Source organism: Phenylobacterium sp., from assembly GCF_013822795.1.
Taxonomy (GTDB): domain Bacteria; phylum Pseudomonadota; class Alphaproteobacteria; order Caulobacterales; family Caulobacteraceae; genus Phenylobacterium.
This window is the reverse complement of sequence record NZ_PNLB01000005.1, coordinates 53871-109851: the sequence shown is the minus strand read 5'-3', so window position 1 is coordinate 109851 and position 55981 is coordinate 53871. Positions and strand designations below refer to the sequence as shown.

At 69.4% G+C, this 55981-nt stretch carries 53 protein-coding genes (1 of these 53 running past the window's edge); 32 read left to right on the top strand and 21 right to left on the bottom strand.

Annotated features, from left to right (window positions below):
• Window positions 1-654 carry the 3' portion of an NAD(P)-dependent alcohol dehydrogenase gene (locus C0481_RS06165; protein ID WP_293401742.1) on the top strand. It extends 411 nt beyond the left edge of the window, so the window shows 654 of its 1065 coding nt (coding positions 412-1065); its start codon lies off the left edge, out of view; it ends in the stop codon at window positions 652-654.
• A gap of 42 nt (window positions 655-696) precedes the next feature.
• On the top strand, window positions 697-1194 hold the full coding sequence (locus C0481_RS06160) for a GFA family protein (RefSeq protein ID WP_293401740.1): 498 nt from the start codon (window positions 697-699) through the stop codon (window positions 1192-1194).
• A gap of 27 nt (window positions 1195-1221) precedes the next feature.
• Here C0481_RS06160 and C0481_RS06155 read toward each other — a convergent pair whose 3' ends face one another.
• A complete protein-coding gene (locus tag C0481_RS06155; RefSeq protein WP_293401738.1) occupies window positions 1222-1497 on the bottom strand; it encodes a hypothetical protein in 276 nt (91 codons plus the stop codon).
• Between the two features lie 133 nt (window positions 1498-1630).
• On the opposite strand from C0481_RS06155, the gene C0481_RS06150 reads away from it, so the two are divergent.
• From C0481_RS06150 to C0481_RS06135, 4 genes are all read left to right on the top strand, one after another.
• Window positions 1631-1906 (top strand): DUF2277 domain-containing protein, encoded by a 276-nt coding sequence (locus C0481_RS06150; protein ID WP_293401736.1) that lies wholly within the window; start codon window positions 1631-1633, stop codon window positions 1904-1906.
• Window positions 1903-2373, top strand: coding sequence for a GFA family protein (locus C0481_RS06145; protein ID WP_293401734.1), 471 nt, complete (start codon window positions 1903-1905; stop codon window positions 2371-2373). Before C0481_RS06150 ends, C0481_RS06145 begins: the two co-directional genes overlap by 4 nt.
• 225 nt (window positions 2374-2598) lie before the next feature.
• Window positions 2599-3303: a hypothetical protein gene (locus C0481_RS06140; RefSeq protein WP_293401732.1), complete on the top strand. Its 705-nt coding sequence runs from the start codon at window positions 2599-2601 to the stop codon at window positions 3301-3303.
• Window positions 3304-3470: 167 nt separating this feature from the next.
• A complete protein-coding gene (locus C0481_RS06135) occupies window positions 3471-3638 on the top strand; it encodes a hypothetical protein (RefSeq protein ID WP_293401730.1) in 168 nt (55 codons plus the stop codon).
• Between the two features lie 481 nt (window positions 3639-4119).
• Here C0481_RS06135 and rph read toward each other — a convergent pair whose 3' ends face one another.
• Window positions 4120-4836 (bottom strand): ribonuclease PH, encoded by a 717-nt coding sequence (rph, locus tag C0481_RS06130; protein WP_293401728.1) that lies wholly within the window; start codon window positions 4834-4836, stop codon window positions 4120-4122.
• Between the two features lie 103 nt (window positions 4837-4939).
• On the opposite strand from rph, the gene hrcA reads away from it, so the two are divergent.
• The 4 genes from hrcA to C0481_RS06110 are packed head-to-tail and all read left to right on the top strand — an operon-like array spanning window position 4940 to window position 7782.
• Window positions 4940-6007, top strand: a complete 1068-nt coding sequence (gene hrcA / locus C0481_RS06125) for a heat-inducible transcriptional repressor HrcA (RefSeq protein WP_293401726.1) — start codon at window positions 4940-4942, stop codon at window positions 6005-6007.
• Window positions 6008-6018: 11 nt separating this feature from the next.
• Window positions 6019-6630 (top strand): nucleotide exchange factor GrpE, encoded by a 612-nt coding sequence (gene grpE, locus C0481_RS06120; protein ID WP_293401724.1) that lies wholly within the window; start codon window positions 6019-6021, stop codon window positions 6628-6630.
• Between the two features lie 21 nt (window positions 6631-6651).
• Window positions 6652-7299, top strand: coding sequence for a DUF1275 family protein (locus C0481_RS06115; RefSeq protein WP_293401918.1), 648 nt, complete (start codon window positions 6652-6654; stop codon window positions 7297-7299).
• A gap of 57 nt (window positions 7300-7356) precedes the next feature.
• Window positions 7357-7782, top strand: a complete 426-nt coding sequence (locus tag C0481_RS06110) for a GNAT family N-acetyltransferase (RefSeq protein WP_293401722.1) — start codon at window positions 7357-7359, stop codon at window positions 7780-7782.
• Here the strand turns inward: C0481_RS06110 and C0481_RS06105 are convergent.
• The gene (locus C0481_RS06105; RefSeq protein ID WP_293401720.1) at window positions 7745-8221 is read right to left on the bottom strand and encodes an NUDIX pyrophosphatase; all 477 of its coding nucleotides are present in this window, start codon (window positions 8219-8221) and stop codon (window positions 7745-7747) included. The two genes, C0481_RS06110 and C0481_RS06105, sit on opposite strands and share 38 nt — an antisense overlap.
• Before the next feature lie 90 nt (window positions 8222-8311).
• Here C0481_RS06105 and C0481_RS06100 point away from each other — a divergent pair, with 90 nt between their 5' ends.
• Window positions 8312-8926 (top strand): glutathione S-transferase family protein, encoded by a 615-nt coding sequence (locus C0481_RS06100; RefSeq protein WP_293401718.1) that lies wholly within the window; start codon window positions 8312-8314, stop codon window positions 8924-8926.
• On the opposite strand, the gene C0481_RS06095 is transcribed toward C0481_RS06100, so the two are convergent.
• Window positions 8904-9389 (bottom strand): PaaI family thioesterase, encoded by a 486-nt coding sequence (locus C0481_RS06095; protein ID WP_293401716.1) that lies wholly within the window; start codon window positions 9387-9389, stop codon window positions 8904-8906. The two genes, C0481_RS06100 and C0481_RS06095, sit on opposite strands and share 23 nt — an antisense overlap.
• 48 nt (window positions 9390-9437) lie before the next feature.
• On the opposite strand from C0481_RS06095, the gene C0481_RS06090 reads away from it, so the two are divergent.
• Both C0481_RS06090 and C0481_RS06085 read left to right on the top strand, forming a co-directional pair.
• Entirely contained in the window at window positions 9438-9890 is a 453-nt protein-coding gene (locus C0481_RS06090; RefSeq protein WP_293401714.1) for a MarR family winged helix-turn-helix transcriptional regulator, read from the top strand.
• Between the two features lie 85 nt (window positions 9891-9975).
• Window positions 9976-11187, top strand: a complete 1212-nt coding sequence (locus tag C0481_RS06085) for an MFS transporter (RefSeq protein WP_293401712.1) — start codon at window positions 9976-9978, stop codon at window positions 11185-11187.
• A 34-nt stretch (window positions 11188-11221) separates the two neighbouring features.
• Here C0481_RS06085 and C0481_RS06080 read toward each other — a convergent pair whose 3' ends face one another.
• Together C0481_RS06080 and C0481_RS06075 are read right to left on the bottom strand one after the other, a co-directional pair.
• Window positions 11222-11542: a hypothetical protein gene (locus C0481_RS06080; RefSeq protein WP_293401710.1), complete on the bottom strand. Its 321-nt coding sequence runs from the start codon at window positions 11540-11542 to the stop codon at window positions 11222-11224.
• Entirely contained in the window at window positions 11523-12782 is a 1260-nt protein-coding gene (locus C0481_RS06075) for a TetR family transcriptional regulator (protein ID WP_293401708.1), read from the bottom strand. Before C0481_RS06075 ends, C0481_RS06080 begins: the two co-directional genes overlap by 20 nt.
• A 166-nt stretch (window positions 12783-12948) precedes the next feature.
• Between C0481_RS06075 and C0481_RS06070 the strand changes: the two genes are divergently transcribed.
• The 4 genes from C0481_RS06070 (at window position 12949) to dnaN (ending at window position 18732) form a co-directional block, all read left to right on the top strand.
• Window positions 12949-15183 (top strand): TonB-dependent receptor, encoded by a 2235-nt coding sequence (locus C0481_RS06070; protein WP_293401706.1) that lies wholly within the window; start codon window positions 12949-12951, stop codon window positions 15181-15183.
• Window positions 15180-16307: a serine hydrolase domain-containing protein gene (locus tag C0481_RS06065; protein ID WP_293401704.1), complete on the top strand. Its 1128-nt coding sequence runs from the start codon at window positions 15180-15182 to the stop codon at window positions 16305-16307. The genes C0481_RS06070 and C0481_RS06065 overlap by 4 nt, the downstream gene beginning before the upstream one ends.
• Window positions 16308-16536: 229 nt before the next feature.
• Window positions 16537-17484, top strand: a complete 948-nt coding sequence (locus tag C0481_RS06060; protein ID WP_293401702.1) for a retroviral-like aspartic protease family protein — start codon at window positions 16537-16539, stop codon at window positions 17482-17484.
• Between the two features lie 129 nt (window positions 17485-17613).
• Window positions 17614-18732, top strand: a complete 1119-nt coding sequence (gene dnaN, locus C0481_RS06055; RefSeq protein WP_293401700.1) for a DNA polymerase III subunit beta — start codon at window positions 17614-17616, stop codon at window positions 18730-18732.
• A 10-nt stretch (window positions 18733-18742) separates the two neighbouring features.
• Here the strand turns inward: dnaN and C0481_RS06050 are convergent, their stop codons facing one another.
• Window positions 18743-20320 (bottom strand): TonB family protein, encoded by a 1578-nt coding sequence (locus tag C0481_RS06050; protein ID WP_293401698.1) that lies wholly within the window; start codon window positions 20318-20320, stop codon window positions 18743-18745.
• Window positions 20321-20403: 83 nt separating this feature from the next.
• Between C0481_RS06050 and recF the strand changes: the two genes are divergently transcribed.
• A complete protein-coding gene (recF, locus tag C0481_RS06045) occupies window positions 20404-21546 on the top strand; it encodes a DNA replication/repair protein RecF (protein WP_293401696.1) in 1143 nt (380 codons plus the stop codon).
• Window positions 21543-23969 carry a DNA topoisomerase (ATP-hydrolyzing) subunit B gene (gyrB, locus tag C0481_RS06040; RefSeq protein ID WP_293401694.1) on the top strand — a complete coding sequence of 809 codons (2427 nt, stop codon included), beginning with the start codon at window positions 21543-21545 and terminating at the stop codon, window positions 23967-23969. Before recF ends, gyrB begins: the two co-directional genes overlap by 4 nt.
• Window positions 23970-23989: 20 nt before the next feature.
• Here the strand turns inward: gyrB and C0481_RS06035 are convergent, their stop codons facing one another.
• The 8 genes from C0481_RS06035 to C0481_RS06000 form a co-directional block, all read right to left on the bottom strand.
• Window positions 23990-25576, bottom strand: coding sequence for a methyl-accepting chemotaxis protein (locus C0481_RS06035; RefSeq protein ID WP_293401692.1), 1587 nt, complete (start codon window positions 25574-25576; stop codon window positions 23990-23992).
• Window positions 25577-25590: 14 nt separating this feature from the next.
• On the bottom strand, window positions 25591-25854 hold the full coding sequence (locus C0481_RS06030) for a hypothetical protein (protein WP_293401690.1): 264 nt from the start codon (window positions 25852-25854) through the stop codon (window positions 25591-25593).
• Between the two features lie 146 nt (window positions 25855-26000).
• A complete protein-coding gene (locus C0481_RS06025; protein WP_293401688.1) occupies window positions 26001-27167 on the bottom strand; it encodes an MFS transporter in 1167 nt (388 codons plus the stop codon).
• 72 nt (window positions 27168-27239) lie between these two features.
• Complete coding sequence (locus C0481_RS06020) at window positions 27240-28823, bottom strand: carboxylesterase family protein (protein WP_293401686.1); 1584 nt, start codon at window positions 28821-28823, stop codon at window positions 27240-27242.
• A 103-nt stretch (window positions 28824-28926) separates the two neighbouring features.
• Entirely contained in the window at window positions 28927-30027 is a 1101-nt protein-coding gene (locus tag C0481_RS06015) for a PepSY-associated TM helix domain-containing protein (RefSeq protein ID WP_293401684.1), read from the bottom strand.
• Complete coding sequence (locus tag C0481_RS06010) at window positions 30027-32186, bottom strand: TonB-dependent receptor (protein WP_293401682.1); 2160 nt, start codon at window positions 32184-32186, stop codon at window positions 30027-30029. Before C0481_RS06010 ends, C0481_RS06015 begins: the two co-directional genes overlap by 1 nt.
• Before the next feature lie 111 nt (window positions 32187-32297).
• Window positions 32298-32759: a hypothetical protein gene (locus C0481_RS06005; protein ID WP_293401680.1), complete on the bottom strand. Its 462-nt coding sequence runs from the start codon at window positions 32757-32759 to the stop codon at window positions 32298-32300.
• A gap of 68 nt (window positions 32760-32827) precedes the next feature.
• Window positions 32828-33826, bottom strand: a complete 999-nt coding sequence (locus C0481_RS06000) for an AraC family transcriptional regulator (protein ID WP_293401678.1) — start codon at window positions 33824-33826, stop codon at window positions 32828-32830.
• Window positions 33827-33936: 110 nt separating this feature from the next.
• On the opposite strand from C0481_RS06000, the gene C0481_RS05995 reads away from it, so the two are divergent.
• From C0481_RS05995 to pseI, 7 genes are all read left to right on the top strand, one after another.
• Window positions 33937-35760 carry an NAD(P)/FAD-dependent oxidoreductase gene (locus C0481_RS05995; RefSeq protein WP_293401676.1) on the top strand — a complete coding sequence of 608 codons (1824 nt, stop codon included), beginning with the start codon at window positions 33937-33939 and terminating at the stop codon, window positions 35758-35760.
• Window positions 35761-35841: 81 nt separating this feature from the next.
• The gene (locus C0481_RS05990) at window positions 35842-36339 is read left to right on the top strand and encodes a DUF2267 domain-containing protein (protein WP_293401674.1); all 498 of its coding nucleotides are present in this window, start codon (window positions 35842-35844) and stop codon (window positions 36337-36339) included.
• 132 nt (window positions 36340-36471) lie between these two features.
• Entirely contained in the window at window positions 36472-38712 is a 2241-nt protein-coding gene (locus tag C0481_RS05985) for a TonB-dependent receptor (protein WP_293401672.1), read from the top strand.
• Between the two features lie 99 nt (window positions 38713-38811).
• On the top strand, window positions 38812-39684 hold the full coding sequence (locus tag C0481_RS05980; protein ID WP_293401670.1) for a class I SAM-dependent methyltransferase: 873 nt from the start codon (window positions 38812-38814) through the stop codon (window positions 39682-39684).
• A gap of 21 nt (window positions 39685-39705) precedes the next feature.
• On the top strand, window positions 39706-40653 hold the full coding sequence (locus C0481_RS05975; protein WP_293401668.1) for an ATP-grasp domain-containing protein: 948 nt from the start codon (window positions 39706-39708) through the stop codon (window positions 40651-40653).
• Window positions 40650-41336, top strand: a complete 687-nt coding sequence (locus C0481_RS05970; protein WP_293401666.1) for an HAD family hydrolase — start codon at window positions 40650-40652, stop codon at window positions 41334-41336. The genes C0481_RS05975 and C0481_RS05970 overlap by 4 nt, the downstream gene beginning before the upstream one ends.
• Window positions 41333-42385, top strand: coding sequence for a pseudaminic acid synthase (gene pseI, locus C0481_RS05965; RefSeq protein ID WP_293401664.1), 1053 nt, complete (start codon window positions 41333-41335; stop codon window positions 42383-42385). The genes C0481_RS05970 and pseI overlap by 4 nt, the downstream gene beginning before the upstream one ends.
• A gap of 143 nt (window positions 42386-42528) precedes the next feature.
• Here pseI and C0481_RS05960 read toward each other — a convergent pair whose 3' ends face one another.
• Both C0481_RS05960 and C0481_RS05955 read right to left on the bottom strand, forming a co-directional pair.
• Entirely contained in the window at window positions 42529-43161 is a 633-nt protein-coding gene (locus tag C0481_RS05960; RefSeq protein WP_293401662.1) for a pseudaminic acid biosynthesis-associated methylase, read from the bottom strand.
• Between the two features lie 9 nt (window positions 43162-43170).
• On the bottom strand, window positions 43171-43866 hold the full coding sequence (locus C0481_RS05955; RefSeq protein WP_293401660.1) for a glycosyltransferase family protein: 696 nt from the start codon (window positions 43864-43866) through the stop codon (window positions 43171-43173).
• A 132-nt stretch (window positions 43867-43998) separates the two neighbouring features.
• Here C0481_RS05955 and C0481_RS05950 point away from each other — a divergent pair, with 132 nt between their 5' ends.
• Window positions 43999-44868 carry a class I SAM-dependent methyltransferase gene (locus tag C0481_RS05950; RefSeq protein ID WP_293401658.1) on the top strand — a complete coding sequence of 290 codons (870 nt, stop codon included), beginning with the start codon at window positions 43999-44001 and terminating at the stop codon, window positions 44866-44868.
• An 8-nt stretch (window positions 44869-44876) separates the two neighbouring features.
• Here C0481_RS05950 and recQ read toward each other — a convergent pair whose 3' ends face one another.
• Complete coding sequence (recQ, locus tag C0481_RS05945; RefSeq protein WP_293401656.1) at window positions 44877-46745, bottom strand: DNA helicase RecQ; 1869 nt, start codon at window positions 46743-46745, stop codon at window positions 44877-44879.
• A gap of 39 nt (window positions 46746-46784) precedes the next feature.
• Window positions 46785-48524, bottom strand: a complete 1740-nt coding sequence (locus C0481_RS05940) for an amidohydrolase family protein (RefSeq protein ID WP_293401654.1) — start codon at window positions 48522-48524, stop codon at window positions 46785-46787.
• A gap of 213 nt (window positions 48525-48737) precedes the next feature.
• On the opposite strand from C0481_RS05940, the gene C0481_RS05935 reads away from it, so the two are divergent.
• From C0481_RS05935 to C0481_RS05915, 5 genes are all read left to right on the top strand, one after another.
• Entirely contained in the window at window positions 48738-49547 is an 810-nt protein-coding gene (locus C0481_RS05935) for an SH3 domain-containing protein (RefSeq protein ID WP_293401652.1), read from the top strand.
• Between the two features lie 221 nt (window positions 49548-49768).
• Window positions 49769-51298, top strand: coding sequence for a signal recognition particle protein (gene ffh, locus C0481_RS05930; RefSeq protein WP_293401650.1), 1530 nt, complete (start codon window positions 49769-49771; stop codon window positions 51296-51298).
• Between the two features lie 20 nt (window positions 51299-51318).
• Complete coding sequence (gene rpsP, locus C0481_RS05925; RefSeq protein ID WP_293401648.1) at window positions 51319-51807, top strand: 30S ribosomal protein S16; 489 nt, start codon at window positions 51319-51321, stop codon at window positions 51805-51807.
• A gap of 59 nt (window positions 51808-51866) precedes the next feature.
• The gene (rimM, locus tag C0481_RS05920; RefSeq protein WP_293401646.1) at window positions 51867-52409 is read left to right on the top strand and encodes a ribosome maturation factor RimM; all 543 of its coding nucleotides are present in this window, start codon (window positions 51867-51869) and stop codon (window positions 52407-52409) included.
• 61 nt (window positions 52410-52470) lie between these two features.
• Window positions 52471-52848 (top strand): limonene-1,2-epoxide hydrolase family protein, encoded by a 378-nt coding sequence (locus C0481_RS05915; RefSeq protein WP_293401644.1) that lies wholly within the window; start codon window positions 52471-52473, stop codon window positions 52846-52848.
• Window positions 52849-52857: 9 nt separating this feature from the next.
• On the opposite strand, the gene C0481_RS05910 is transcribed toward C0481_RS05915, so the two are convergent.
• Entirely contained in the window at window positions 52858-55032 is a 2175-nt protein-coding gene (locus C0481_RS05910) for a tetratricopeptide repeat protein (RefSeq protein ID WP_293401642.1), read from the bottom strand.
• 75 nt (window positions 55033-55107) lie between these two features.
• A complete protein-coding gene (locus C0481_RS05905; protein WP_293401640.1) occupies window positions 55108-55968 on the bottom strand; it encodes an acyl-CoA thioesterase II in 861 nt (286 codons plus the stop codon).
• Window positions 55969-55981: the final 13 nt, after the last annotated feature.

The following is a 55981-nucleotide window of genomic DNA, read 5'->3' as shown; positions in this document are numbered from 1 at the left end:
AACCTCGCCCCGGTTCCGGACGGGCTGACCGACGAACAGGTGCTGATGTGCCCCGACATCATGTCGACCGGCTTCAGCGGCGCGCAGTCCGGCAAGGTGGCTATCGGCGACGTCGTGGCGGTGTTCGCCCAAGGCCCGATCGGGCTGTGCGCGACCGCGGGCGCGCGGCTGATGGGCGCCTCCACCATCATCGCCGTCGAGCGCGAGCCGGCGCGCGTCGCGATGGCGAAGACCATGGGCGCCGATCACGTCGTGGACTTCAGCGCCACCGACCCGGTCGCCGAGATCCTGCGCCTCACCAACGGACGCGGCGTCGACGTGGCCATCGAAGCGCTGGGCACGCCGGGCACGTTCGAAGCCTGCCTGGCCGTGCTGCGGCCAGGCGGGGTTCTGTCGAGCCTGGGCGTCTTCTCCTCCGACTTGAAGATCCCGCTCGGCGCCTACGCCGCCGGCCTGGGCGACCACACGATCGTCACGACGCTGTGCCCGGGCGGCAAGGAACGCATGCGCCGGCTGATGGAAGTGGTCGCCTCGGGCCGCATCAACCTGCAGGGCCTGGTGACCCACCGCTTCAAGCTCGACCAGATCGAGGAGGCCTACGACCTCTTCGGCCACCAGCGCGACGGCGTGCTGAAGGTCGCGATCACGCCCTAGGCGCGGAATGCTAAGCTCCTTGCATGCCGATGCGAGGACAGCATGCCGAAAGCCCCCGACGCGCCGCCCAAGCGCTCCGCCGTCCAGGCCGCCGGGGCCTGCGCCTGCGGCGCCGTGCGGCTGGAGATCGACGTCCCGGCGGTCTGGGCCTGGCACGACCACTCGCGCGCCGGCCGCCGCGCCCACGGCGGGGCCTACGCCACCTATGTCGGGTCCTGGCGCTCGCGCCTGCGCGTCCTGGCCGGCGAGGAGCATCTGACCCGCTACGAGGACCCTAAGTCCGGCGCCGCGCGCAGCTTCTGCGCCCGCTGCGGCACGCCGATGCTCTACGAACGCCCGCGCTCGCCGAAGATGGTCAACATCCCGCGCGGCGTGTTCGAAACCCGCACCGGCCGCGAACCGCGCTACCATCTCAGCCTCGGCGAACAGGCCGACTGGATCTACGACGGCGCGCCGCTTTCCCCGCTCAAGGGCTATCCGGGGGTGATGCGCGAACGCCCGCGGCGCAAGAAAGCGCTGCCGGACGATCCGGGGTTCTGAACACGCCCCGCGCCCGGCCCGCCGCGTTCAGCGGACCTCTTCCTTCTCGCGCGGCGCCGAAACCCGGCGGGTCTTGGCTTGAGCCTTCGGTTTCGGCAGCAGCCGAAAGCGCGTCTGGCACCACGCATAGTCGACGCCGACATCGAGCAGGGCGTCCGACCGCCCGCAGGGGCAGGCGAACTCCAGCACCGAGATCACCCGGTAGGTCTCGCCGGCCTGCAGAGGCACCGGCCGTCCTGTAACGTGGTTTGGGGCGGCGTTGACGCAGAGAACCAAGTCGCCAGGGCCGACAGCGTCACTCATGGCTTCATTCCTTAGCCCCCGGGAAGATTAGACCCGGACCGGGAAGGCGCAAAGACCGGTTTCCGCTCATCGCCCTGGACGCAAGGGTTCATCGCCCTATCTTGCAGAGACAAAGGGAAGGAGACGCCTGACCATGTGCCGCAACATCAAGACGCTGTTCAACTTCGACCCGCCCGCGACGGACGAAGAGATCCGCGACGCCGCGCTCCAGTTCGTCCGCAAGCTGTCCGGCTTCAACGCCCCCTCCAAGGCCAACCGCGAAGCCTTCGACGGCGCCGTCGACGAGGTCGCCGACGTCGCCCGCCGGCTGTTCGCCAGCCTCGAGACCACCGCCCGGCCCAAGGACCGCGAGGAAGAGGCCGCCAAGGCCAAGGCCCGCTCGGCTCAGCGTTTCGGCGCCCCGGCATGAGCGCCAGCGGCGGATGCCAGTGCGGCGCGGTGCGCTTCCGCGTCGAAGGCGAGCTCGGCGAGGCGTCCATCTGCCATTGCCGCATGTGCCAGAAGGCCACCGGCGGCTTCTTCGGCCCCTATGTCGGCACGTCGGCCGGGACGCTGGTCTGGACCCGGGGCGCGCCGAGGCGCTTCCAGAGTTCGAACAAGGTCGTTCGCGGCTTCTGCGGCGACTGCGGCACGCCGCTGACCTACGAGTACGGCGACAAGGAGATCGGCCTGGCCATCGGCGCCCTCGATGCGCCGGCCGCGGCGGCGCCGAGCGTGCAGCTGGAATCGCGCGCTGAGCTGCCATACTTCGCGCAACTGGCGGACCTGCCCGTGCACGCGATGGACGAACCGCGCGCCGCCGCCCATCTCGCCGGCATCGTGTCCTTCCAGCATCCCGACCACGACACCACCGAGTGGCCGCCGAAGACGTCTTAGGGGTGCAGCGGCGATCGGGAAGAAGCCTCTGACGGGAACGAACTTTACTGTAGAAGCCCCCCCAGACTAAATTCCGCCCACTGATGAACCAGGCGCCGCCCGTGGGAAGGCTGTGACTTGGTCGCAAGTTGGGGGGATCGCTTGTTGGGCTCGAACACCAAGCGCGTCACGGCGCGCACTCAGGACGCGCGGCTTTTCGCCTACGCCGTCGCTGGCGGCCTGCTTTTGATCGCGCTGGGGCTCTGCGCCGCCTATGTCGGCGCGCAGCGCCTAAATCCCTACGGCATGGAGCCGGGTCGCCCGGAAATCACCCGCGTGCTGTTCCAGCTGTTCGACCTGGATGGCGAGAATAACATCCCGACTTGGTACACCTCGTTGCTCTGGGCGATGGCCGCCAGGATGGCCTGGGTCGCCCATCGCCGCGAGCCTGACCTCGTCATCCGCCGCTCGTGGATCCTGCTCGGCTCGGTGTTCCTGCTGCTGTCGCTGGATGAAGCCGCGTCCCTGCACGAACGCCTGCTGGGGCTGGCGGGCGACACCCTCCAGGACGCGATGGGGCTGGAGGGATCCTTCTACTATGGCTGGGTTTTGCTCGCGGGCATGTTGGCGATGCTGGTCGCCGCGCTGCTCGTGCCGTTTGTCCTGCGGATCCGCCGAGACGTCGCCGCCTGTCTGGTCGTGGCCGCGATCCTGTTTCTCTCCGGATCGCTGGGCTTCGAGACCATCAGCTCCGCCGTCAATCTCGGCTGGATCGCATCCATAGATCGGACCGGCCTCACCTGGACCCGCCTCATCATCCTCGAGGAACTGCTCGAGATGACCGGCCCCATCCTGGCGATACACGCCTCGCTGCTCGCGGCGGCTCCCTTGAGGAACGGCGCGCCCGCAGAACAGCGCGCCACATCAGGAGCCGTCAGAGCGGCGGCCTGACCAGACCCGGCGCTCGACGCCCGGCCGCAACCCAGAAGCGCCGTCACGGTCGCCGCCGCGCCAACCCCGCCACGCTCGCGAGCGTCGGCATCGTCGGCTTGATGATTTTCTACGTTCCACTGTTCGCGGTCGTCAGCGCGCTATTGCGATGGCTGAAGGTCACGTCGATGGCGATCTATCTGCCGGCGATCGCCGCGCCCCCGATGGTGTTGACCCATTGGCTGGTCACCGCCAACGCGCGGGGCGGCGAGGCTTCAACGACGATAGCGACCGCCCTGGCCATCCCCAGCGCATTGGCCGCGGCGCTGGTGATGGGCCGGCGCAACCGCGCCTGAGCGTGACCATTTCGTCGCACCAGGACGATTCTGCCCCTTCAGAACCGGATGTGCGCTAAAAATCACCCGACGCCTCTTGCATAGTCGCAAACATGTCCTTATGTGCACTGCAACAATTTGCTGCGCCGCACACAAAGGAGATGGGCATGGCTAACGCTATCGAACGCGTCATCGACTGGATGCTGGGTCCCTTCGCCCGCGAGCTCGCGCGCATGCCGGCATCGTCGTTCCGCTATCTGCTGAACGGCCTCTAGACGACAAGCGGCGCCCCTCCCTCCCCCTAGCCGCCCGTCTAGACACGAGAACCCCGCCCCGTCCTCCCCGGGGCGGGGTTTTTCGTTTTGGGGCATGATCAAGAAAGTTCCTCCCCCATTGGGGGCGGCGCAACGCGCCGAGACGGAGGGGGCCTGCTGCGCTCAGCAACCCCCCTCAGTCAGCCTTTCGGCTGACAGCTCCCCCAGCGGGGGAGCAACTCTCAGTCCTACTTCGCGGTCGCCGCGCGCTGAGCTTCGCAGAGTTCACCGATACCCTTGCGGGCCAGGCTGAACAGCGCCTCGAATTCGTCTTGGCTGAAGCCGCGCTTCTCGCCGGTCGCCTGGATCTCGACGATGTCGCCCTTGCCGGTCAGCACGAAGTTGGCGTCGGCCTCGGCGTTGGAGTCCTCTTCGTACTCCAGGTCCAGCACCGGCACGTTGTTGTAGACGCCGCACGAGATCGCCGCGACCTGGTCGACGATCGGGTCCTTGGAGATCACGCCTTCGTCCAGCAGGTATTGGGTCGCCATGCGCAGCGCCACCCAGGCGCCGGTGATCGCCGCGGTGCGGGTGCCGCCGTCAGCCTGGATCACGTCGCAGTCGATGGAGATCTGGCGCTCGCCCAGCGCCACCGGATCGACCACCGCGCGCATCGAGCGGCCGATCAGCCGTTGGATTTCCTGGGTGCGCCCCGACTGCTTGCCTTCCGAGGCCTCGCGGCGGCCGCGGGTGTGGGTGGCGCGGGGCAGCATGCCGTACTCGGCCGTCACCCAGCCCACGCCGCGGCCGCGCATGAAGCCGGGCACCCGCTCCTCGACGCTGGCGGTGACCAGCACCTTGGTGTGGCCGAAGCTGACCAGGCACGAGCCCTCGGCGTAGCGGTTGACCCCGGTCTCCAGGGTGACGGTGCGAAGCATGTCGGGCGTACGGTCGGAGGGGCGCATCGGGTGGTCCTGGAAGCTAAGGGGTCTGGCGTCTTGCGTCGGGCGGCTTATCCTAGATGAGAGAGGTTCCGTCCATGGCCCTGACCGAGCACCGCCGCACGTCGTGACCAGCCCGCTGCTTTCCCCTGGGCCGTCGCTCGGCGAACTCGACGAACGCGCCCGCGAGATTTTCCGCCGCGTCGTGGAGGGCTACCTGGAAACCGGCGAGCCGGTCGGCTCGCGCACGCTCTCCAAGGGCGGGGTGCACCTGTCGCCCGCCTCGATCCGCAACACCATGCAGGACCTCACCCAGCTCGGCCTGCTGGGCGCGCCGCACGTCAGCGCCGGTCGGGTGCCGACCCATGCCGGGCTGCGGCTGTTCGTCGACGGCCTGCTCGAGGTCGGCGACGTCGCCGAAGAAGACCGCCGCAACATCGAGGCCCGGCTCTCGGCCAAGGGCCACAACTTCGAGGAAGCCCTGAACGAGGCCTCCGCCATCCTGTCGGGCCTCGCCGGCGGGGCCGGCATCGTCGTCACCCCGGTGCGCGACGCCGGGGTCAAGCACGTCGAGTTCGTCGCCCTCTCCGCCGACCAGGCCCTGGCGGTCATGGTGTTCGAGGACGGCGTGGTCGAGAACCGGCTGATGCGGCTGGCCGCCGGCGTCACCCCCTCCTCGCTGCAGGAGGCCTCCAACTTCATGAACGCCCGCCTGCGCGGCCGCACCCTGGGCGAGGCGGGCCTGGAGATCCGCAGCGAACTGGAGGCCGCCCGCCGTCAGCTCAATGAGACCGCCGCACGGCTGGTCGAGGACGGCATGGCCGCCTGGGGCGGCGGCGATGGCGCGGCCCGCGCCCTGATCGTCCGCGGCCGCGCCAACCTGCTGGCCGACCGCGAGACGCTCGACGACCTCGAACGCGTACGCATGCTGTTCGACGACCTCGAACAAAAGGAGCAGCTGATCGGTTTGCTCGACGACGTGCGGGACGCCCAGGGCGTGCGCATCTATATCGGCGCCGAAACGCGACTCTTTTCCCTTTCGGGTTCCGCCGTCATCGCCGCGCCCTATATGACGGGCCGGCAAAAGGTGCTGGGCGCGATCGGCGTAATCGGTCCCGCCCGCCTAAACTATGCCCGGGTCATCCCGCTGGTGGACTATACCGCCCGCGTCCTGTCCCAGGTGACGAACGCTTAGAGGATTACAAGATGTCCGACGATCAAACGCCGGCCGAAGAATTCAACGAAGTCGCCGACGCGGCCATCGACGAGATCATCGCCCTGAAGGCCGAGGTCCAGGCCCTCAAGGACCAGATGCTGCGCGTCGCCGCCGACGCCGAGAACGCCAAGCGCCGCGCCGAGCGCGAGGCCAATGACGCGCGCGCCTTCGCGATCCAGAAGTTCGGCCGCGACCTGCTGGCCGTCGCCGACACCCTCGACCGCGCCCTGGCCGCCCCGGTCGACGATCCGGCCGTGAAGAACTTCGTGGTCGGCATGGAGATGACCCAGAAGTCGCTGATGAGCGCCTTCGAGAACAACGGCCTGATGAAGATCGACCCGCCGAAGGGCGAGAAGTTCGACCCGCACAAGCATCAGGCGATGATGGAGCAGCCCTCGCCCGACGTCGCCGCCGGCGGCGTCATCCAGGTGCTGCAGCCGGGCTATGAGCTGATCGGCCGCCTGATCCGTCCGGCCATGGTCGTGGTCGCCGCCAAGGGTTCGGGCGCCGACCTGCCGCCGGCCGCCGACGCGACCCCGGCCGCCAATCCCTACGCCGCCAATGACGGCGAGGCCGGCGGCTCGGTCGACACCAAGGCCTAGGGCCGAGCGGGAGGGGGCGAGCTGAAGCGTCTCAGCGGCCAGGCCCGACTGCTGGCGGCCAGCCTCTCGGCCGTCGCCGGCTTCGTCGACGCCGTCGGCTTCCTGCTGACCGGCGGCTTCTTCGTCTCCTTCATGAGCGGCAACTCCACCCGCCTGGCCGTCGGCCTGGCGGAGGGGGCCAGCTACGCCGGGCTGGCGCTCGGCCTGATCGCCGCCTTCGTGGCCGGGGTGTCGACCGGCGCCCTGATCGGCCGCAAGGCCGGGCCGCGGCGCGGGCCGGCGGTGCTGGCCTTCGTCGCCCTGGCGCTGGCGCTCGCCGCGATCCTGGCCGCGGTCGCCCCGCTGCCCGCCGCGATCCTGGTCCTGGCCTTCGCCATGGGGGCCGAGAACACCGTCTTCGCCCAGGACGGCGAGGTCCGCCTTGGCCTCACCTACATGACCGGCGCCCTGGTCAAGCTCGGCAAGGCGATCACCGCCGCGCTGCTCGGCGAGGACCGCTTCGGCTGGGCGCCGCACCTGCTGCTCTGGCTCGGCCTCGTCGCCGGCGCCGCCCTCGGCGCCGTGGCCTTCAACCTGCTCGGCCCCGCCGCCCTCTGGATCGCCGCCGCCGTCATGGCCGGCCTGGCCGCTCTCGCCGCCCGCCTCGATCTCGCGCCGGCCGCCGCCTGAGCGCGCCGCCGTCTCCCAAGGGTGGAAAGCGGGCGCATCCTCGGTGAGACTGCTTGAATGCTGGTGGTTTCCGAACTCGTCCCCGCCGATGCGACTCCCGAGGCCGCAGCGCAGGTTTCCCGTCTGATGACCTTGCTGGCCGGCGAGAGCCGCTCGATCACCCCTTCGGACCTCCGCACCGTGGTCGAGACCAACCACCTGTTTGCGGCGCAAGACCGCGGCGTCATCGTCGGGCTCGCCTGCCTGGTCCCCATGCGCCTCCCACAGGGCTTTAGGCTCTGGATCGAAAGCGTCATTTTGGATCCCGACTATCGGGGCGCGGGGACGGGACGCGCGCTCATGGAAGCCGCACTTTCCAAAGCGAAGACTTACGGCGACGCGCCTGTGAGCCTCACGTCCAACCCGACGCGGACGATCGCGCACCAGTTGTTCGAACGGCTCGGCTTCAGGCGGGCGGAAACGTCGGTCTTTCGGCTGCAATGAACGGCGGCTCGGTCAGCCGCGTGTGCAGCTCCCAGAGCGCCGTGCGATTGCTGTCCCATCGCAGCCGCTCATGCGCCTGCGCATAGCTCAGCCATTCGAAGGCCAGATGCTCGCCCGACAGCCGGACGGTCTCGCCTGCGGCCGCCTCTACTCCGAACGCCAGTTCGCGCACGACGAACACCTCGGGACCCCAAGCCCGCCAGTCTCTGAAGACGCGCGCCGGCACGGTCGCGTGCGCGTCCAGCGGCAGCCAACGCCGCGCGGGCCCCAGGCCGGTTTCCTCGGCAAGCTCGCGCTGGGCGGCCTGCAACGGCGTTTCCCCGACCTCGACGCCGCCGGCGACGGCTTGCCAGTGGGCCTCGGTTCGATCGGCGCGCCGAAAAACCGCATACTCAAGGCCATCGGGCATACGCCGAAACGGCAGCACCAGGACGTTCACCGGCGATCGCATGGCCTCGTTCCCCCGACTTGAGCGCCGCAAGCTACCCGGCCCGGTTGACAGCCGGCATGGTCGACCTGAAGTTGCGCGATGGCTCTGACGATTTACGGCTCGCCGCGCTCGCGCACCATCCGGGTCCTTTGGATGGCCGCCGAACTGGGGCTGGAATACGAGCACGTGCCGCTCGAAGCGGCCGATCCGGCCCTGAAGTCGCCCGCCTTTCTCAAGCTCAACCCGGCGGGCGCCGTGCCGACCATCGTCGACGACGGTTTCGCCCTCGCCGAGTCCACGGCGCTCAACCTCTACCTGGCCAAGACCTACGGCTGCGGCGGCCTCTATCCGCCGACCGCCCACGCCGAGGCCGGCGTCTGGCGCTGGAGCCTGTGGGCCCAGGCGCACCTCGAACCTTGGCTGCAGCGTGACGCCTCGACCGCCGAGCTCCGGGCCCAGGCCGGCGAAAGCATGGCGCAACTGGCGCTGGCCAGCTTGCAGGTGCTGGACGCCGCGCTCACCGGCCGCGAATGGCTGGTCGGAGACGACTTCACCGTCGCCGATCTCAACGTCGCCGGCGTCCTGTCGCCCTCGCGGACGGCCGAGCTCGACCTCGAACCGTTCGGCGCCGTCCAAAGGTGGCGGAGCGCCTGCTATCAGCGCCCGGCGGCGCTGGCCGCGCGCCAGGGCCTCACCGCGGCGCGAAGATCATGATCGTCGAGGTTCCGTGCGCCAGCACGCGCCCCTCACCGTCCTTCAGCCAGCCCTCGGCGGTGCCGATCTGGCGGCCCAGGGTCACGACCTTGGCCTCGGCCCGCACCGGCCCGGTGTCGGAGCGGATCGCGCGCGAGAAATTGGCCTTGGTCTCGATGGTCGTATAGCCGACGCCGGCCGGCAGCCGCGAATGGACCGCGCAGGCGGTGACGGTGTCGATCAGGGTCAGGGCCCAGCCGCCGTGCACCACGCCCAGCGGATTGAGCAGGTGCGGCCCCGGCCGCCCCTCGTAGCGCACATAGCCGTCGCCGACCTCGATGATCTCGAACGACAGCGTGCGGGCGCTGGGCGGGGCCGGGATCTTGCCGGCGATCATCGCCTCGAGGAACTCGCGGCCCGACAGGCTGGCGGCCTGCTCGGGGCTGGCCAGTCCGTATTCTCGCTCGAGGGTCGCCTCGGTCATGGCTCGCGCCTTTTCATGTATCTACAATTATTGTATCTACATATAATTATGGTCCGGCCCAGGCAATCCCGTTCGCTGCGCACCGACGCCACCGCCGCGCTGGACGGCTGCGCGGCGTTCCACAGCCGGCTGGCGGCGCGGCGGATCAGCCAGTTCATCGAGCAGCGCCTGGCCCCCAGCGGCCTCTCGGTTCCGCAGTTCGGCCTGATGTGTCAGATCGCGGCGGCCCAGGACGACAGCCTGACGGCGCTGGCCGCCCGCATGGGCCTGGATCCTTCGACCCTGTCGCGCAATCTCGCCGGCCTGGTCCGCGAAGAGCTCGTGGAGATCGCCACCCCCGACGACGACGGCCGCCGCAAGCTGGTCTGGCTCACCGAGACCGGCGCCTTGAAACTCGAAGCGGCGATCCCGCTCTGGCGCGCAGCCCACGACGACCTCGCCGTCCTGATCGACACCAGCCTCGCCGTCCAGCTCAGCGCCGCGACGACGGCCTTGAGCTGACGCCGGCCACGTGACCGGGCGACGCCCGTCTGGCCGGGTCCGGAATGCGCCAGATGCGCCCGCGGGCAGCGGCTAAACCGGTCCCATGACCCAATTTCAGAACCCCGCAGACGCCGTCCCGCACTTGGGCGCCGGCCGAATCCTGTTCCTCGCCGTGGCCGCCGCCGTCGCCACCTCGACGAGCTACACCGTCCAGCCCGAGCTCGGCCTGATCGCCGCAGATCTCGACGCTTCGCTCGCCGCCGCCAGCGCGGCCGCGGGCCTGCCGATCGTCGGCTACATGCTGGGACTGGCGCTGCTCGTGCCGTTGGTCGATCGCACTTCGGCGCGCGTCCTGGTCCCCGCCCAGCTCGCCGCGCTCGCCGGAGCCTTGGTTCTGGCCGCGGCGGCGACCTCTGTGGAGCTCTTCGGCGTCGGCCTCCTGTTGTCGGGGATCTGCGCAAGCACCGGCGCCCAGATGAGCACCCTGGCGGCCAAGCACGCCGCGCCCGACCGCCAGGGCCGCGCCTTGGGAGCCGTCACCGCCGGCATTTCGGCAGGGATCCTGCTCGGTCGCATCGTCGGCGGCGGCCTCACCGACGCCGTCGGCTGGCGGGCGATGCTGCTCATCGTCGCCGGGGCCTGCCTCATCTGCGCCGTCGTCGGCCGCGCGTTACTGCCGCGCCAGGTCCCGCGCGCGCTGGTGTCATGGCTCGGAGGACTGCTCTCTACGCCGCAGCTCTTGCGCGCCCAACCCGACCTGCTGATTGCGGCCATCGCGGGCGCGCTCTGGTTCTTCGCCTTCAGCCTGGTCTGGGTGGGCGTTTCCCTCGCGCTGTCGTTGCCGCCCTACGGCCTGTCGCCGACGACGGTCGGGCTCTACTCGCTGGCGGGGCTGGCAGGCATGGCCGCGACGCCGCTGGCCGGACGCCTGGCCGACCGTTTCGGCAGCCGCCCGGTCGTCATCGGCGGTCTGGTCCTGGCGCTCGCCTGCACCCTGACGATCGCGCCCAGCCTCGGCTCCGCGCCCCTGACGCTGCTCGCTCTGGCGCTCTTTGACGCCGGCCTATTCGCCGCGCAGGTGGCCAACCAGTCGCGGGTCATTCGCCTGGACCCTCTGCGACCGGCTCAGCTGAACAGCACCTACATGGTCATCTATTTCGTCGGCGGCAGCCTTGGCGCCGCGGCCGGCGGACCGCTGGTTTCGACCCTCGGCTGGCCGATCGCCGCCGTCACGGCCGCATTGGCGATCGCCGCGGCGCTGGCGCTCTATCTTCCGCGCGCCCGCGTCTCAGCGGAGAGGCCCGCCGAAACCTGACCACGCCTACCCACTGGATGGCCAGGCGCCTCGCTCACGGTTCTTCCTTGGCCAGCAGGTACTGGAACGGCCAGATGTAGAGCGTGTAGCGGCCGCAATGGCGGCAGTGATCGGAGATGTCGCTCGGCATGTACATGCCTTCGTCCCAGCCCTTCTCCATCGGCCGACGGCTGCACCTCGGACAACGCGTGTGGTCCGCAGCCACCCAGCTGACGACTCCGAGCAAGACGAGCCCGACGGCCTTCGCATAGGCCCCGGTCTGTAGCGCCATCAGCGCATACAGGCCGCCGGCCAAGGCCCCGAACATCAAAGGTATGACCAACAGCGGCACGCCCTTACCGCACCGCCAAGCCATACGCGACCACGTCGCAGACTTCCTCGGCGATCTGGCGGGGGGTGAGCGGATAGTCGGCCGGCAGCCACTTCGGCAGCCAGAGGAAGATCCCGGCCGCGACCTGGCCGACGAACACCGTGTCGCACGGGCGCACCGAGCCGTCAGCGATGCCCTGGCGCAGGCTGCGGTTGGTGGTCATGTGCAATTTCTGGCCGGCGCGGTCGAAGGCGGCGCGGTCAGCGTCGGCCAGGGCCCGCCGACCCGGCTGCGGCATCAGCGGCGAGGTCGGCCCGGCCTGCGCCTGAACGTTCAGGTGCAGGGTGATCAGCGCCTTGTCCAAACCGTCGCGGCCCTGGGCGACGGCGGTGTCGATGATCAGGTCGTAGAGTTCGAAGGCGCGGCGGTAGCAGCGGGCGACAAGGTCGGCCTTGTCGTCGAAGTAGTGGTAGATCGCGCCCTTGGTCGCCCCGACCTCGGCCCCGATGTCGTCCAGCGACGCCCCCGCGATGCCGCGCTGATTGAACAGCCGTGAGGCCGCGGCGATCAGCTGGGCGATCTTGATCTCGTTGGTCTGCTGGCGGTCGAACAGATTGAACGCCCGCGAGGTCAGCGCCTCGATGTCCAGCGTGCACAGCGGCGCCGCGCGCGGGCCGGTCGCAAAGCCGTTCAGCATCGTGTCGACGATCGCCTGGCCGATCCGCCGCCGCGCCGCGGGCCCGTCGCGATAGCCGAGCCAGTCAGGCGACAGCCGGCTCCAGGCGATCATGCCCAGCAGCGCCTGGGCCGCGATCAGGCTGTTGCAGGGGCGCAGGACGCCGCTCGCCGCCCCGGCCTCCAGCCAGCCACGCAGGATCGCCACGTTCCGCGCCTGCAGCTCGGCGATGACCCCGCGCTGCGCCGGCGGCAGGAAGTCGACGTCGCTCAGCACCGCCTGCGGCGCTCGTTCGAAGGCCAGCTGCAGATCGACGAAGCGGGCCAGCCGCTCGCGCGGGTCCTGGCTGGCGTCCGCGGCGCTGGCCAGGTCGTCCGTGGTCGCCTCGCAGGCCCGCTGATAGGCCCCAAACACCAGGTCGGCACGGTCGGCGACATAGTAGTAGAGGGCGTTGCGCGAGAGGCCGACGCGGTCGGCGACGTCGTTGATCGCCATGCCGCCCGCGCCCATGGCGTTGAGCTCGCGCGCGGCCTCCGCAAACAGCAGGTCGCGCTTGGCCGCACGCTTGCGCGCCGGCTTGCCGCTCCCCTGATCGCCACTGCCCGCCATCGGCCGTTCGTCGCGCCTTCGCCGTCCTTCGTCAATCCGTACACCAGACATACGCAAATGTCGAAGTTTGTTGACGGTTGGATTTGGTCGTGTCGTTATCCGGCCAAACTCAGATGTCGAAAAATGGCGCGCCAACGAGCGACGCCGCTGTCTCGGGGAGGGAACTTTGAGGAATTCCAACACCATGCGCGCACGGCTGCTGGCCGGGGCCGCCGCCCTGGCCTTCAGCGCCGGCGCGGCCAGCGCCGCCGAGCCGGTCGAGATCGAGGCGGTCACCGTCACCGCCCAGAAGCGCACCCAGGACACCCTCGACGTCGGCCTCAACGTCGCCGTCATCGGCGCCCAGGAGCTCTCGGACCGCCGCGTCAGCCAGGTCAGCGACCTCGTCGCCTTCACCCCCAACGTCGACATCAAGGAAAACATGCCCGGCGTGCTGCCGGTGGTGACGATCCGCGGCGTCGGCCTCAACGACTTCTCGGTGACCAACAATCCCGGCGCCGGGGTCTATGTCGACGAGGTCTATCTGAGCTCGCTGGCGTTGATGAACTTCGACCTCTTCGACCTGGAGCGGATGGAGGCGCTGAAGGGTCCGCAAGGCACGCTCTACGGCCGCAACTCGACCGCCGGCGCCATCAACATCGTCACCGCCAAGCCCAGCTTTGACGGGACGTTCGGCCGCCTCGCCGCCGGCTACGGCAATTACCAGACCGCTGAGATCGAGGGCATGGTCAACCTGCCGGTCTCCGACACCCTGGCCCTGCGTTTCGCCGGCAAGGCGGTGAAGCAGGACGAGGGCTTCTTCGACAACCGCCTGCTCGGCCGCGACATCGGTCGCCGCGAGGTGGGGGTGGCCCGCGCCCAGGCGCTGTGGGCCGCCACCGAGGACGTCGAGGTCCTGGTCAAGCTCGAGGTCCAGAAGACCCGCTCCGAGGTCGGCGGCCCCGAGTTCTTCGGCGCTCTCACCCCGCCCGGCGCTCCAGCGGGCCTCATCTGCCCCGGCTCCCCGGCCTGCATGGACTTCCAGGGCTATACCGACACCGATGGGAATCCGTTCGCCGGCGCCTGGTCGGTCGACCCGGCCTATGACGTCGACCAGCGCGCGGCCACCGTGCGGCTGACCGCCGACCTCGGCTGGGCCGACCTGACCTCGATCACCGGCTATGTCGACTTCAAGCGCGAGTGGGGCGCTGACACCGACGCCACGCCTTACCGCCAGACCGACTTCATCGAGCGCGACAAGATCAGCCAGATCTCCCAGGAGCTGCGCTTGTCGGGCGCCACCGAGCAGGCCGACTGGATCGTCGGGGTGTTCGCCTCCCGCGACCGCGTGAAAATGACCTATGACGGCTCGCTGCAGGACCTGTTCAACACCAAGCTCCTGACCTTCACCGACCAGACCTCGAAGTCGGCCGCCGCCTTCGGCAATGTCGAGTGGCGCTTCGCCAGCGACCTCAGCCTGGTCGCGGGCCTGCGCTACACCTGGGAAGAAAAGGCCAATGTCGGCGCCGACTTCGACCTGGTCCCCAACTGCCCGGCCAGCTTCCTGTCCATGACCCCCTGCGGCGCCGGCCCGGTCACCCTGGCCTATATCGACGAGACCATCGACGACACCAACTGGTCCTGGAAGCTCGGCCTCAACTGGAAGCCGAACCCGCTGACCCTGGTCTACGGCCTGATCAGCCAGGGCGTGAAGAGCGGCGGCTTCTTCTCGGGCGTGGCCACCACCTCCGCCCAGCTCCAGCCCTACGGGCCCGAGACCCTCATCGACTACGAGGTAGGGGTGAAGCAGCGACTGCCGGAGCTCGGCCTTTCCTGGTCGGCCAGCGCCTTCTTCTACGACTATTCCGACGTGCAGACCTTCATCCGCGACACCTCCGGCGGCCTGCCGATCCAGCGGCTGGGCAATGTCGACGAGGCCTCGATCTACGGCCTCGACCTTGACGCGACCTGGTCGCCGGCCGCCCTACCGGGCCTCGACCTGGTGGCGGGCCTTGGCCTGCTGCACACCGAGCTCGGCGCCTTCGCCTCGTCGTACGGTCCCGTGCCGAAGGGCAACAAGCTCCCCGACGCGCCGGAGGTCAGCTTCACGACCTCGGCCGCCTACAGCTTCGACCTTGGCCAGGACGCCACCGGCCGCATCCAGGTCGACGGCCGCTATACCGACGACACGTTCAAGGACGCGCTCAACGACCCGCTGATCGCCACCGACGCCTATTGGGTGTGGAACGCCCGCGCCAGCGTCGCCCTGCCGAACGATTGGGAAATCGCCGTCTGGGGCCGCAATCTCGCCGACGAGGAGTACGTGACCCAGGGCGTGAACAACCTGCCCCTCGGCTTCGGCTTCCGCGTCTACGGCGCCCCGCGCACGTTCGGCGTCACCGTCTCAAAGGCCTTCCAATGAGCATCCAGATCCACGGCTCCGCCGACCCTGCCTTCGCCGCCCTGGCGGCCGAGTTCGAACGCAACTTCGCCTACCGCGGCGACGTCGGCGCGGCGCTCTCCCTGGTGATCGACGGCGCCCCCGTCGTCGATCTCTGGGCCGGCAGCCTCGACGCCGCCGGCGCCCGGCCCTGGGCCGCCGACTCGGTGGTCAATATCTGGTCGACGACCAAGGCGATCGGCGCGCTCTGCTTCGCCATGCTGGTCGACCGCGGCGCCTGCGCCTACGACGACCTCGTCACCCGCTGGTGGCCGGAGTTCGCCGCCCACGGCAAGGACGGCGTCACCATCGCCATGCTGCTCTCGCACCAGGCCGGGCTGTGCAGCTTCCGCGACCCGGCCGTGGTCGAGGACTTCTACGACCAGCCCGCCGCCGCCGCGCGGCTGGCCGCCTCCGAGCCGCTGTGGCCGCCGGGCTCGCGCTCGGGCTACCACGCCATCTCGATCGGCGTGCTGGCCGGCGAGCTGTTCCGCCGCATCGAGGGCCGCAGCCTGGGGGCCTTCATCGCCGCCGAGCTGTCCGCCCCGCTCGGCCTGCACCTGACGCTCGGCCTGCCGGTCTCCGAGGAGGCCCGCCGCGCCGAGATGATCGCCCCGCCCGAGCTGGCGACCTCGAACATGACCACCGACCTCAACCCCTCGCAGGCGGCGGCCTACCTCAACCCGGTCATCGAGCCGCTGCTGCCCAACACCGCGGCCTGGCGCGCCTGCGAGCTGGTCTCGGCCAACGGCTTCTCCAACGCCCGCTCGCTGGCTCGGCTGTTTGGCGAAGTCGCCGCCGGCCGGCTGCTGTCGCCGCAGGCCTTGGCTGAGGCCACGGCCTTGCGGATCAGCGGCGTCGACGAGGTGCTCGGCGTCCCGGCCCGCTGGGGGGCCGGCTTCCTGCTCAACACCGACGGCCTCTATGGCCCGGCGGAGGCGACCTTCGGCCACTCCGGCTGGGGCGGCTCGTTCGCCATGGTCGATCCGGGCCGCAAGCTGGCCCTGGCCTACACGATGAACCGCATGGGGACCGACCTGGTCGGCGACCCGCGCGATGTCGCCCTGATCGCGGCGGCCTACGAGGGCCTGGCCGCGGCCGCCTGACAGCAGGTTGCTGGACGCTATCGGCAGGTTTCTGGTCCCGCTGCCGATAGCGTCCGATAGGCGCCGCGCCGCCCTTCCGGCCGCCGGCGCCCGAGCCATGGCGCCGGTCGTTAGGACGTCGCGGGCGCCGTCTCGTCCGCCGCAACCCTGCGGTGATGCTAAGCCTCTAGAAAAATTGACGGTTTCCCGCACTGGGCGTAGACTTTGCTGGAACATCAGGGAGCAGAACGTGCTGGTCGGGTCGCAGACTCGCCGCCTTGCACTCGGCAAACTCGCCGCCGCCGGGGGACTGCTGTTCACCGCGCCGCGCGCCTTCGGGCAGGTTCCTGAGGCTCCCGCGCCAGAACCTGACGATACGCCCACCACCATCGCCATCACCCGGCAGCTTTTCGAGCACATCACCGCGCCCGTGACGATCAACGGCCTGGGCCCCTATCGCTTCATGGTCGACACCGGCGCCAACGTCTCCTGCATCTCGGCCGAGCTGGCCGACAAGCTCGCCCTGCCGGCCGGCCGCGAACTGAAGGTGCACACCATCGTCGGCGCCCGCGGCCGCCCCAGCGTCGTGCTCGACCGGCTCGAAATCGGCGCCCGCGTCCGCAAGAAAGTCCAGGCGCCGGTGCTGCCGATGTCGTCCTTCGACATCGACGGCGTGCTCGGAATCGACTGGCTGAAGGGCCAGCGCCTGGTCATGGGATTCGCCGGCAACACCTTGGAAATCACCAAGTCGCGGCATGAGGCCAGCGCCAAGGGCAAGGTCGTCGTGCCCGCCCGCCGCAAGTCCGGCCAGCTGACCATCGTCGACGCCGACATCAGCGGCCGGGCGATCAGCGCGATGATCGATTCCGGCTCGCAGTTCTCGCTCGGCAACGCGGCGCTGAGGCGGCTGATCGTGCGCCTCGACCCCGCCGCCGTCCACCGCTCCACCCAGGTCGGGCTGATCTCCATCGCCGGCGAGCGGTTCAGCGGCGAGCAGCTCAACCTGCCGTTCATCCGCCTCGGCGGCCTGAACCTGGGAAACGTGCCGGTGGTGTTCTCGGACATGCCGATCTTCAAGCTCTGGGACCTGCACGAGACCCCGACCATCATGATCGGCATCGACCTGCTGACCCAGTTCGAAACCGTCTCGGTGGATTTCGGCCGCTCGGCCGTGCGCTTCGATATCGCCAACGCCTGAAGGGTTTCCCCCGTTCAGTTAGCCGCACCCTCTTCCACCGGTCTGCAATTCGGCTAATGTCCCAAGTCCCTCCAGCACAGGGGGCGCGGCGCACCTGGCGTCGGCGCTTGGAGAGATTCGGACCGGAACATGAAGCTTACGATTGAACGGGCGGCGCTGATGAAGGCGCTGGGTCACGTGCAAAGCGCGGTCGAGCGCCGCAACACCATCCCAATCCTTTCAAACGTCCTCCTGTCGGCGGAACGCGACCGGCTGACCTTCTCGGCCACCGACCTCGACATGGAAATCATCGACGAGGCCCTGGCCCAGGTCGACCAGCCGGGCCAGATCACGGCCCCGGCCCACACCCTCTACGAGATCGTCCGCAAGCTGCCCGAGGGCGCGGACGTGTCGCTGTCGTTCACCGGCGAGGATCCGCGTCTGACCGTGGCCGCAGGCCGCTCGCGCTTCAACCTGCCGGTGCTGCCGGCCGGCGACTTCCCGGTGATGTCCTCGGACGGCCTCTCCAGCCGCACCAGCGTCGATGTCGGCGACCTGATCCGGCTGATCGACAAGACTCGCTTTGCGATCTCGACCGAAGAGACCCGCTACTACCTGAACGGCCTCTATCTCCACACCGTCGTCGACAACGGCGTCCAGAAGCTGCGCGCCGTGGCCACCGACGGCCACCGCCTGGCCCTGGCCGAGATGATCGCCCCCGAGGGCTCGGCTGGCGCCCCCGGCGTCATCGTCCCGCGCAAGACCATCGGCGAGGCCCGCCGCCTGCTCGAGGACGCCGGCGAGAACGTCGACCTGCAGGTCAGCCCCCAGAAGATCCGCCTGGACTTCAACGGCGCGGCCCTGACCTCGAAGGTCATCGACGGCTCGTTCCCCGACTACAGCCGCGTGATCCCGCAGGGCAACGACCGCATCATGCTGGTCGACAACAAGCTGTTCGCCAAGGCCGTCGACCGCGTCGCCACCATCTCGGCGGAGAAGAGCCGCTCGGTGCGCATGGCCATCGAGCCCGGCCGGATCATCCTCACGGTCCGCAACATGGAAGCCGGCCAGGCCGTCGAGGAGCTGGAAGTCGACTACAACGGCGAAGCCTTCGAGCTGTCGTTCAACGCCCGCTACCTGCTGGACGTCACCGACCAGATCGCCGGCGAAATCGCCGAGTTCCGCTTCGGCGGCCCGAACGACCCGGCGCTGGTGATCGATCCCGTCGACGCCGACGTCCAGTACGTGCTGATGCCGCTGCGGGTCTGACCCGCGGCGCTCAACGCGACGTCTCGATCTCGCACCGGCGGTTCGTACAGAAGGCCTTCCGCGCCTCCACGGTCATGGTGTCGGCGATCGCTTCGAGCCACGGCTCCAGCGCCTCATCCGCGCCGGGCTCCTTCTCGACCCAGGCGCGGCCGGCGGCGCTGCGCCGGAAGGCCAGCACCTCCGCAAGCTGCTCCGGGGTGAACACTCGATCGTAGGTCACCGCCAAGACGTCGAGCAGCGTCGGCAGCCAGGCTTCGAAGGCGCGGGTCAGCGCCCCTTCGGCCTCGGACGCCACGTCTGCTGGCGACGGTGTCATGGTGTCTGCCGCAAGGATGCCGAGCAGGGTGGCCTGACCCAGTTCACGGGCCGTGAAGCCGTCCTCGGCCGCCAGGCGGCGGGCCAACTCAGAGGGCGCTTTCGGCGTCGCGCCTGCGATCGGATTTGGCCGCTCAGAGGCGATGAAGGGCACGAAGAGGTTGGCCGTCTCACCGGCCGCGCCCTGCACCATGAGCGGGGGCGTCAGCCGGAAACGCGGCGCGAGCGACATCGCGGCGTCGCCGAACCCTTGACCAACGGGGCGCTCCATCAGCATGGCGCAGCCGGCAAGCAACCCCATCGGGTCGACCTTGCATTTCAATTGCGCCCAACCGCTGACGCCAAGCACCTTGGCGGCCGCAGGGAAGGCGTCCCACACTTGATCGTCCGACGGCGCTTCTCTCCATTCCGGCGCCACGATCGTCGCCGCGCTCGCTTCCAGAGTGCGCAGCTCGGCCGGACTAGGTGTCGCATCGCAGTTGCGGGCCGCGCAGAACTCGGACCGCGCCTGGCTCAACACCAATAGCAGGCCGTCCAAAATCGCCCCTTCGAACACCTCCATCGAAGCGACCTCGCGGCCGAGCGAGATCTTGCCGGCGGGCGTACCGAGGAAGGCTGTGATGGCTCTCATCTCCGCGACGTCGAAACGCTCGGCGTAAACCTCGGCCGCAGCCGCGAGCAGACGCTCCTTGGCCGTCGGCAGAGCGCCTCGCAAAGCCGTCCGGGCGGCCTCGACGGTTTCGGCGCTGACCCCAGGATCCGCCAGATCTTCTCTGTCAACGACGGCATCGAGAACTGCCGTAACCTGCGGGCCGATGATCGCGATCAGCTTGCGCGCCTCGGCCAGCTCCTGCGGCGTCGCCTTCGAAGCCGTTGGCTCCGTGCTCGCCTTCGGCAACGAAAAGCGGATCGGAATCCGCACCACGCCGCCCTCGACCGGTCGCCCATCGATCAACTTCGGCTTCATTCGAAACAAGCCGCTCATCGCCAGCGCCGCCTCGCCGAAACCCAACTCCGGCGGTTGCGCAAAGCCGTGCTCGCAGTCCTCGAGCTTGCCATAGGAATCCACCTTGCAAGTGACGACTGCCCGTCCACTGACGCCCAACGCCTCCGCGACCTTGGGGAAATGATTCGACACGTCCTCGCGGCTTGGCTGCTCCAGCCAGTCGGGATTGGTGACGACTGCAGGCGGCGCCGCCGCCAAGCCCGGCGAGCTCACCGCCAGCGCCGCGAGCGCGATCGCGCCGAGCCAGATCGATTGTATTGAATTCATCGCAACCCCCGGCTGTAGCGTACCTGTTTCCACCCCGCGCTCAAGCCTTCGCCCCGGGGCGCGAAACCCGCTATGACGCGGCGGTGACCACCGCCTTCACCCGCCTGACCCTGACGGACTTCCGCTCCTACGAGCGGGCCGAGCTCGCCCTCGACGGGCGGCCGGTGTTCCTGGTCGGGCCGAACGGGGCCGGCAAGACCAACTTCCTCGAAGCGGTCAGCCTGTTCACGCCCGGCCGCGGCCTGCGGGGTGCGGTCGGGGCCGAGCTTGGCCGCCGCCAGCCGGGGGAAACCCAGGGCCGCGCCTGGGCCGTGGCCGCGGTCATCGAACAGGACGGCGAGCCCGCGCGCGTCGGCACCGGGATCGAGAGCGCCGGCGCCGCCCGCCGCACCGTGCGGCTGGAAGGCGAACCGGTTCCGCCTGGCCGGCTGTCCGATCACCAGCGGCAGGTCTGGCTGACCCCGGCCCAGGATCGGCTGTTCCTGGAGGGCGCCGGCGACCGCCGCCGGTTCTTCGACCGGCTGGTGTTCGCCGCCGAGCCCGGCCACGCCAGCCACGCCAGCGCTTATGAGAAGTCGCAGCGCGAGCGCATGCGGCTGCTGACCGACGGCCCGGCCGACCCCGCCTGGATGAGCGCCTTGGAAGCCCGCATGGCGCAGGCCGGGTCGCTGATGGCGCAGGCCCGCGCCCGCACCCTGGCGGCGCTGCAGGCCGAGATCGACAGCCGCGGCGACCGGCCGTTTCCGCAGGCCCGGCTGTCGCTGACCGGCGACTGGGAGCGGATGGCCGGCGAGGGGGTCGAGGTCGAGGAAATCGAGGCGCGACTGGCCCGCGCCCTGGCCGCCGCCCGCGAGCGCGACGCCGCCGCCGGCCGCGCTCTGACCGGGCCGCACCGCGGCGATCTGGCGGTGATCCACGCCGAAAAGGACCGTCCGGCGGCAGAGTGCTCCACCGGAGAGCAGAAAGCCCTGATTCTGAACCTGGTTTTGGGCCAGGCGGCGCGTCTTTCGCGTGCAGAATCGGCTCCAAACCCTATATTGTTGCTGGATGAAGTCGCAGCGCATCTGGACCGTCGCCGACGGGCCGCGCTCTTCGACGAAATCGAGGCGCTCAAGCTGCAGGCGTTCCTGACCGGAACGGACGAGCATCTCTTCGAAGATTTGAAGGGCCGGGCCCAGGGCGTCCATGTGGACGGCTCGAACCTGGCGATTCTGGATACGGTATGACCGACGAAACCCAAGGCGAATCCAACGGCCAAGCTGAGTATGGCGCGGAGTCCATCAAGGTCCTGAAGGGCCTGGACGCGGTGCGTAAGCGCCCCGGCATGTACATCGGCGACACCGACGACGGCTCTGGCCTGCACCACATGGTCTACGAGGTGGTCGACAACGCCATCGACGAGACCCTGGCCGGCTATGCGTCGCGGGTCGAGGTGATCCTGAACGCCGACGGTTCGGTGACGGTCACTGACGACGGCCGCGGCATCCCCACCGACATCCACGAGGGCGAAGGCGTCTCGGCGGCCGAGGTCATCATGACCCAGCTGCACGCCGGCGGTAAGTTCGACCAGAACTCCTACAAGGTCTCCGGCGGTCTGCACGGCGTCGGCGTCTCGGTGGTGAACGCGCTCTCGGACTGGCTGCGCCTGAAGATTTATCGCGGCGGCAAGGCCCACGAGATGGAGTTCCGCCGCGGCGACGCGGTGTCGCCCCTGGTGATCACCGGCGATGCGCCGCTGCGTGAGAACGGCGAGTTCCTGTCGGGCACCGAGGTCACCTTCATGGCCTCGTCCGAGACGTTCGCCTTCACCGAGTACGACCGCAAGACTCTCGAGCATCGCCTGCGCGAGCTCGCGTTCCTGAACTCGGGCGTCACCATCTGGCTGAAGGATAACCGCGAGGCCGAGCCGTTCGTCGAACTGCTGCACTACGAGGGCGGCATCGAGGCGTTCGTGCGCCACCTGGACAAGGCCAAGACCCCGCTGCTGAAGACCCCGATCGTGGTCCGCGGCAAGAAGGACAATGTCGAGCTCGACCTGTCGCTCTGGTGGAACGACGGCTACCACGAGAACGTCCTCTGCTTCACGAACAACATCCCGCAGAAGGACGGCGGCACCCACTTGGCGGCGTTCCGCTCGGCCCTGACCCGGATCATCACCGGCTATGCCGAGACCTCGGGCGCGACCAAGCGCGAGAAGGTCTCGCTGTCGGGCGAGGACGCCCGCGAAGGCCTGACCTGCGTGCTGTCGGTCAAGGTTCCCGACCCGAAGTTCTCGTCGCAGACCAAGGACAAGCTGGTCTCGTCGGAAGTGCGCCCAGCGGTGGAAAGCCTGGTGTCGGAAGGCATCGGCACCTGGTTCGAGGAGCACCCGAATGAGGGCAAGCTGATCGTCCAGAAGATCGCCGAAGCCGCCGCCGCCCGCGAGGCGGCGCGCAAGGCCCGCGAACTGACCCGCCGCAAGTCGGCGCTCGACATCACCTCGCTGCCCGGCAAGCTCGCCGACTGCTCGGAGAAGGACCCGGCCAAGTCGGAAGTCTTCCTGGTCGAGGGCGACTCCGCCGGCGGCTCGGCCAAGCAGGCCCGCAATCGCGAGAACCAGGCCATCCTGCCGCTGCGCGGCAAGATCCTGAACGTCGAGCGCGCCCGCTTCGACAAGATGCTCTCGTCCGACCAGATCGGAACGCTGATCACGGCGCTGGGCGCCGGCATCGGCCGCGACGACTTCAACATCGACAAGCTGCGCTACCACAAGATCGTCATCATGACCGACGCCGACGTCGACGGCGCCCACATCCGGACCCTGCTGCTGACCTTCTTCTACCGGCAGATGCCGGAGGTGATCGAGCGCGGCTATCTCTATATCGCCCAACCGCCGCTCTATAAGGCGACCAAGAGCCGGCAGTCGCGCTATCTGAAGGACGACGCCGAGCTTGAAGCCTATCTGATCGACGAAGGCGTCGACGGCGCGGCGCTCGACCTCTCGAGCGGCGAGCGCCTGATCGGCGCGGACCTGCTCGCCCTGGTGCAGAGCGCCCGCGGGGCCAAGGCCAATATCGAGCGCCTGTCCGCCCGAGCGCCGGCCTTCGCCATCGAGCAGGCGGCCATCGCCGGCCTGCTGGCCGAAGACGGCGGCGATCTGGCCAAGGCGGCCAAGCGCATGGATCTCTACGCCGAGGAAGGCGACGGAACCTGGAGCGGCGAGCAGGCCGCGACCGGAGGCTACGCCTTCTCGCGGATCAAGCGCGGGGTGTCCGAACGCATCGTCCTCGACGACCTGCTGCTGCATGCGGCTGACGCCCGCCGCCTGTCGGAGCGCGCCGCCGCCATGGCGGAGACCTTCGACGGCGTCGCCACCTTCACCCGCAAGGACAAGACCGCGACCGTTCGCGGTCCGCTGGACCTGTTCAACGCGGTCATGGAGGCCGGACGTCGCGGCCTGGCGATCCAGCGCTACAAGGGCTTGGGCGAGATGAACCCCGACCAGCTGTGGGAGACGACGCTCGACGCCGACGCCCGCACCCTGCTGCAGGTCAAGGTCACCCACGCCGACGACGCCGACGACATGTTCACCCGCCTGATGGGCGACCTTGTCGAGCCGCGCCGCGAGTTCATCCAGGAAAACGCCCTGGACGCCGAGGTCGACGTCTAGGCCTCGGGTCCTATCCGCCGTCAGGCCGCGCGGACGACGCCCGTGCGGTCATCGGCCACCCTGAAGCGGCGCACCGCGATGGCGAGGCCTTCGGCTTCCGTCGAGAGGGCTCGGCTGGCGGCGGAAGACTCCTCCACCATCGCGGCGTTCGCCTGCGTCACCTGATCCATCTGGACCACCGCGAGGTTGACCTCGTTCAGGCTGCCCGACTGCTCGGACGCGGCCGCCGCGATCTGGGAGACCAGGTCATCCACCTCGGCCACCCGGCCGACGATGCGTGACAGCGCCGTGCCGGTCTCGCCGACCAACCTGACGCCCTGGCCGACCTGGGTCGCCGACGCACTGATCAACGCCTTGATTTCTTTGGCGGCCTCGGCCGAGCGTTGGGCCAGGGCGCGGACCTCCGAGGCGACGACCGCAAACCCCCTGCCGGCGTCTCCGGCCCGCGCGGCCTCGACCCCGGCGTTCAGCGCCAGCAGATTGGTCTGAAAAGCGATTTCGTCGATCACCCCGACGATCTGACCGATCTCCTCGGCCGAGCGCTCGATCGCGCCCATCGCCTCGACCGCCTGACGGACGACCTCTCCCGACGACTGCGCATCACCGCGCGCCGATAGCACCACCCCGGCGGCGGAGCTGGCGCCGCTGGCGGTGCGGCGGACCGCCTCGGTCACCATCGCCAGCGCGCTGGCCGTCTCCGCCAGGCTGGCGGCTTGGCGTTCGGTGCGGTGCGACAGCTGATCGGCGCCTTCCGAGATCTGGCCCACGCCGTGGCTCAGCGCCTGGGTGGAGGCCGCAACCTCGCCGATCGCCTGGGCGAGCCGCGCCACGGCGGCGTTGAAATCCCGCCGCATCGGCTCATAGCGATCGGGGAAGGCGCGCGTGATCTGATAGGCTAGGTCGCCGTCCGCCAAGCGGCGCAGGCCCTCGGCGAGCCCCTCCGCCAGTTCGGCGCTCTCACGATCGGTCGCCGCTTGCAGAGCCAGGCGTTCATGGCTGGCGGTGTTCTCGGCGGCGCGCGCGTCTTCCGCCGCCAGGCGCGCCGTCTCGGCCTCGGCGAGCGCCAGATCGGCCTTGGCCAGCGCCGCGTTCGACCGCGTGAACAGCTCGCTGACGCTGTGCGCCGCGGCGATCAGAACGCCCGCCTCGACCACCAGAATCACCGCGTGCAGGGTCACCCGCATCAGGTCGCCGCTGCCGGGAAACACCGCCGCGGGGAGCACGAAGCTGAGCATCAGGTGATGCACCGCGACCGCCACGGCGCCGAGCGCGATGACCCGCCAGTCGCAATAGACGATCAGGACCGCCAGGGCGGCGAAATAGGTCATGTGCATGTCGATCTGCCAGGCATGGCCCTTGAACGCGGCCACCAGCAGCGACACCGAGCCCATCAAGCAGATGGCGATGGTCATCCGCAGCCCGCCGCTGCGATCGATGCGGCCCACCAGGGTCGCGGCCAGGGCGAACCCTGCGCCGCCGAGCCCAAGCCCGATCCAGTTGGCCCCCACCATTGCGGCGGACGCCGCAATGAGCGGGCAGAGCAGCCAAAGGGCCGCGGTCAGAAGCACGTCGCCAAAGCGCCGCTGGTCGGTGATCGACTGAAACATACCTGAATTCACGTTCAGCCGGCGCAGGGGCCGGCAGCTTGGGGATCGAGAACAAGAAGCGCGCCTGTGGCGCGCAGACGGGGCGCGACATCGCCGTCGATGGAGCGGACGATGACGATGAATGGGGCCCTGCCGACGGCGAGGATCTCGCCGGCGTCGTCGGCTGCAGCCAGAGCCGCCGAGCGCGACCACCACGGCGGGAAGACCGCAGCGGCGACCTTCGGATCGCGGGGGGCGGCAGCCAGGACGGGCACGGCGACGAAGCTGGCGAGGGCCAAGATGGCCGGCGCGAGCCACGTGGGCCGGGATGAGGAAGGCGAATGCCGCATCCATGCATGTTCAACGAACATGTTTTCCACCCGGTTACCGCGCGGCCTCGGACCGCCGGCGAACTGTCGCAGACCGGCTGCGACCTTTTACGGGCTTAGGGCCTGACCGCGGCCGCCCGCGGCCTTGGGAACACGAAGGCCAGGGTGGTCAGGGCCGCCAGCGACATGGTCAGCGCCGCGCCGGGGATCGCCGGCACGCCGTAGGTGGCCAAGGCCAGCCCGCCCATGGCCGAGCCCAACGCCTGACCGACCGAGATCACCGAGCCGTTCAGCGCCAGGGCCACCGGCGCGCCCTCGGTCATCGAGATCAGCCGCGCCTGGATCACCGGGGTGATAGAGAACAGCGCCGTGGCCGCCACGAAGATGCCTAGCGCGACCAGCGCCGCGCTCGGCCAGCCGGCTGGCGCGACCTGGTGGGTGGCGGCGAAATGGATGGTCATGGCCGTCGCCTGGATGGCGAAGCCGGTCAGGATCCAGCTGCGGCCCAGGTCGCGGTCGGCCGCCCGCGCGCCCAGCCACAGGCCGACGATGGAGCCGAAGCCGATCATCGACTGGAAGGCGCCGACGCCTGCGCCGGTGACGCCGGCCCCCACCCGCACGATCGGCGCGATGTAGAGATTCAGGGTCATGTTGGCCGCGAAGGCCAGGAAGGTGGTCAGGTAGAGCGGCCAGATCGCCGGCAGGTCGAGGCTTCCGCCTGCGCGCTTGGGCGGCGCCGGCACCCGCGGCAGGAACAGCAGCACGCCGGCCAGGGCGATCGCCGACAGCGTCGCGGCGGTGATGAAGGTCGCGCGCCAGCCGAAGATGTCGCCGACCACGCTGCCGATCGGAATGCCGACCACGAAGGCCAGGGTCATGCCGCCCGAGACCATCGCCAGCGCCGAGCCGCGCCGCTCCGGCGGGGCCAGCGAGGCGGCCGCGACGCTGGCGGCCGGGCCCGACATCGCGCCGGCGAGACCCGCCAGCGCCCGCAGCACCATCAGCGTCTCGAAGTTCGGGGTCAGGGCGCAGGCGATGTGCAGCAGCAGGCCAAGGCTCAGGCCCACGATCACCATCACCTTGCGGTCGACCCGCGCGAACAGCCAGGCCGCGACCGGACCCAGCACCGCCGAGGTCAGCACGAACACCGTCTGCAGCTGGCCGGCCACGGCGGTGGTGACGCCAAGGTCGGCGGCCAGGGTCTCCAGCAGACCAGCAAAGATGAAGGCGCCCGACCCGAACGCGAACGTCACCATGGTCAGAACGAAAATACGCGGATTCATGCCGCGGAGCTTAGCCGCGCCAGCATACCGCCCGCCAGACATTTGCGAGCGACGTTCGCCGAAGCCGTCGCATTAGCGGCCGGCGGCGACCTTGTCCTGGTGCGCGCCGAGGGCGTCCAGCGCCGCGGTGCCGGCCTTCGACGCCGCCGCGCCGTCGTTGCCGATCGCCAGCCGCTGGTCGGATGCGCGGGCATAGGCGGGCCAGGCCGGCCGGCCGCCGCCGTTGGGATCGCCAGTGCGCGCGAAGGCGGTCCAGTAGTCGCCGACCAGTCGCGCGGCGGCCCCGTCGGCCGGAGTCTCGTCGATGTCGCCGGCCGCCGCCAGGTCGCCGAACACGAAGGCCAGCTCCGTCGCGTGGCCGGCGCCCTTCTGCGACTTGCGCTTGGCCTCCGGTACATAGCCGAAGCTGTAGAGCCAGGTCGGCGCGCCGCTCGCCGCCTGCACCGCCGCCAGATGCCGCGCCGGTTCGACGAAGGTGACGTCGCTGGTCAGCTGGGCGTCGAGCGCCGATTTCGACCCATACGCCGCTTGAATCTCGTCGCCGGCGCCGATCTCCTTCAGGGTCTTGGCCGCCATCGGCCCGCGCAGGAACCCCGGCAGGAAGCCCAGCTCGTCGCTGTTGGCGCCGACCAAATAGGGGACCTTGGCCTGGCGGCCGGCCGCAAAGCCCGCGGCGACGTCGCTGGCCACCAGCACCCCGTCGATCATCGGCCCGGAATAGGTGTCGGCCTCCTGGTTCAGCAGGTCGAGCTTGCCGCGCAGCTTGTCGGCGCTCAGCGCCCGCAGCGCCGACAAGTCCTCGCCCTTCACTCCGGCCTTGGTCGCGAAGGCTGCGCCGACCGCCTCGGCCGCCGGCTTGCCGGCCCGCTCGGTCGAGAGCAGCGGCAGCACGTCGCGGCCGCCGCCGGACTGGGCGATCGCCTTGTGGAACAGTCCGCGCGCCGGCTGGGCCAGCATCAGCTGGTTGACCGAGCCGCCGCCCGCCGACTCGCCGAAGATGGTCACGTTGCCCGGGTCGCCGCCGAACGCGGCGATGTTGCGCTTCACCCACTCCAGCGCCGCCACCTGGTCCATGAAGGCGAAGTTGCCGGTCGCAGAGCCGGCCGTTTCCCGCGTCAGGGCCGGATGGGCGAAGAAGCCGAACCGCCCGAGCCGGTAGTTGAAGGTCACCACCACCACGTCGCGGGCCGCGAGCTTGGCGCCGTCGAAGATCGGCTGGCTGCCCGAGCCCATGACAAAGCCGCCGCCGTGAATCCAGACCATCACCGGGGCCTTCTTCGCCGCGGCCGGGGCCCAGACGTTGAGGGTCAGGCAGTCCTCGCTGGTGGGCTGGGCCGACTGGGTCTTGTCCCAGGAGACCCGGTTCTGGATGCAGTCCGATCCATATTGATCAGCTTCGCGCACGCCGCTCCACGCCGCGGGCGCGGCCGGCGCGCGCCAGCGCAGCTCGCCGACCGGCGGGGCCGCATAGGGAATGCCCTTGAACGACTTGATCCCGCCGGCCTCACGGCCGCGCAGGGCGCCGCTATCGATCTGCGCCTCGACCGGCGCGCCGGACGAGGGCGGGGACTGGCTCATCGCCGGCTGGGCGCAGGCGCCGGCCAGCAGGGCCAGCGCGGCGGCGAAGGTCGCCGCCCGGCGATTGCATGACGTCATCGATTTCCTCCCACGCCCACCACCCGGCGCTGTTCGCAGCGATGCTATACCACCGCGCGATGAAATCGAGATCATTTATGATCGTAGATGATCGAAAATGCTTTCAGGCCGCCTTGGCGGCAGGGGCGCGCTTGGGCCGCTTGCGCTTATGGGTCTTGGGCCCCGCCCAGAAGGTCCACACGGCCAGGCTGCCCAGCAGGGCGAGGGTCAGCCCCGACACCGTCATCACCAGCCGGTAGGCCAGCCCGCCGACCTTGGCCGCATGGATCGGATACTCGGCGTTGGCGATCCGCACGCCCAACGGCAGAGTCAGGGCGTCGCGGCTCTCGACCAGACGGCCGTCAGCGGGATCGAACCAGAACATGGTGCGCCCGTTCGGCAGCCATTCGGCCTGCTGGCGCACCCGCAGCGAAATCAGTCCGCCCGGCTTGGCCGGCAGGCTGATGATCCGGAGTTCCGCGTCCGGATACTTGGCCCGCGCCGTGGCGATCAGGGCGCCGTAATCGATGTCGGGCGACAGCGCCCCGCCCTTCGCCGTCGGCGGCTTCTGGGCCGCGGCCATGACCGAGGGCTTGGAGAACGGGGCGAGCAACACATCCTCGACCGCCGGCAGGGTCATCATCACCCCGGTCAGCATCGAGACGAACAGCAGCGGCGCGGTGACCACGCCCAGGTCGCGATGCTGGCGCACGACGCCGTTGCGGGTCAGGTTCGATGGCCAGAGGCGAAACGCGAACAGCCGCCGCGCCGGCCACCAAAGGATCACCCCGGTGATCACGAAGCCGAGCCCGACCAGCGCCATGATCCCGGCCGCGAGCTCGCCCGCGTCGCCGGTCAGCAGGTGATGGTGCAGGTCGAACAGCCAGACCTCCGGCCGCTCCCATTTCGAGGTCCAGGTCGCGACGATCGCGCCGGTCTGGTCGGCATAGGCGCCGCGGTCGCCCTCGCCATAGTTCAGCCGGTGAAGGCCCAGCCGCTCGCTGGCCAGGACGATCGAGCGCGGCGCATCGGGCGCAGTGAAGATCTTCTCGGCCGCCGCGGCGATGCTGGCGACGTCCTGCCGCTGAGCGTCCGCGGCGTGCGGCAGGGTGGCGCGCAGATAGGCGTCCTTGTGGACCAGCAGCGCCCCCGAGAGGCCGAGCACCGCCAGGAAGAGGCCGATCAGGCCCCCGGCCCATCGGTGCAGCAGCCTCAGGGTCGGCATCAGAACTTGCGCTCCAGGCCCAGCGTGAAGACCCGCCCGCGGCCGGCGAAGTAGCGCAGGTTGTCGGCCGGGTTGCTCGTGTCGGAGGCGTAGCTCAGATAGTACTCGTCCATCAGGTTCTGCACGCTGAAGATCACGTCGCCGAAGCCCGCCTCGTAGCGGACCGATGCGTCGACCAGCGTATAGCCGCCGAAGTTGTTGCGCGGATCGGCGCCGTCGAAGTCGCGCTCCAGATAGGACTGGCTCTGCAGCCGGGCCGCCAGCGGGCCCTGCTGATAGATCAGCGCGAAATTGAAGCGGTCGGGCGAGATGTTCGCCCCGTCCAGGTCGATGTCGACGCTGCCGTCGCCGTTGCTGTCGGCGCGGCCCTTCAGCTTGGCGTAGCCGGCGTTGACGCTGACCCCTGGGACCGGGGTCCTGGCGGTGACGTTCAGCTCCAGGCCCTCGATCTCCACGCGCTGCCGCTGGACGTCGTAGACGTTGGTCGCCGGGTTCAGCACCAGCAGCTGGCCGAGCTTGGACTTCGACCAGAAATAGGCGGCGCTGGCCTCGATCGGCCCATGCTTCCACTCCGCGCCGATCTCCTGGTTGTCGGAGACCACCGGGCTGATGTCGAGGAAGCTGTCGACGTCGACGCCGTTGCGGTTCACCGCCCGCAGGATGCGGCCGACGTCCGGCACAGTGTAGCCCTCGGCGTAGCTGGCGTAGAGGCGCAGGCCCTCGATCGGGTTCACGACGATCCCGCCATTGACCAGCGTGGCGTCGAAGCTCGGCTCGCCGCCGCTGACCGCCCGCGACCCGTAGGAGGCCAGCGTCGTGTAGTCGCCGACCTTCAGGGTCACCGACTCGTAGCGCGCGCCCCCGGCCAGGTGCACCTTGTCACCGAACAGGGCGAGGTTGGCCTGCACGAACGGCGCGATGCTGCGGAACTCGGTCGGCGGCACCCAGACGCGGTTGGTGGCGATCAGGGTCTGGGCGGTCTCGTCGCGCAAGGTGTCGAGGCCAAGCGTGCCGGTCAGGCCCGGCACGAACGGCACTTCACGCTCATAGCTGGCGCGGGCGCCGAGCTTTTCGGATTCGTTCGAGGACTGGTCGAACAGCGTCCCGACCGGGGCCAAGCGCACGTCCTGGAAGGTGGCGCTGCGGTCGCCGCCGAAGGTGTCGCGCGAGCGGTTGTAGAACAGCTGGGCGTTCAGATCGCCGCCCCACAGGTCGTCGTCGGTCAGGGCCAGCGACACCGTCTCGACCTTGTTGGCGGCCGGACGGCCTTCCGGCGAGCCCCGCATCGAACTGGCCGGACGGTTCTTCGTGCGATCGCCCGCGACGATCACATAGTCGCCGTCGCCCTTCAGCTCGAAGCGGTTGGCGATCAGGTCCAGGCGCAGGCTCTCGTCGATCTGCCAGCCGAAGCGGCCGAAGATCGAAGTGCTGGTCGAGTCCTGAATCTCGCCCTGGGTGTTGTCGACGCCGATGCGGTTACCGTGGCCGTCATAGAACGCGCCGCGCGCCTCATAGGCCAAGCCCAGGGTGGCGTCGAAGGCGCCCCTGCGCCAGGCGCCAAGACCCGCCGTCTTCCAGCCGAGACCGTCGCCGTGCGCCTGGGCGTCGGTGCTGCCCTGGACCAGGACGCGGCCCGACAGGCCGTCTTCCTTGGGCGGACCAACCGTCACCTGGTTGACCACGCCGCCAGTGGCGCCGATGCCCTGCAGGGCGTTCGATCCGTAGATCAGCTCGACGTGGTCGATGAAGAAGGCGTCGATGGTGAAGCCGTCACGCGAGCCGTCTCGGATCGGGGTCGATTGCGGGATGCCGTTGATCGCGAACAGCGGCGAGCGGCCGCGCAGGGTCTCGCCGCTGCCCGACAGTTTCTGGCGAGTCGGCGAAAACGACGGCGACAGCGACGACACCGCATCGACGATCGAGCCGCTGATCGCCACCTGCTGCGACAACGTCGTGGAGTCGACCACGTCGACGGTCATCGGCAAGGCGCTGGCCGGCAGGGTCGTGCGCGCGGCGGTGATCACCAGCTCAGAGACTTCAGTCCCGCCGCCGCGGGCATCCTGGGCCTGCGCCGCGCCCGCGATCGTCAGGGCGATCAGGCTCGCGCCCGCCGCCAACAGGCCTCCACGCGCGATCCGCGCCCCGCCGAAATTCGTCATGCAGTCCCCGACACGCATACTGGTTGAGGCGCGCTCTATAGCGGCGACTGCGACTTACTCTCAACAGACTTATGCGCGAAACGCATGGGCGTCATGTCGCGGATGTGGGGCTCAGCCGGAGAACCAGCCGCCGACAACGCAGCTCACCTGCCCGTCGCGGACGGTGACGGTCGCGCGCCGGCCGACGCCGGGCTTGTAGAGGCTGGTCCGCCCCTCGGTGGTTACCGCGAGCGCCGCCGGGGCGCTGAACTGGCAGACCCGGTAGACCTCGCCCCCGACCATGCCGCGCTTGGCCGGGGCCACGCAGCTGACGTGGCCGAACCGCCGTTCGAAGCGGATCTCGCCATACTCGAAGGCCTTCGGTCCCTTGGCGCCGAACAGGGTCGGTGAGGCTTCGACCACCGGGCAAGCTGGGCCGGCGATATTCCAGGCCCGGCGCATGGCGGCCTGCTCAGACCAGGTCTCGTAGATCGTCAGGGCGGGAATGCTGACGATGACAAGCATCAGGCCGGTCAGGTTCACGACCTGCCCCACCCGCGAGTCCAGCACGCCCTGTCGCTGCGCCCGTGCCATGGCGACAGTTGAACGCCGTTATCGCAATCAAGCAACTCTAAAGTGCAGCATGGCGACGCCGCAATCCATCAGCGCAGCGGGCGCGCCTGACGCAAGCCGCGCGGCGAGGCGCCCCACCAGTGCGAGACCGCGCGCGAGAAGGCGCTGGTCTGCGAATAGCCGAGCAGCCGGCTGATCTGGGCGATGCTGGCCTGGGATTCGACCAGCAGGATCAGCGCCTCCTCCATCCGGTAGCCTTCGAGCAGCGCCTTGAAGCTCGTCCCCGCCTGGGCCAGCCGCCGCTGCAGGGTGCGCGGAGAGCAGCCGACCTCGGCGGCGACCGAGGCGACGTCGGCTGCGCCCGGTCCCAGCTTGCCGATCGCCGCGCGCACATTCTGGCATAGGCCGTCCATCCGCCGCCGGCCGGCCAGCAGGGATTCGGCATAGGCCAGGTTGATGTCGCGCAGAGCCGGGTCGGCGCCGGGGATCGGGGTGGCCAGCGCCGCGGCGTCGAAGTCGATGGTCGCCTGCGCCGCGCCCATGCGCACCGGGCAACCGAGCAGCGCGGCGAAGGGGTCGGGGTCGGCCTCGGCGCGCCCGACCAGCTGCACGAGGACGGGATGCGGCCTGCGCCCGCCCGCGGCGGCCACCACCGAGTCGATCTGCAGCGGATCGATGCCGACCGCCGCCTTGCTGGGTTCGTAGGTCAGCCGCAGGCCGCCGTCCCGCGCGGTCGCCACGAAGCGGCCGCTGTCGCTGAGCAGCACCTGGTAGCGCGCCATGTGGCGCAGCGACTCCTCGAAGGTCTGGCTGTGCGCCCGGATCACGCTGACCACGTTGGCGGCCTGCACCGGCAGCCGCGATCCAACCTTCAGCCCGAGCAGCGGATCGTCGCTGAGCGCCCGCGCCCGCCGCCAGATCCGTCGCGCCAGGCCGACCTCGATCTGACCGGCGTCGGGCGCCCGGCCATCGACCACGCGCAACCCCTGAGTCAGGGCGGCGCGATCCAGCCCCTCGCGGACCAGGCCGTCGAGCACCGCATTGATCCAGACCGAGGCGATCGTCAGCGCCGACATGGCGCGCAACATCAACTTTCCGGCGCGTGCTGTCACCTCGGGAGCATCGGGCCCGATCGTCTCCCTTGCCTTCCGCCAGGGGAACCCAAATTGGATAAAGCGGTATGTTTCGGGAGGTATCGATGGCGGATTCAGCGGAAATCGCGGACGCGGCGACCACGGGACTGGGCTTCGACCCGGTGAAGCTGCGTGAGAAGTACCGGGCCGAGCGCGACAAGCGCCTGCGGGTCGACGGCAACGAGCAGTACGTCGAGGTCGCCGGCGACTTCGCCCACTATCTGGACGACCCCTATGTCGAGCCGGGGTTCACCCGCGCCCCCCTGACCGACGAGGTCGAGGTGGTGGTGATCGGCGGCGGCTTCGGCGGCCTGCTGGCTGCGGCCCGCCTGCGCGAGGCCGGGGTCAAGGACATCCGCGTCATCGAGAAGGGCGGCGACTTCGGCGGCACCTGGTACTGGAACCGCTATCCGGGCGCGGCCTGCGACGTCGAAAGCTACGTCTACCTGCCGCTGCTGGAGGAGACCGGCTACCTGCCGGTCGAGAAGTACACCCGCGCGCCGGAGATCCTGGCCCACAGCCGGTCCATCGCCCAGAAGTACGATCTCTATTCCAACGCCTGCCTGCAGACCGAAGTCACCGGCATGACCTGGGACGAGGCCGCCGGCCGCTGGATCATCACCACCAATCGCGGCGACGCCATGAAGGCGCGCTTCGTGACCATGGCCAATGGTCCGCTGCATCGTCCCAAGCTGCCGGGCATCCCTGGCGTCGACAGCTTCAAGGGCCACACCTTCCACACCAGCCGCTGGGACTACGACTACACCGGCGGCGACTCCAACGGCGGACTCACCGGCCTGGCCGGCAAGCGGGTCGGGATCATCGGCACCGGGGCGACGGCCGTGCAGTGCGTGCCACACCTGGGCGCCGGCGCCGGCGAGCTCTTCGTCTTCCAGCGCACCCCCTCGTCGATCGACGTGCGCAACAACCGCCCGACCGATCCGGACTGGGCCGCCAGCCTGACGCCCGGCTGGCAGCAGGCCCGGATGGACAATTTCAACACCCTGGTGTCGGGCGGCTTCGCCGAAGAGGACCTGGTCAACGACGGCTGGACCGACATCATCCGCAACCTCGGCATGATCGCCCGCAACAACAACGCCGCGGCCGGGCTGAAGGACCCGGGCGAGCTGGTGCAGCTGGCTGACTTCCAGAAGATGGAGCAGATCCGCGCGCGGGTGGATTCGGTGATCGAGGACGCCGCCACCGCCGAGGCTCTGAAGCCCTACTACAACCAGTTCTGCAAGCGGCCCTGCTTCCACGACGAATACCTGGCGACCTTCAATCGCCCGAACGTCACCCTGGTCGACACGCAGGGCCAGGGCGTCCAGCAGATCACCGAGAAGGGCGTCGTCGTCGACGGCGTCGAGCACGAGCTCGACTGCCTGATCTTCGCCACCGGTTTCGAGGTCGGCACCTCGTACGCGCGGCGCGCCGGCTACGAGGTGGTCGGGGCCGGCGGCGTCACCCTGACCGGCAAGTGGGAAGACGGGGTCTCGACCCTGCACGGCATGCACAGCCGCGACTTCCCCAACTGCTTCATCATGAGCAACAGCCAGTCCGGCTTCACGGTGAACTATCCGCACATGCTCAACGAGCAGGCCAAGCACATCGGCTACATCCTGCAGACCTGCGCCGAACGCGGGATCGGGCGAGTCGAAGCCGCGCAGGCGGCCGAGAACGCCTGGGTCCAGACGATCATCGACTCGGCCCTGCAGCGCGCCAAGTTCGCCGAGGAATGCACCCCCGGCTACTACAACAACGAGGGCCAGCCCTCGGTGCTGGCGGCCCGCAACGGCTCGTACGGCAAGGGCCCGATCGCCTTCGTGAAGCTGCTCGAGGACTGGCGCGCGAACGGGGCGCTGGAGGGGCTGGAGACCCGGCCGCTGTAGCGGGATCACGAACGCGCGCGGGCTGGAACTCCACGCGATGGCGGACCGTTGGCAGAACGTCCGCCATCGAAGGAGGCTCTCATGAGCGTCAACGGCCTGGACGTCTTCGACAGGACCCTGCACACGACCAACGCTTGGCTCAAGGAGCTGTCCGAAGAGCTGGACGTCGATCGGCACGCGGCCTGGAAAGTGCTCAGCGTCGTCCTGCACAAGTTGCGCGACCGCCTGCCCGTGGACCTGTCGGCCCATCTCGGTTCGCAGCTGCCGCTGATGATCCGCGGCGTCTATTACGATCAGTACCAGCCGGCTAAACAGCCGAACCGCTGCAGCAGCCTCGACGAGTTCGTCGCCGACGTCGGCGACTGGCTGACCGACGCCCACAGCATCGACCCACGCCGCGCGATCGAGGCCGTCTGCCATGTGCTGTCGCGCCACCTGGCCCCCGGCCAGGTCGACAAGGTGCGCGCCAACCTGCCCAAGGCGCTGCGCCCGCTGTGGAGCGCCCCGGCCGACACCCCGCCTCGCCGCCGCCCGGTCAAGGCGACGCAGGACGCCGCCGCCATGGCGACCGGCATCTAGGCGCCGCAGCCTCAATGCGAGGCGTCGGCGCCACAGGCGCGGCGTGTCGTATCGATGACGCTTGGGTTGCGCTTTCGCGACTCTCCTAAGCCCCCTAAAACGCTGCACAATCGCTGATTGGGGGACCCAGCCATGACCATGCGTACGCGTTTCTTGAACAAGGCCGCGCACGCGGCGCTGGCCACCGCCGCCGGCCTGGCGTTCCTCGCTCCGGCTGAGGCCCTCGCCCAGGAGACCGAACTCGGCGAAGTCGTCGTCACCGCGCAGAAGCGCTCGGAGAACCTCAACGACGTTCCGGTCTCGGTCACCGCCATCTCGGCCGAGAAGCTGGACGTGATCCAGTCGTCCGGCGGCGACATCCGGGTGTTCTCGGCCCGCATCCCCAACGTGACGCTGGAATCCAGCTACGCGCGAATCTTCCCGCGGCCCTACATCCGTGGCCTCGGCAACACCGATTTCGACTTCAACGCCTCGCAGCCGGTCTCCTTCGTCTACGACGAGGTGGTGATGGAGAACCCGGTGCTGAAGAGCTTCCCGCTGTTCGACATCGAGCAGGTCGAGGCGCTGCGCGGGCCGCAGGGCACCCTGTTCGGCCGCAACACGCCGGCCGGGGTGTTGAAGTTCGACAGCGCCAAGCCGACCCAGAGCTTCGGCGGCTTCGCCCAGGCCTCCTACGCCACCTTCGGCACGGTCAACCTCCAGGGCGCGGTCTCCGGACCGATCATCGACGGGGTGCTGGCCGGGCGGCTGTCGGGGATCTACATGCACCGCGACGACTGGATCGATAACGGCTTCACCGGCAAGGACGACGTCACCGGCGGCTACGACCAGAGCGCCATCCGCGGCCAACTGCTGTTCACGCCCAACGAGGCGTTCAGCGCGCTGTTGAACGCGCACTACACCAAGCTCGACGGCTCGCCGCAGATCTTCCGCGCCAACATCATCCAGCGCGGGACCAACGACCTCGTCCCCGGCTTCGATCGCGAGAAGATCTACCAGGACGCCCAGCCGCGCACCGGCCAAACCATGGAGGGCTCGGGCGCCAACGTGAAGCTGACCTACGACTTCGGCGACGAAGCCCCGACCCTGACCTCGATCACCGCCTACGAGCACGTGACCGCCTATTCGCGCGGCGACGTCGACGGCGGCTTCGGCGCGGTGTTCGCCCCGCCTTCGGGTCCGGGCCTGATCCCGTTCACCGCCGAGAGCGCCGACGGCGTGCCCTATCACGCACAGTGGAGCCAGGAGTTCCGGCTCGCCGGCGACTACGCCGGCGTGAACTACACGCTCGGCGCCTTCTACTTCTTCGAAGACCTGAAGATCGACAGCATCAACTTCGACACCTTGGCCAACGGCGCCCGCAACGGCTACGCCTACCAGCATCAGAAGACCAAGGCCTGGGCGCTGTTCGCCAACGCCGACTACAAGCTGACCGATCAGCTGACCCTCGGCGGCGGCATCCGCTACTCCAACGACAAGAAGGAGTTCATCGCCCAGCAGACGCTGTCGCCGATCGGGCTGCCGCAGACGCCGATCCTGGCCGCCGATCCGGAAAGCGACGACGTCAGCTTCAACGTCAACGTCACCTATGCGGTGAACGACGACGTCAACGTCTATGCCCGCATCGCCAAGGGCTATCGCGCCCCGTCGATCCAGGGCCGGCTGCTGTTCGGCTCGACCATCTCGGTCGCCGACACCGAGACGCTGATGTCCTACGAGGCCGGCTTCAAGGCCGACCTGTTCGACCGCCGGGCCCGGGTCGATGCGTCCGTCTACTACTACAAAGTCGACGACATGCAGCTGACCGCGGTCGGCGGCGGCGCCAACTTCAACCGGCTGGTCAACGCCGAGCATGCCGAGGGCTACGGCTTCGAGTTCAACGGCGAGGCCAATCCGATCGAGCACCTGCTGATCACCGCCGGCCTGTCGTACAGCCACACCGAGATCCAGGACCCGAACCTGGCCATCCAGCCGTGCGGCGCGCCCTGCACTGTGCTCGATCCCGCCGGCGCGCCCGGCACCGTGCTGGTCGACGGCAACAGCCTGCCCAACGCCCCGCGCTGGATCGCCAACATCACCGCCCGCTACGCGATCCCGTTCCGCGACGGCGAGTTCTACGCCTACACCGACTGGGCCTACCGCTCGAAGATCAACTTCTTCCTCTACCGCTCGGTCGAGTTCACCGACGACGAGCTGCTCGAGGGCGGCCTGCGCCTGGGCTACGCCACCGACGACGGTAAGTGGGACGCCGCCGTGTTCGCCCGCAACATCACCGACGACGAGAGCCTGGAAGGCGGCATCGACTTCAACAACCTGACCGGCTTCGTCAACGACCCGCGCACCATCGGCGTCGAGCTGAAGACCCGGTTCTAGGGCGATCAAAGGCGAGGGGGCGACCCCTCGCCGCATCCAGATTGACGGAGCCTTAACTACGCTCAGGGGCAGATGGCCCGTCGAATTGGGAGCGTTGCCTTGAGCCTCAAACTGGTCGAACGGCCCGAGGGCTATTACGAGATCGAACCGCGCCCGACGCCGGACGAGCTCGCCGCCTATTATCGCGACAAGTACTTCGGGGCGACCGACGGGCGCACGCCCTACGCCCACGGCTACACGGCCGAGGAACTGGAACACAAGCTGCTGCAGCCGGCCGAAACCGAGCTGGTCTGGGGCCGCGCGCCCGGCCGCCTGCTCGAGGTCGGGGTCGGCGAAGGCTTCACCCTCGACTTCTTCCTGAAGCGCGGCTGGCAGGCCAAGGGCCTGGACTTCACCGACGACGGCGTGCGCGAGTTCCACCCGCACCTGGCGCAACACCTGATGCTCGGCGACGCCTTCGCCCTGCTGGACGAAGAAATCGCCAAGGGCGAGGTCTACGACCTGGTGATCTGCAACAATGTGCTCGAGCACGTCATCGACCCGATGGGGCTGCTGCAGCGCCTGCGCGCCATCGTCGCGCCAGGCGGCCTGCTGCGCGTGGCGGTGCCGAACGACGGCTCGTGGCTGCAGGACCAGATCGTCAAACGCGAGCTCGCCGACCCGCAGTTCTGGCTCGCCGCGCCCGACCACCTCAACTACTTCAACACCGACACCCTGCCGCGCGCCCTGGCCGCCAACGGCTGGGAGGTGGTCGAGCACCTGGGCGAATTCCCCATCGACATCTTCCTGCTCAATCCAGACACCGGCTACATGCGCGACCGCTCGAAAGGGCGGAACTGCCACTTCACCCGCGTCGCCTTCGAGATGGGCCTCTGGCGTGATCGCTCGCTGGAAGCGGTGATCGAGTTCCGCCGCGGCTGCGCGCGGGCCGGCGTCGGCCGCAACCAGACCGCTTACGCCCGGCCGGTCTAGGCGCGGGATCGGCGAGCGGCGATGAACGTCCTCATCCTCAGCGCCGCCGCCAAGGTCCTGCTGGTCCAGGCGTTCCAGGCCGCCGCCCATCCGCTGGGCGGGCGGGTGCTGGCCGCCGACCTCGCCCGCGACAACGCCGCCCTGTTCGCCGCCGACCAGGCGCTGATCCTGCCGCGCAGCGACGACCCGAGTTTCGTGGACGCCCTGGCCCAAGCCTGCGCCCAGCACGCCATCGGCCTGGTGGTTCCGACCCGCGACGGCGAGCTGGCCGTGCTCTCGGCGGCCCTCAAGCGCCTCGCCGCTCAGGGCGTCACGGTGCTGGCGCCGTCGCTGGACGCTCTGGCCGTCTGCCGCGACAAACGCCGCTTCACCCAGGCCTGCCGCGACCTCGGCCTGGCCACGCCGCGCACCTTCGCGCCGGGCGAGACCCCTGACCGCTTCCCAGTCTTCGTCCGTCCCGTGGACGGGGCCGGCGGGGCAGGCGCCCGCCGCATCGACCATCCGGCCGATCTGCCGACCGGCAAGGACCTGTTGATCCAGGCGCTCGACAGCGGCCCGGAGTACACCGTCGACGTGCTGATGAGCCTGGCCGGCGCGCCGCTGCAGGCGGTGGCCCGCCGCCGGCTGCAGGTCCAAGGCGGCGAGGCGACAAAGTCGCGTACGGAAGACGTCCCGACCCTGACCGACCAGGCGCTGAAGCTCTGCGCCGCGCTCGATCTCGTCGGTCACAACGTCGTCCAGGCCTTCCATGACCACGCCGGCACGCGGTTCATCGAGATCAATCCGCGCTTCGGCGGCGCCTCGAACCTCTCAATCCAGGCGGGCCTGGCCTCGCCCGAGCGCCTCCTGCAGATGGCGCGCGGCCAGGACGCCGAAGCCGCCCGATCCCGTCCGATCGCCTACGGCCTGACCATGCTGCGCTACGCCCAGGACCGCATCGTCACCGACGCTGAACTGGGCGCGCTGTGATCTCGGCCCTGCTCATCGATCTCGACGACACGCTCTACGACGAGCGGACTTACGTGCTGTCTGGCTTCCGCGCCGTGGCCGAGGAGCTCGCCCAACGCCATCCGCGGCTTGACGCCGCCGCCCTCGCCGCCGGCATGGAGGCCGAGCTCGACGCCCATGGCCGCGGCCGCATCTTCGACGTCGTGCTGACCCAGGCTGGCCTGCCCGCCTCCCCGGCGCTGATCGGCGAACTGGTCGGCGTCTATCGCGACCACCGCCCGACGATCCGCCTGTGGCCGGGCGTCGCCGACACCCTAGCGAGGCTCGCAAAATCCTACCGGCTGGCCATCGTCACCGACGGGCTGGCCCTGATGCAGTCGCGTAAAGTCGAAGCCCTCGGCGTCGCCGACCTGGTCGACGAGGTGCTGCTGTGCTGGGAGCACGAGGCGCCCAAGCCCGACCCGGCCTGCTATCTTGAGGCCCTGCGCCGGATGGACGCGTTTCCGGCCCAGGCCGTGGTGATCGGCGACAATCCCGGCCACGACATGGCCGCCGCCGCCGCGGTCGGCTGCCGCTCGGTGCGGGTGCGGACCGGCAAGTTTGCGGCGCTCGGCGACGGCGGCTTCCCGCCCGACGCCGTGGCGCCGAGTTTCGTGGAGATCGCGCCGGTGCTGGCGCGGCTCGAACCTGGAGACGGCGCGTGAGCCAACCCCTCGTCAGCATCGCCGGCCGCAAGATCGGTCCCGGCCATCCGCCCTACATCGTCGCCGAGATGTCCGGGAACCATAACGGCGAGATCGAGCGCGCCCTGGCCCTGATCGACGCCGCCAAGGCGGCCGGCGCCGACGCGGTGAAGCTGCAGACCTACACCGCCGACACCATCACCATCGACCACGACGGCCCGGGCTTCACGGTGCACGGCGGCCTCTGGGACGGGCGGCGCCTCTACGACCTCTACCAGGAAGCCCACACCCCCTGGGACTGGCACGCGCGGTTGTTCGCCCACGCCCGCGAGATCGGCATCACGGTCTTTTCCTCGCCGTTCGATCCGACCGCCGTCGAGCTGCTCGAGAGCCTGGACGCCCCGGCTTACAAGATCGCCTCGTTCGAGCTGGTCGACATCCCGCTGATCGAGCTCTGCGCCCGCACCGGCAAGCCGCTGATCATGTCGACGGGCCTGGCCTCGCCCACCGAGATCGCCGAGGCGGTGGCCGCCGCCCGCGGCGCCGGGGCCAGCGAGATCATCGTGCTCCATTGCAACAGCGGCTATCCGACCCCGCCGTCGGACATGAACCTGCTGACCCTGCCACACCTGGCCGCCCAGCACGGCGTGGTCACCGGCCTCTCCGATCACACCATGGGCGTCACCGCTTCGGTCGCGGCCGTGGCGCTGGGCGCCTGCTTCATCGAAAAGCATTTCACCCTCAGCCGCGCCGAGGGCGGGGTCGATTCCGATTTCTCGCTGGAACCGGCCGAGTTGGAACGGCTGGTGGTCGAGTGCCGCGACGCCTGGCTGGCGCTCGGCGCGGTGCGCTACGACGAGGCCCCGTCCGAGGCCTCCAGCCGCGACCATCGCCGCTCGCTCTACGTAGTGGCCGACGTCGCCGCCGGCGAGGAACTCACCGCGGCCAACGTCCGCTCGATCCGCCCAGGCTTTGGCCTGCCGCCCAAGCACCTGCCGGCAGTGCTCGGCCGCAAGGCGGCCCGCGCCCTGCCCCGCGGCGCGCCGCTGGACTGGACGATGGTGGAGTAGCTCAACCTAGTTGCTCCCTCTCTGGGGGAGCTGTCAGCCGGATGGCTGACTGAGGGGGACTTTGACTTGCTGTTTGAGAGCAGTCCCCTCCGTCTCGGCGCTTCGCGCCGATCCACCTCCCCCAAGAGGGGAGGATCTGCCTCCTACCCCTTCCGGAACAGCCACCAGGTCGCGTCGTCGAGACCCGTCGCCCGCTTCCAGAAGAAGCCGTAGTCGACCAGTTCCAGGTCCGGGAACCGGTCCATGTAGAGCCCGCCGAAGTCGTTCTTGAACAGCAGCCCCTCGTGGCCGCGATAGCTCAGCGTCTCAGGCCGCGGCGAGAAGTACTCGGCGCACAGCACGTACTTCGACGACACCCGATGGATCTCGTCCATCGTCGCCGGCAGCCGCGACGGATCGACGTGGATCAGCACCCCGGTCGTGAAGGCCATCTCCACCGCGCCGTCGGCCAGCGGGATCTTGTCGCCGAAACCCTCGTACAGCCGCTCGGCCGGCAGGATCCCGTCGGCCAGCACCCGCGCCCGCGCCGTGGCGTTCGGTTCGATGGCCGAGAGCTCGGCCCCCAGCAGTCGCGGCATGACCCGCAGGTTGAGACCAAGGTTGCAGCCGACCTCCAGGATGGTCTTCGGCGGGTCGCCGGCGAAGGCCTGGGCGAAGCGGCCCCACATGAAGGTGCGCGCCCGCAGCGCCTCGTCGGAGGCGACGTTGCGCTGCGTGTACTCGGCGCCGAAGTCTCCCGCCCAAGCGGATTTCGGGTCGGCCGGCGTGCCGGTCATGGGAGGCTCCTAGGTGTCGGATTCAAGATGGGAGAAGGGCAGAGCCCGGATGTCGTCGGACGTGAAGTCGGGCTTGGCCTTATAGAGCGCGGCATAGACCTTCTCGACGAAGGCGTAGTCTTCCGGCGTGTCGACGGTCCAGCGCAGGGCGCTCTCGTCACAAACCTGGACCAGCTCGCCCTGGGTGAAGGGCGCGCCTGGCCGATAGAGGAACGGCGTGACGTGCTCGCGGTCATAGGGATCGGTGGCCTCACGCCCGGCGGTCAGCAGGTCCTTGGCCTCGAAGACCTCGACGTCCAGTCCGCGCGGATAGGTGCGGTTGCGGCCGTTGGAACAGTAGTCGACGCCCAGCTTGGCCTGCAGCCGCACGCAGTCGTCGATCACCTGGGGATCGGCCAGCGGGCAGTCGGCGGTCAGCCGCACGACCTGGCCGGTGATCTGGAGCGCCTCTATGGCCCCGACATAGCGGCCCAGCACGTCGGCCAGCGGGCCGCGATGGACCTCGATGTCGATGTCCTTCAGGAAGCTCGCCAGCACGTCGTCGCTGGGATCGTCGCTGGTCGCCACGACCAGCCGGGTCAGGGTTTGGCAGCGGCGCAGGCGTTCGATCTGGCGCTCGACCATCGGCCGTCCCGCCAGCGGCTTCATCACCTTGCCCGGCAGCCGCGACGAACTCATCCGCGCCTGCAGGATTGCGACCGCCATGCCCGTTCCCCTTGCTGACGCGACGTTAGGGCCAGAGCCTTTCGCCGGTCTTAACCGTGCCGGCCGCAGCGGGTAGCCAACGGGCGGCGGACAGGGTTATGAGCCGTCTCTCCTTCCCTCAGGTAGTCACTCATGTTGCCTCCCGACGACGCCAAGGCGGTCGCCGCCGTCGAAACCCTCGCCGCCTCCGGGGCCGGCGTGGATCAGGTGTTGGCCCAGCTGCGCGCCACGCTTTCGCTCGACGCCTTCGGGATGCTGATCATCGACCTGCCGCGCGAGGACCTGCCGCACCTGTCGCGCCTGCTGCCGCGCATGGCCAGCGACGAGACCCAACGCAACTTCACCGGCAACGCCGGACTGACCCTGCTGCGCGAGACCGTCAGTTTCGTCCGCGCCCTGGCCTACAACTACGCGGCGGTCCGCAACCGCTCGCTCTCCGAGGCCCGGGTCCTCGACTACGGCTGCGGCTACGGCCGCCTCACCCGGATGATGTACTACTACACCGACCCGGCCAGCATCTGGGCGATGGACCCCTGGGACTTTGCGGTCGGCCTGTGCCGCGAGGCCGGGCTGATCGGCAATCTGGCGCAGTCGGACTACCTGCCCAGGTCGCTGCCCGCGCCGGAACGCTCGATCGACGTCGCCTTCGCCTTCTCGGTGTTCACCCACACCTCGCGCTCGGCCACGGACGCGGCCCTGGGCGCGCTGCGCCGGCACATCGCCGACGACGGCCTGCTGGCCATCACGATCCGCTCGCCCGAGTACTGGGACGTCAATCCGGACTACGCCGACAAGGCCGAGGACTACAAGGCGCTGCACGCCCGCGACGGCTTCGCCTTCGTGCCGCACCGGCGCGACACCGTCGAAGGCGAGGCCACCTACGGCGACACCTCGATGACGCTGGACTTCATCACCGCCAACTATCCGGACTGGAAGATCGCCGGCTCGGACTGGGCGCTGGCCGACCCCTACCAGCGCTACGTCTTCCTGCAGCCGGCCTAGGCCAAGCTCTAGGCGTCCATGCCGCGCAACACGGCGAGCACCGCCTCGCCGTAACGCTGCAGCTTGCCCTCGCCGACCCCGGAGATCGCGCCGAGGCTCGTATGATCCGACGGCTTGCGCCCAGCGATCTCGGCCAGGGTGCGGTCGTGGAAAATCACATAGGGCGGCAGGTGCTGGCGCGCGGCCTCGTCGCGGCGCCAGGCGCGCAGCGCCTCGAACACCGGCTGGTCGTGGGCTCTGACCGCCAGCGCCGCGCCGCTCTGCCCCTTGCGCCGGCCGCTGGCGCGGGCCCGCGGTTCAGGTTCCTGCGGTTTGCGCAGCGAAACCTGCCGCTCGCCGCGATAGATCGCCTTCACGCCGTCGGCGTCGCCCAGCCCAATCAGCGGCCGCCCGTCGTTGGGATCCTCGCGCAGCAGCCCGTCGAACAAGAGCTGGTCGATCAGGTCGCGCCAGGCGATGGCGCTCAGTTCCTGGCCGATGCCGAAGGTGGTGAGGCTCGCCTCGAAGCTCGACGGGTCCTTGGTCTTTCCCAGCAGGTGGTCGACCAGCCGCCCGCGTCCGAACCGGCCGCCCATGCGGTGCACCGCCGACAGCGCCATCTGGGCGGGCCGGGTCGCATCGACCGTCTCCACCTCGCCCAGGCACAGGTCGCACTGGCCGCAGGCCTTGACCCCTTCCTCACCGAAGTAGCGGCGCACGGCGGCGGCGCGGCAGGTCGTCCCGTCCAGCATGGCGTAAAGCTGGCGGACCTTGCGGCCCTGGACCTGCTTGACGCTCTCGTCGACGTCGCGGCCGTCCAGCCGGCGGAACGCCCAGGCCATGTCGGCCGAGCCGTAGAGGGTGATGCCTTCGGCGGGGTCGCCGTCGCGCCCGGCGCGGCCGATCTCTTGCCAATAGGCCTCGATCGAGGCCGGCGGATCGGCGTGGATCACATAGCGGACGTCGGGTTTGTCGACGCCCATGCCGAAGGCGATGGTCGCGACCATCACCGCCTCGTCGGCCTCAAGGAACTTCTCCAGCCGGTCGGCGCGGACGTTTTTGTCGAGGCCCGCGTGATAGGCCAGGGCCGGAACCCCCGCCCCGCGCAACGCCTCGGCCAGCTTGTCGACCCCGTCGCGCGAGCCGGCATAGACCACGCCCGAGCGGCCCGGCCGGGCGGCGACCAGTTCCAGCACCCGCTTATGGCCGGCCCCGCGCTTGCGCTCGGCCGACAGCGCCAGCTCGGGCCGCGCGAAGCTGGCCACGAACTCGGCCGAGTCCTCCAGCCGCAGTTCGGCGCGGATGTCCTCGCGGGTACGATTGTCGGCGGTGGCGGTGACCGCCAGCCGCGGCACGTTCGGGAAGATGTCGGCCAGCCGGCCCAGCATCCGGTACTCGGGCCGGAAGTCGTGGCCCCACTGGCTGACGCAGTGGGCCTCGTCGATGGCCAGCAGCGCCAACGGCACGCGCGACAGCCGCTCCAGCATCGAGGGCTGCATCAAGCCTTCCGGCGAGATGTAGAGCAGGTCCAGTTCGCCGCGGTCGATCTTCTCCCAGGTCTCGGCCCGCTCCCAGGCCTCGCCGGTGGAATCGAGCTTGGCGGCGGCGACGCCCGACTGCTGTAGCCCCGCGACCTGGTCGGTCATCAGCGCGATCAGCGGCGAGACCACCAGGCCCAGGCCCGGTCGCATCATGGCGGGGATCTGATAGCAGACGCTCTTGCCGCCGCCGGTCGGCAGCACGGCCATGGCGCTGCGCCCGGCCAGCACCTCGGCGATCACCTCGGCCTGGCGTCCGCGGAACTCGGCATGTCCGAAGGTGCGGCGCAGGATCTCCCGCGCCCCGTCCAGATTCGGCGTGTCGTCGAGGTCCATACGCGGCGCGAGGGAGGCGGCCATCCGGGGCTTATGGCCTGTGTCGGCGCTCAGGCCAAAGCGCTATTCCGCCGCGATCGCCGCAGGCGCCGCCTGCGCCCCGCGCAGCAGCCGGCCCGGCAGGGCGCCGGTCGGCTGGCCGTCGCGATAGGTGACCTGCCCGGCCACGATGGTCGCCACATAGCCGTCGGCCCGCTGCACCAGCCGCCGCCCGCCGGCCGGCAGATCGTAGGCGACGCTCGGCGCGCCCAACGTCAGGCCGTCATAGTCGATGACATTCAGATCGGCCCGGTAGCCCGGCGCCACCAGCCCGCGGTCATGCAGACCCAGGGCCGCGGCGGTGTCGTGGCTCTGCATCCGCACCATCGCCTCCAGCGGCAGCTTGGGCCCCCGCGTGCGGTCGCGCGTCCACAGCGTCAGGTTCGAGGTCGGGAATGAGCCGTCGCAGATCATTCCCACATGCGCCCCGCCATCCGACAGGCCAGGCACCGTATCCGGATGGTTCAGCATCTCGAACGAGGGGTCCAGCGAGCCGTTCGCGTAGTTGAGGAACGGCAGATACAGCATGCCGCGCCCGCCATTGGTCAACATGTGGTCCAGCGCCAATTCCTCGGGCCGCACGCCGCGCGCATTGGCCAGCGCCAGCACTGTGCGGTCCGCGGTCTGCTCGTAGTCCGGCGTCTCGCCCATCAGGAACATGACCTTCCAGTTCTGGGTCATGTTGGCGGCGAAGGCGGCCGAGGCCTCGTTCCCTTCGCTGAGCAGTTGGGCGCGGAACTCAGGGTCCGCCAGCCTGGCCGCGCGCTCGGCCAGCGGCAGCGCCGCGATCGCCTTGTAGCTCGGATAGTGGGTGAACGGATTGAGCGTCAGCTCCAGGCCGAACAGCACCCCGACCGGCCGTCCGCAGACCTGGGCCCGCATCGGCAGCCCGGCGCCGCTGGCGTCCTCCAGCCGGTCGAGCAGCAGCCGCCACTGGGCCGGCTGGATCGGGCTTTGCACCAGCGAGAACGACAGCGGCCGCCCCGAAGCCTCGACGATCCGCCGCAGCATCGCGAACTCCGCCTCCGGATCGCCGAAGTCGGAGACGAACTGCAGCGCGCCCTTGCCGGCCGCGGCCAGCCCCATGGCGATCCCGGTCAACTCATCTTCCGAAGCCGTCAGGGTCGGGGTCGGCTGCCCGTCGCTGGTCCGGTGGTTGAGCGTGCGCGAAGTGGAAAAGCCCAGCGCCCCCGCCTCGACCGCACCCTTGGCGATGGCGGCCATCGCAGCGATGTCGTCGGCCGTGGCGTCCTCGCGGTTGGCGCCGCGCTCGCCCATCACGAACACCCGCAGCGCCGCGTGTGGCAGCTGGGCGCCGATGTCGACGTCGAACTGACGGCCCTCAAGGCTGTCGAGATAGTCGGGGAAGCTCTCCCAGTTCCAGGGCAGGCCCTCGGTCAGCACCGGGAACGGGATGTCCTCCACCCCCTCCATCAGCCGCACCAGCCGATCGTGGTCGGCGGGCCGGCAGGGGGCGAAGCCGACCCCGCAATTGCCCATCACCACGGTGGTCACGCCGTGCCAGGACGACGGCTGCATGCGCTGATCCCAGGTCGCCTGGCCGTCATAATGGGTGTGGATGTCGACGAAGCCCGGCGTCACCAGCTTGCCACGGGCGTCGATCTCCTCGGCCCCGGCGCCGGCGACGTGACCGACCTGAACTATCAGCCCGTCCTTGACCGCGACGTCGGCCGCAAAAGCCGGCTGGCCCGATCCGTCCGCCAGCATCCCGCCCCGGATCACCAGGTCATAGGCCCGTTCCATGGCGTTCTCCCTTGTGCCGCCGCGTGTCCGACGTTCGGCGGCGATTACCTGCCCGCGCAAGGGTCAGGTCAAGGGCGCCGTGGCGGCAGCCGACCTTCCGCCCGATACAATTGTTGATTGCCGCGCGGCATGGAACAGAACCGCGGGCAGGCGCATTTTCCGGCAGAGCTTGTTCGCCCCGCCCGGGGCCACGATCCGTCCAGGAAACCCGATATGCGTCCTTCCCAAGTCACCGCGGCCCTCGTCGCCGTCGCTCTCGCCATGCCCGCCGCCGCGGGCGCCCAGCCGACCCTGCGCCAGGGCAGTCCGCTGTCCTCGATCATCGGCTGCGACGCGGGCGGCAACAAGCAGGCCGGCGGGGCGGTCATCGGCGGCCTGGTCGGCGGCGTGGTCGGCAGCAACCTCGCCAAGAACGAGCGCACGCTGGGAACGGTGCTCGGCGCGGCAGCCGGCGCGGCGGCTGGCTCGTACATCGGCTGCCGCATGCAGCGCAGCGACCAGCAGAAGGCCCAGTACGCGGCCCAGAACGCCCTCGACCGCGGCGGCTCGCAGTCGTGGTCCAACGCGGAGACCGGCGCCTCGGGCGACGTCCGCGTCGTCTCAACCTCGAACGGCGGCGGCGGCCAGCCGGTCTCGCTGAACGGCCTGCGCTTTGCGAACGGCGTCGAGCCGGCGCCGGCCTACGAGGCCGCCTCCGGCCCCTACACCGCACCCAAGGCCGTCAACATCCGCGCCCGGCCGACCACCTCGGCGCCGGTGGTCGGCAAGCTGAACGGCGGCCAGACCTTCGACGCCCTGGCCCGGGTCAGCGGCACGCCGTGGCTGCTGGCCGGCCGCAACGGCCAGGCGATCGGCTACGTCTCCGACACCGTGGTGCGGCCGGTCGGCGGCGCCCAGTACGCCGGCGGCAATTCGGTCTGCCGCACCTTCGACCAGACCATCCGCACCCAGAACGGCGCTCCGGAAACCTCGCGCCACACCGCCTGCAAAGGCTCCGACGGCCAATGGGTCGTGCAGGGCTGACCTCCCACACGGGGCGGCGGCGCCACGCAAGAAGTGGCGTCGCCCTTCAAATCCTTGACCTAAAGCATCCACAGGGGCATAAGCGCCCCCTTCTGGCGCATAGCATTCGCGCCCTCCACCGCCACGACCCCCACGACGAATGTGGGACGAGGGCGGCGAGGCCCCCCGTCGACGTGATCGTCCACGGGGGTCGATTGCGTTTGGGCCTATAGGAGTTCGACTTGTTCGACGCACTGACAGATCGGCTTTCCGGGGTCTTCGACCGCCTCTCCGGGCGGGGCGTGCTCTCGGAAAAGGACATCGACGAAGCCCTGCGCGAGGTGCGTGTCGCCCTGCTCGAGGCCGACGTCGCCCTGCCCGTCGTCCGCGAGTTCATCTCCAAGGCCAAGGAACGGGCCGCCGGCGAGGAGGTGATCCGCTCGATCCGCCCCGCCGATCAGGTGGTGAAGATCACCTATGACGGCCTGGTCGAGATGCTGGGCGGCGATGTCGCCGAGGGCCTGAACCTCGCGCTCAACCCGCCGACCGTCATCATGATGGCCGGCCTACAAGGCTCGGGTAAGACCACCACCGCCGGCAAGCTGGCGCTGAAGCTCGCCAAGGACCGCAAGAAGGTCCTGCTGGCCTCGCTCGACACCCGCCGCCCCGCCGCCATGGAGCAGCTGGCCCTGCTCGCCAAGCAGGCCGGGGTCGAGAGCCTGCCGATCGTCGCCGGCCAGTCGGCCCCCGACATCGCCCGCCGGGCCATGTCCGCCGCCAAGCTGCAGGGCTTCGACGTCGTCATCCTCGACACCGCCGGCCGCACCACCATCGACGAAGCGATGATGGCCGAGGCGGCCGAGATCGCGAAGATCGCCTCGCCCACCGAAACCCTGCTGGTCGCCGACAGCTTGACCGGCCAGGACGCGGTGCGCACCGCCACCGCCTTTCACGAACGCCTGCCGCTGACCGGCCTGGTGCTGACGCGGGCCGACGGCGACGGCCGCGGCGGCGCGGCGCTGTCGATGCGCGCGGTCACCGGACTGCCGATCAAGTTCCTCGGCGTGTCGGAAAAGATCGAAGGCCTCGACGTCTTCGACGCCCGCCGCGTCGCCGGCCGCATCCTGGGTCAGGGCGACGTCGTCGCGCTGGTCGAGAAAGCCGCGCAGGACCTGGACGTCGCCAAGACCGAGGCGATGGCCAAGAAGCTGGCCAAGGGCCAGTTCGACCTCGACATGATGGCCGAGCAGTTCAACCAGATGAAGCGCATGGGCGGCATGGAAGGCCTGATGGGCCTGCTGCCAGGCGTTCAGAAGGTCAAGAAGCAGCTCTCGGAAGCCAACGTTTCCGACAAGATGATCGACCGCCAGATGGCCATCATCTCCTCGATGACCAAGGCCGAGCGCAAGAAGCCCGACATCCTGCAGGCCTCGCGCAAACGCCGCATCGCCGCCGGCGCCGGCGTCGACGTGGCCGAGATCAACCGGCTCCTGAAGCAGCACCGCCAGATGGCCGACGCCTTCAAGATGATGAGCCGCGACGGCGGCAAGGGTTTCGCCCGCATGGCTGGCATGATGGGCGGCGGCGGCATGGACCGTCTCAAGGCCCTGGGCGGCGGCAAGATGCCGGCGCCAGATCCCAAACAACTGGAAGAACTCGGCAAGCTGGCGAGCCAAGGGGGCGGTCTGCCCGGCCTCGGCGGTCCCGGCGGCCCGAAGCTTCCTGGCCTCGGCAACCTGCCGCCGGGCTTCAACCCCTTCAAGAAATCCTAGAGCTTACAAAGGACTAACCCATGCTCAAGATCCGTCTCGCCCGTGGCGGCGCCAAGAAGCGCCCCTACTACAACATCGTCATCGCCGACTCGCACTCGCCGCGCGACGGCCGCTTCATCGAGAAGGTCGGCGCCTACAACCCGATGCTCAAGAAGGACGATCCTGCTCGCGTCACCCTGAAGGTCGAGTCGATCCAGGCGTGGCTCAAGAAGGGCGCCCAGCCGACCGACCGCGTCGCCCGTTTCCTGGCCAACGAAGGCCTGGTGAAGTGGGAAGCCGGCAACAACCCGAACAAGGCCGAGCCGGGCCGCAAGGCCAAGGAACGTGCTGAAGAGCGCGCTCAACGCGAAGCCGACCGCGCCGCCGCCGCTGCCGAAGCCGCCGCTCAGCCGGCTCCGGAGCCGGAACCGGTCGCCGAAGAAGCCCCGGCCGCCGAGGCGCCCGCCGCTGAAGAAGCCGCTGCTGAAGCTCCGGCCGCCGAAGGCGACGCCGAAAAGACCGAAGGCTAAGTCCATCGCCGCGCTCGCCCTGGCCACCGCCGGGGCGAGACGGCCTTGGTTCGACCGATATGGGCGACGAGACGCGCAATCTGATTTTCGTCGCCCAGGTCGGCGCCGCCCACGGGGTGCGAGGCGAGGTGAAGGTCACGACCTTCACCGCCGACCCCATGGCCCTGGCGAGCTACAAGACCTTGATGCGTCAGGACGGCTCGCCCGCCCTGACCATCGCTTCGGCCCGCCCGACCAAGGGCGGGATCGTCGCCCGCCTCAAGGGGGTGGACGACCGCAATGCCGCCGAGGCCCTGCGCGGCCTGAAGCTCTACATTTCTCGCGACAGCCTGCCGCCGCCCGAGGAGGACGAGTTCTATCTCGCCGACCTTATCGGCCTGACCGTCGAAACCGCCTCCGGCGAACTGCTGGGCAAGGTCAAGGCCGTCCAGGATTTCGGCGCCGGCGACCTGCTCGAGATCCAGCCCAAGGCCGGCGCCAGCTGGTGGCTGCCGTTCACGCGCGAGGCCGTGCCGGAAGTCCGCATCGCGCAAGGCAAGCTGATCGCCGAGCCCCCAGCGGTCATCGAGGCCGATCCCAACGAAGGCCGTGACGTCGACTGAGGTCTGGCGCTGCGCACCCGCATAACGCTAGGTTGAGCAACAACACAGCCGGGGGGCGACCATGGACCAGAACGAGCAGACGATCCGCGACTTCATCGCCGCCTGGTCGCGGCTCGATCCTGACGAGCTGGTCGCCTTCTTCACCGAGGACGGCACCTATCACAACATGCCCGCCAGGCCGGTCACCGGCCGGGAGAACCTGCGCGGCTTCATCACCGGCTTCCTGCGGGGCTGGACATCGACCGAGTGGGACGTGCTGACCCTGATGTCCCGCGGCGACACGGTCATCGCCGAGCGGCTGGACCGCACCATGGTCGGTGCGGTCGCCGTGGACCTGCCCTGCTGCGGCGTGTTCGAGATGCAGGATGGCAAGATCAAGGTCTGGCGCGACTACTTCGACCTCGCCACCTACACCCGCGCCTTGCAGCCGGCGACCTGAGCCGGGCCCCTAGGCCCGCTGGGCCAACACCGCCTCGCGCTGGCGAGCGAGATCGGTCCGCGCCTTGGCCATCAGCTCCTTGACCGCAGGATCGTCGCGCAGCGCCAGCAGGTTCGGCTGCTGGTCGAGCCACAAGCTCTCGTCCCACAGGAAGACGCCGCGCCAGCCGTTCTGATAGGCGCTCTCCAGCGCCGCGACCGCCTCGTTCCGCATGCCCTTCTCGGCGAACACCTTGGCGCGGGCGACGAGCGAGTCGTTCGGCGGCCGCTGACCGGGCGTGGGCGCGGTCACCTTCAGCACCTCGTCGAGCAGCCGCTTGGCCTGCGCCCGGTCGCCCGTCCGGTTCAGCGCGTGCGCCGCCACCGTCGGCATGGCCAGGTCCAGCCCGGTCACCGCCGGTTCCGGCGAGAAGATGTCGGGACGCAAGGTCTTCAGGGCTGCAATGCCCTCGGCGTACTTGCCGGTCATCACCGAGGTCTGGAACACCACCATCGGCCAGAACGGTTCGTCGTCCTTGGCCATCAACGAGCGGCCCATGGCCAGCGCCCCGCGCCAGTCGCCGTCGTAGCAGAGGATCGTCACCTCCCCGAGCTCCTTGGCCGGCGACTCGGTGATCGCCCGCAGCGTCGCATCGGCGTCCTCGCGCAGGCCAAGGTTCATGTAGACCCACGAGGTCTGCAGCGAAATGAACGGGTCATGGCCGGTCGCGATGGCCTTCAGCCACGGCTCAGCCTCGTCGAACCGACCCTTTTCGGTCAGCACCATGGCTAGCTGGTACTTGGCCTGCTCGTAGTCGGGATAGAGCTCGGTCGCGGAATGGAACTGGCGCTGGGACTCTTCCAGTTGGCCGGCATTCATCAGCGCCTTGCCGTAGGTCATGATCGTCGAGCGGTTCAACGGATCGAGCGCCAACGCCTTGCGCCCGAACGCCACCGCCTGCTCCGACTGGCCCAGATCGTTGAGGCGCGAGGCCTTGGCGCTCAGCGCCTCGGGCTTGTTGGGGGCCAGCTTCAGGGTCCGGGCGATCGCCTCGTCGAAGGCCCGTTCGTATTGCGGGCCGCCGACCCGGATGCTCAGCACCCGCGCGATCATCGACTTGGCCATCCAGACGTCCGGCGACTCCGGATCGATCTGCACCGCCTTGTCGATCGCGCCCTGAGCGACGCGGCCGGCCTCGCCGATGTCCATCGACAGTCCTTGCTGGGCCAGCACCATCGTCGCCTGGGCGTAGCCTGCGAAGGCCGCGGCGTTCCGCGGCTCCAGATCCATCAGCTGCTCGAAGCCGGCCCGCGCGGCCTTCAGCGAGTCTGGATCCTGGCGACGAAGCTGGGCCATCGAGGTGAGTTGCAGGGTGTAGGCGGCGGGGTCGCGAGGCGTCTCGTCGTTCGGCCGCGCGCCCCTCAGGGCCAGCTTGACCTTCATCGCCTCGGCGACGGCCTCACCGATCTCGGTCTGCAGGTCCAGGGCGTCGACCATCTGGCGGTCATAGGTCTCCGACCACAGGTGGAAGCCGTCCTTGCAGGCCACCAGCTGGCAGGTGACCCGCAGGCGATCGCCCTCGCGCCGCACGCTGCCCTCGACCACGTGCGCCACGCCCAGCTTCTTGCCGACCTCGCGCAGATCCTGGTGCTTGCCCTTGAAATAGAAGCTCGAGGTGCGGCCGGCGACCTTCAGCTCCGGCGACTGCGCCAGGCTGTTGATCACCTCCTCGGTCAGGCCGTCGGCGAAGTACTCGGCGTCCTGGGCCTGGCTGAAGGTCTCGAACGGCAGCACCGCCACCGACTTGTCCGGCGGGCCGCCGCCCAGCATCTGCATCGGGCCGCGCAGCACGCCGCTGACCTGCGCGGCGGTGACGCCCAGCACCAGGCCAAGGCCGCCCAGCAGCAGCACGTCCAGCCGGGTCAGGCCGGTCTTGGCCGGCGCCTCCTCGCCTTCCGGCGTCTTCGTCCGGTGGATCGTGCCGTCCGGCGCGCGCTCGAACGCCCAGGCGATGACCATCGCGATCGGCAGGCCGAGCGCCAGAACGATCAACGCCGCCTGGCTGGTCCACTTGGGAAATTCGAGGGTCTCGAAGATCGTCTTGGCGACCTGGAAAATCGCCCAGGCAGTCACCGTGTAGACAGCGGCTACACGAATGACGTTTCGACGCTTCAACTCACTGAGGAACTGTCCGAACACTCGCACGCCCCCTCCGAGGAAGCGTCGAGCCTAGCAGTCATAAAACAAAGGCGGCAAGCCGAAGCCCGCCGCCACCTGAGACTACTTCTTCAGTCGCATCAGCCCTTCCTGGGCCACCGAGGCGACCAGCGTTCCGTCCTGGCCATAGATCGCGCCGCGCACGAAGCCGCGGCCGCCCGAGGCGCTGGGGCTGTCCTGCGTATAGAGGTGCCAGTCGTTGAAGTTCGACGGCTTGTGGAACCACATGGCGTGGTCGAGGCTGGCCGACTGCAGGCCAGGCGTCTGCCAGGCGACGCCGTGCGGGCGCATCGCGGTCGACAGCAGGTTCATGTCCGAGGCGTAGGCCAGGATCACCTGGTGCATGCGCGCATCGTCGCCGATCGGCGCCACGGCCCGCATCCAGGTGTCGCTCTTGGGCTCGCTCGGCTTGGGCTTGCGGCCAAAGCCGTAGTTGTCGCGACCGACCATCTCGATCGGGCGCGGCCGGTTCATCATCCGGCGCATCTCTTCGCTCATGCCGTCCAGCACGGCTTTCTTCTGGGCCTCGGCCTCAGCGGCCATGTCGTCGGCGCTGCGCACCGCCGGCATCGGGGCCTGGTGTTCGAAGCCCTCCTCGGCGACCTGGAACGAGGCGGCCAGGTTGAAGATCTGCTTGCCGTTCTGCACGGCGATCACCCGCCGGGTGGTGAAGGTGCCGCCGTCGCGCGAGCGGTCGACTTCGAACAGGATCGGGATCCGCGGGTCGCCCGGACGGATGAAGTAGCAATGCAGCGAGTGGCAGATCCGGTCCTCGACCGTCTCGTAGGCCGCCAGCAGCGACTGCGCGATCACCTGGCCGCCGAAGATCCGGCCTGGACCGTCCTCGGGCGAAACGCCGCGGAACAGGTTCACCTCGATGCGCTCAAGGGCCAGGGACTCGGTGAGGATTTCGGGCGTTTCCATGGGATCTCTAAAA

Excerpts from the sequence above, each read along its gene's own strand:
- rph (WP_293401728.1), bottom strand. The coding sequence starts at position 4,836 with ATGCGCCCCTCCGACCGTACGCCCGACATGCTTCGCACCGTCACCCTG.
- gyrB (WP_293401694.1), top strand. The coding sequence starts at position 21,543 with ATGACCGACGAAACCCAAGGCGAATCCAACGGCCAAGCTGAGTATGGC.
- C0481_RS05990 (WP_293401674.1), top strand. The coding sequence starts at position 35,842 with ATGAGCGTCAACGGCCTGGACGTCTTCGACAGGACCCTGCACACGACC.
- C0481_RS06110 (WP_293401722.1), top strand. The coding sequence starts at position 7,357 with ATGCTGGTGGTTTCCGAACTCGTCCCCGCCGATGCGACTCCCGAGGCC.
- C0481_RS05915 (WP_293401644.1), top strand. The coding sequence starts at position 52,471 with ATGGACCAGAACGAGCAGACGATCCGCGACTTCATCGCCGCCTGGTCG.
- C0481_RS06090 (WP_293401714.1), top strand. The coding sequence starts at position 9,438 with ATGGTCCGGCCCAGGCAATCCCGTTCGCTGCGCACCGACGCCACCGCC.
- C0481_RS06150 (WP_293401736.1), top strand. The coding sequence starts at position 1,631 with ATGTGCCGCAACATCAAGACGCTGTTCAACTTCGACCCGCCCGCGACG.
- C0481_RS05955 (WP_293401660.1), bottom strand. The coding sequence starts at position 43,866 with ATGGCGGTCGCAATCCTGCAGGCGCGGATGAGTTCGTCGCGGCTGCCG.
- C0481_RS06135 (WP_293401730.1), top strand. The coding sequence starts at position 3,471 with ATGGCGATCTATCTGCCGGCGATCGCCGCGCCCCCGATGGTGTTGACC.
- C0481_RS05940 (WP_293401654.1), bottom strand. The coding sequence starts at position 48,524 with ATGGAACGGGCCTATGACCTGGTGATCCGGGGCGGGATGCTGGCGGAC.
- C0481_RS06035 (WP_293401692.1), bottom strand. The coding sequence starts at position 25,576 with ATGTTTCAGTCGATCACCGACCAGCGGCGCTTTGGCGACGTGCTTCTG.
- C0481_RS06000 (WP_293401678.1), bottom strand. The coding sequence starts at position 33,826 with ATGTTGCGCGCCATGTCGGCGCTGACGATCGCCTCGGTCTGGATCAAT.
- C0481_RS06075 (WP_293401708.1), bottom strand. The coding sequence starts at position 12,782 with ATGGCGGGCAGTGGCGATCAGGGGAGCGGCAAGCCGGCGCGCAAGCGT.
- C0481_RS06085 (WP_293401712.1), top strand. The coding sequence starts at position 9,976 with ATGACCCAATTTCAGAACCCCGCAGACGCCGTCCCGCACTTGGGCGCC.
- C0481_RS06005 (WP_293401680.1), bottom strand. The coding sequence starts at position 32,759 with ATGGCACGGGCGCAGCGACAGGGCGTGCTGGACTCGCGGGTGGGGCAG.
- C0481_RS05960 (WP_293401662.1), bottom strand. The coding sequence starts at position 43,161 with ATGACCGGCACGCCGGCCGACCCGAAATCCGCTTGGGCGGGAGACTTC.
- C0481_RS05950 (WP_293401658.1), top strand. The coding sequence starts at position 43,999 with ATGTTGCCTCCCGACGACGCCAAGGCGGTCGCCGCCGTCGAAACCCTC.
- C0481_RS06050 (WP_293401698.1), bottom strand. The coding sequence starts at position 20,320 with ATGAATTCAATACAATCGATCTGGCTCGGCGCGATCGCGCTCGCGGCG.
- C0481_RS05935 (WP_293401652.1), top strand. The coding sequence starts at position 48,738 with ATGCGTCCTTCCCAAGTCACCGCGGCCCTCGTCGCCGTCGCTCTCGCC.
- C0481_RS06080 (WP_293401710.1), bottom strand. The coding sequence starts at position 11,542 with ATGGCTTGGCGGTGCGGTAAGGGCGTGCCGCTGTTGGTCATACCTTTG.
- C0481_RS06065 (WP_293401704.1), top strand. The coding sequence starts at position 15,180 with ATGAGCATCCAGATCCACGGCTCCGCCGACCCTGCCTTCGCCGCCCTG.
- C0481_RS05995 (WP_293401676.1), top strand. The coding sequence starts at position 33,937 with ATGGCGGATTCAGCGGAAATCGCGGACGCGGCGACCACGGGACTGGGC.
- C0481_RS06155 (WP_293401738.1), bottom strand. The coding sequence starts at position 1,497 with ATGAGTGACGCTGTCGGCCCTGGCGACTTGGTTCTCTGCGTCAACGCC.
- C0481_RS06160 (WP_293401740.1), top strand. The coding sequence starts at position 697 with ATGCCGAAAGCCCCCGACGCGCCGCCCAAGCGCTCCGCCGTCCAGGCC.
- C0481_RS06015 (WP_293401684.1), bottom strand. The coding sequence starts at position 30,027 with ATGCCGACCCTGAGGCTGCTGCACCGATGGGCCGGGGGCCTGATCGGC.
- dnaN (WP_293401700.1), top strand. The coding sequence starts at position 17,614 with ATGAAGCTTACGATTGAACGGGCGGCGCTGATGAAGGCGCTGGGTCAC.
- recQ (WP_293401656.1), bottom strand. The coding sequence starts at position 46,745 with ATGGCCGCCTCCCTCGCGCCGCGTATGGACCTCGACGACACGCCGAAT.
- C0481_RS06145 (WP_293401734.1), top strand. The coding sequence starts at position 1,903 with ATGAGCGCCAGCGGCGGATGCCAGTGCGGCGCGGTGCGCTTCCGCGTC.
- C0481_RS06010 (WP_293401682.1), bottom strand. The coding sequence starts at position 32,186 with ATGACGAATTTCGGCGGGGCGCGGATCGCGCGTGGAGGCCTGTTGGCG.
- rimM (WP_293401646.1), top strand. The coding sequence starts at position 51,867 with ATGGGCGACGAGACGCGCAATCTGATTTTCGTCGCCCAGGTCGGCGCC.
- C0481_RS05985 (WP_293401672.1), top strand. The coding sequence starts at position 36,472 with ATGACCATGCGTACGCGTTTCTTGAACAAGGCCGCGCACGCGGCGCTG.
- C0481_RS05905 (WP_293401640.1), bottom strand. The coding sequence starts at position 55,968 with ATGGAAACGCCCGAAATCCTCACCGAGTCCCTGGCCCTTGAGCGCATC.
- C0481_RS06025 (WP_293401688.1), bottom strand. The coding sequence starts at position 27,167 with ATGAATCCGCGTATTTTCGTTCTGACCATGGTGACGTTCGCGTTCGGG.
- rpsP (WP_293401648.1), top strand. The coding sequence starts at position 51,319 with ATGCTCAAGATCCGTCTCGCCCGTGGCGGCGCCAAGAAGCGCCCCTAC.
- C0481_RS06095 (WP_293401716.1), bottom strand. The coding sequence starts at position 9,389 with ATGACCGAGGCGACCCTCGAGCGAGAATACGGACTGGCCAGCCCCGAG.
- C0481_RS05975 (WP_293401668.1), top strand. The coding sequence starts at position 39,706 with ATGAACGTCCTCATCCTCAGCGCCGCCGCCAAGGTCCTGCTGGTCCAG.
- C0481_RS06020 (WP_293401686.1), bottom strand. The coding sequence starts at position 28,823 with ATGACGTCATGCAATCGCCGGGCGGCGACCTTCGCCGCCGCGCTGGCC.
- grpE (WP_293401724.1), top strand. The coding sequence starts at position 6,019 with ATGTCCGACGATCAAACGCCGGCCGAAGAATTCAACGAAGTCGCCGAC.
- C0481_RS06100 (WP_293401718.1), top strand. The coding sequence starts at position 8,312 with ATGGCTCTGACGATTTACGGCTCGCCGCGCTCGCGCACCATCCGGGTC.